The organism is Nonomuraea guangzhouensis (assembly GCF_019396345.1).
Classification (GTDB): Bacteria; Actinomycetota; Actinomycetes; order Streptosporangiales; family Streptosporangiaceae; genus Nonomuraea; species Nonomuraea guangzhouensis.
In genome coordinates this window covers 1-56742 of the sequence record NZ_JAHKRM010000049.1, presented here as the reverse complement: position 1 = coordinate 56742, position 56742 = coordinate 1, and the positions used below count along the sequence as shown (strand labels likewise).

Genomic DNA, 56742 nt, shown 5'->3' with positions numbered 1-56742 from the left:
GATCAGGTCGGAGCCGCCGGTGAACACGGTGCCCGGCTTGTCGGCCGTCTTGCCGGGGATGGGGAAGAAGCCCATCTTGTCCTTCATCTTCGGCTCGACCTCCAGGACCCGCGAGGCGATGCCGGGGACGGCGATGATCTGGGCAACCTTGCCCTGGGCGAACACCTCGTGCTGCGGCGGGTTGGCCTCGTCGGCGTCCTTGGGGCCCTTGCCGAGGGCTTGGAGGCGCTGGTAGAAGTCCATGCCGGCCAGGGCCTGCGGGGTGTCGAGGGCGCCCTTCCACTTGCCGCCCTCCTGGATCGCCAGGTCGCCGCCCTCGTCCCAGACGAACCCAGCCAGGGCGTACCAGGTCTGGCCGGTGAGGTAGATGCCCTGGTTCTGGCCTTTATTAAGCTTTGCCGTGATATTTAGCCATTCGTCCCTGGTTTTTGGGGCTTTGATCCCTTCCTTGGCGAATATGTCCTTGTTGTAGACGACGACGCGGTTGGCGGCGTACCAGGGGATGCCGTACTGCTTGCCGTCGATGTTGCCCGGCTGGGCCAGGCCCGGCAGCCAGTCCTCGCCCTTGAGGTCGGTCACCTTGCCGGTCAGGTCCTGGACGCCGCCGCTGGCCGCGTACTGGGCGACCTGGGTGTTGCCGACCTCTATGACATCGGGGGCGTCGGTGCTGGCCAGCGCGGCGGTCACGCGCTCGCCGATGCCGTCCCAGGCCTGGATCTGGATGTCGAGGTCCGTCCCCTGGTGCGCGGCCTCGTAGCCGGTCTCGAACGTCTTCAGCAGTTCCTTCGTGATGCTGCCGTCCATGATCCAGACGGTCAGCTTGGCCGGGCCGCCGCTCGCGGGCGCTCCGCCGGTCGGCTTGGCATCGGAGCCGCACGCGCCCAGCGCGAAGACGGCCGCCAGAGCCAGGATGCGGTACTTCATCGTCGTTCACCTTCTGATGGGGGGTGTGTCGGCGGTGCTCTCAGGAACTGGGGACCGTGTCCTGGAAGGCGGTTCCGGCGGTGCGGAAGGCGCTGACCCGGCCGAGCACGTCGGCGGGTGAGACGATCTCGTTCTTGCTGTGGTAGACCCAGTCGACCTGCTGCCGGTAGCTCCGCGGGGTGGTGCCGCCCTGCAGATCGATGAACCACTGGTTGAACATGATCCACATGGGCGTCTCGGGGTAGTAGATGTCGCCGTGGTCGGCGAACAGCCGCCCGTCGACGTAGTACTTGATGCGCCCGCCGCCGACCTGGATGACCAGGTCATGCCAGCCGTTGAAGCTCGTCCGCTCCTCGGTGTGGGTGTTCACGGCCTGCCAGGGGTCGGCCTGGTAGGTCTCCCAGCTCGTGGTGTAGAGGATGTTGCCCGGCTCGCCCCAGCCGCCGTTGGGCAGGTACTCGAAGTCCAGCTCGCCGTAGTCGGGGTCCAGGTTGAAGTTGAGCGGGGTGATCGTGAAGAACGTCTGCACCAGGTGCTCGCCGTCCGGGCCGCTGGTCGGGGCGTCGCTGAAACGCACCCTGGCCGCGTACGTACCCTCGTGGAACTTGCGGGCGGCGGTGGACAGCTCCGTCTGGACGGTGCCCGAGGCGGTGCCGTTGGTCGAGGAGTCGAGCGTGAGCAGGCCGCCGGGGAACGTGATCGCCGACGGCGACCAGGTGGCACCGGGCACGCCGGGGCCGCCGGAGCTGGAGCGGACCGTCCAGCCGCGCTGGGACAGACGCGGGTCGGCCGAGCCGGTGTAGCTGAAGTCGTCGAACAGCACGCCCTGCGAACCGCCGGGCGGAGTGACGGTCGGGGTCGGGGTGGGAGTCGGATCGCTGCCTGACGGCCGGCCCCAGGCGAGCTGGCCGTTGACGTAGACGGTCACCTTGTCCCAGTTGCCGTACGCGGTCTGGGAGCCGAAGGAGTAGTCGTCGCTCTGGGTGAAGTTCTGCCAGTCGGCACGGTAGAAGCGGAGCTGCATGTCGCCGGTGTTCGTGCCGGGTGCGAGCGTGCCGGAGGTGAAGGCGATTTCTAGGTACTGGTCGGCACCCGACTGACGGACGAACTGCCCCGTCACCGTCGAACAACTCACCACCGCCCATGAGCAGGCGAAGCGGTACGTCTCCGTGCCGGTCAGGTAGTAGCGGATCTTGACCTGGTTGAGCGGGATCGACGTGGTGCCGTCGTTGTAGAGCTGGAACCAGGGCTCGGCTTGGGCGGTGGTGGCGAGTGGGGAGCTGGTCTTGTACGTGAGGCGTACGGCCTGCTGGGCGTTGGCCGGGGCGGTCAGCGCCAGGGCTACCAGGATGAGGGGGAGGGTCAGGCTGAAGAGGATCCTCACGGCATTCCGCGTCATGGCGGGGTTCTCCTTGTTTCTACGGCCCCCGAATTTCGTGCATGCCGAACAGTGCTGTCGTGCTGTCGTGCTCAGGGAGGTGCTCAGGCGCCTCGGCGGATGCGGCCCGCGTACAGCGCTTCGAGCTTGAGGTTGTGGGCGTCGCCCTCGGGGACGTTGGCCGAGAGGTAGACCGGTGGGACCTGGCCCGCCTCGAGCAGGTTGCCCACCGTCGCGGTCACGACGAGCTGGGCGAGCAGGGCCGAGGTGATGGTGGAGACGGCCCCGGTGGCGCCTCCGCCGGGCAGGGGAAGCACCGCGTCGCCGTACGGTGCCCGGTTGTCGAGCACCACGTCGGCGAGGTCGCTCAGTTTGCGGCCCGAGGGGTGACGGGAGGTGACCCTGTCGCCGTGGGCGCGCGAGGTGATCGCGACCAGGTCGTGACCGCGCTGCTTGACGAGGGTGGCGAGCTCGACGACCACGCCGTTCACGCCGGAGTTGGAGATGATCACGAACAGGTCCTCGTCGTGGACGGGGGCGTGATCGAGGATGGTGTGGGCGACGGCCGGGTCGCGTTCCAGGTCGTAGCGGTCGAGCTGGTCGCGGGGCGCTCCGCCGTACAGGACGATGTCCCTGAGCGCGAGCCGGTTCGTGGGCACCAGACCGCCCGCCCGCCCGGCGATCTCCATCGCGACCGCCTCGGAGTGGCCCGAGCCGAACGCCTGGATCACGCCGCCCTTACTGATCGCCGCGGTGAACAGTGTGGCGGCCCTGGAGATCTCCGGATCTTTCGGAATGTCCTGGACGAGCGGGGCGAGGTGGGCGACGTAGTCCTCAAGATTTAACGTCATATATCCCCTTCTGGGAGTCGGTGTCCGGCTACCGCTCTGACCGTTACGTCGAAAGCCTCCTTGGTACGTTCGTAGGTCTTCTGCGCGACCGAGACGTAGACCACGTCCAGCACGAGCAACTGCGAATGGATCGCCGCGAACCCGTCCGACCGGAACGTCGTCTCACGGCTGGCCGTGGTCAGCACCAGCTCGGCCACCTCGGCGAGTGGCGACCTGGGATGCGAGGTCACGGCCACGGTGATCGCGCCATGGCTGCCCGCCTCGGCGAGCACCTCGATGACCTCGCGCGTCCGGCCGCTGTGGGAGATGCCGATGGCCACGTCACCGTGCCCGAGCAGCGCCGCGTCGGTCAGCGCGCTGTGCGCGTCGGACCTGCTCCAGGTGGGTACGCGCATCCGCTGCAGCCGGTACTCCATCTCGCTGGCGACGGCCGCGCTGCTCGACACCCCGAACAGCAGCACCCTCCCGGCCCGCGCGACGGCCTGCGCGACCTTGCCCACCACGGCCAGGTCGAGCTGGTCGCCGGTCTCCTGGATCAGCCGGATGTCGTTCCCGGAGACGACGCCCAGCACCCGTTCGAGACTGTCGTCGGGCAGGATCTCCTGCCCGATGTCGGTCTGCCAGGTCTGCTGCGCCACCCGCCCGGTCTCGGTCGCGATGGCGACCCGCAGCTCGGCGTAGCCGGTGAATCCCAGCGCCCGGCAGAACCTCGTGATCGTGGCGGTGGAGGTGCCGCTCCGCTCGGCCAGATCGACGATCGTCAACCGCGCGGCCTCGGCGGGGCTGCCGAGGATCGCGTCCGCCACTTTCCGTAGCGCCTCGGGCATGTCGTGCTGCTCGGTTCTGATCCGGGCTAGTAGGTCCACGCGGTGAAAATTATGCTCATATCCTGGCCTCGTCAAGGATATTGGGGAATAATTTTTGACATGGAGCTGGTTCTGGGCATTGACGCAGGCGGCACCTCGTCGCGTGCCGCACTCTTCACGCTGGCGGGCACGCGGGTCGGCTATGGGGTCGCGGGCGGCGCCAACGCGGTCGCACTCGGCTTCCCGACGGCTTGCGCCAACTTGGCGGCAGCGGTGCGCAGGGCGCTGACGTCGGCGGACGGCGTCCTGGCGAGCGGTGGAGTGACGGCCGGTGGAGTGACGGCCGGTGCGCCGGGGAACGCCGGCGCACCGACGGCAGCGGACGGATCTGCGGCGTCTCCACCAGGGGCGGCCCCTTCGGCTGAGGTGCCCTCTTCAGCAGGGGCGCTGGTCCGGGCGGTGGTCGTCGGTATGGCGGGTAACGCGGCGATGCGTCAGGCCGTAGTGGAGCGGGTGTTCGGCGGACCGGGCGGTGATGGCGTTCAGGGGCCGGCGATCCACGCGGAGATGACCCGCACACTTGGCGACGTCGTCACCGCATTCGCCGCAGGCACGGCGTCGCCATCGGGCACGGTGCTGATCTCCGGGACAGGGGCGATCGCGGCAAAAATTACCGACCACGTTCAGGTGGCCACAGCGGACGGCTATGGGTGGCAACTGGGCGACGAGGGTTCAGCGTTCTGGCTCGGCCGGGCCGCCGCTCGCGCCACCATCCGCGCCTTGAACGCTTCCCTGCAGCCCCGAAGAGGGCGGCTGACAGAGCTTGTCATCTGTCATCTGTTATCCGACGGGCCATTTGACGATCCGGTTGGGCGGCTGGCGGCTGTGGTGCAGGGACAGGCGCCGCTCGCGCTGGCCGAGTTGGCGCCCTTCGTGAGTGAGGCCGCGGCGGACGGTGATCCGGTGGCGCTGGAGATCGTGGACGAGGCCGCCATCCGGCTGGTCAGGACGGCGATGGAGGTGCATGTGTCCCGCCTCCCCATCGTGCTCGCGGGTAGCGTCCTCACCACGGAAGGCCCCGTACGGCAGGCCGTCTTGGCACTTCTGCGGGAGGAGACGGTGAGCATTGCCGGAGACGGTGCGGGAGCGGCTGCCTGGCTGGCCGCTCGTGCGTACCTCAGCCCGCAAGAGGCCGAGCGACGCCATCCGCGCTTCGTGTCGCGGGACACTCCTTCGTGACGCCGGTCCGGGCGGTTCAGCCCACCAGCAGTGCCGCGCTCCCATAGCTGCCGCCGAAGCCCGTCACCAGCGCCACCTCGCGGCCGTCCCGGACCTCCCGTACGGCCTGGGCCACGTTGTTCAGGCCGTGCACGTAGCCCTCTGACAGCAGGCCGCCGTGCGGGTTGAGCCAGGCGTGCCGTCGTTCCAGGAGGTACGGGCCAAGGTCCTCGCGACGGACCAGGCCGAAGTCCGCCAACTGCCGGGGGACCAGCCATGAATACGCGTCGTACGGCAGTGCCGCCGTCACGTCCGACGGGCGCATGCCGGACGCCTCCCACAGCATGGGGGCCACGTACTCGGAGAAGATCGCGGTCACGTCCGGGGCCCGGTCCATCGAGGAGCAGCCGGGGCCGCCGCCGCGCACCACGGCCTGGATGCGCGGGCCGCCGAGCACGCCGCTGACCAGCAGCGCGCACGCGCCGTCGGTCTCCTGGCAGCAGTCGGCGGTACGCAGTGGCGTGCAGACGTACGGCTTGGCCAGGTAGTCCTCGAACGACAGCGGCTCGCGGCGCAGCGCCCGAGGGTTGGTCTTGGCGTTGTCCCTGGACTGGGCGACGACGGCGTGGAGGTGCTCGGGGCCGAGGCCGGTGTCGTGCAGGTAGCGGGTCGCGGCCAGGGCGAAGAGCGGGATCGGGCCGGCCATGCCGTAGGTGAACCGCTCCTGCGGGCCGGTGGAGACGGTGTTCATGCGCTTGCCTGAGCGGCCGTTAAGCGCCCGATAGATCAGGATATTTCGTGCCAAACCGGCGTGGATCAGCAGGGCCGCGTCGCCCAGGATCGAGGCCGCCTGGGTGCCGCCGCCGGCTATGTCGTTGTGCCAGCCCAGGCGGTCGATGCGCAGCGCGCGGGCGACCTGGGTCACGGGGGCCGAGTCGTTCATGTGGTAGCTCAGCACCGCGTCCACGTCCGCGGGTGCGATGCCCGCGTCGGCGCACGCCGTACGGCAGGCCTCGACCGCCAGGTCCAGCTCGGTGCGGCCGGACTCCCGCGTCAGCGCGGTCATGCCGATCCCGGCCACGGCCGCCCTGCCGGCGAAGGGCTGCATGCCCACCTCCTGCCAGGCCCCCACGGACGGACGGGTTCGCTGTCACGGGGGGTGGGTCACTCGCCGGGGCAGGGCGCGATCCACCCCGGCGGGTGACGCATGTGGTGCTAGCCCGACACGCTAACGCGGCGGCGGAGTATACACAAGCGCTTGCTCGGCACTAATGCGCGGCGGTAACAACGGCGGCGTCTTCCGTCCGAGGGCCCACGCCGCACGGCCCCGCGCATCCCACGATCGCGCGAGCCCTCACCGGCTGGCCGCAGAAACCGTCACCCCACGGCAACTGAACCCCTTCACAGCAGATAGTCCGTTTTGTAATACGGAAGTGCGATCATCCGATAACCCATCCCCATCATCTCGAGGTGAGCGATGGATCTACGCCACGTACGCAACGCGATCACCATCGCCCGCGCGGGCAGCCTGCGCCGCGCCTCCGCCGTGCTCCACCTCGCCCAGCCCACCCTGTCCGAGCAGCTCAGGGCGCTGGAGAAGGAGATCGGCGTCGAGCTGTTCACCCGCTCGTCCAGCGGGATGCGGCTCACCGAGGCAGGCGAGGTGTTCCTGGCCCAGGCCACGGTGGCGGTCGACGCCTTCGAACGGGCCGTGACCGCCGCCCGGGGCAAGGGGCAGACGGCCCGCCTGGGGGTCGCGGACGGGCTGGGGGACGTGGTGGCCCGGCTCCTGTCGCAGCTGCAGGGCGCGCGGTTGCGGGTGGCGCCCATGTGCACGGCCGAGCAGATCATCTCCATCATGGACGGAACCCTTCAGGCCGGGCTGGGGTACGCTCCCGGCTCGCTGCCCCGGGGCGTGGCCCGCATGCTCGTCCAGCGGGCCCCGGTACTCGCGCTGCTCCCCCGCGATCACCGGCTGGCCTCCGCCGAGCGGCTGCGGCTCGCCGATCTGGCGACGGAGCCGCTCGTCATGCCGGAGTCCGACGCGGTGGCGGGCGCGCGCCGGTTTCTCGAGGGGTTCGTCCGGCTCGGCCTGCATCCTCGCCTCGGACCCGGGGCGGCCACCCATGAGGCGGCCGTCGCCCTCGTCGAGTCGGGCGCCGGCTACACGCTCTGCGTGCGCGGCGGCCTGCCCGTGCCGGAACGCCTCACGTTCATCCCCGTCGCCGAAGAGATCCCGCCCCTTGAAGTGGTGTTCCTCTGGAACCGTCAGGCCGACGTGGACGACCTGGTGCACGCGGCCCGGCATCTCGCGCGATCTGGATAGCGCTATTATCTAGCGATGCGCGTTTCGGAGCTGAGTGTCGAGTCCGGTGTGGCGATCGCGACGATCAAGTACTACCTCCGCGAGGGCCTGCTGCACCAGGGCCGGCAGATCGCGGCCACCCGAGCCGAGTACGACGACTCCCACCTGCGCAGACTCCGCCTCATCCGGGCACTGCTGGAGGTGGGCCGGCTGCCCGTCGCCGCCATCAAGAAGGTCATCGAGGCGGTGGACGACGAGTCGCTCTCGGTGCACCTCATGCTCGGCACCGCCCAGTACGCTCTCGGTCCCACCATCGAGCCGGAGCCCGGTGAAGAATGGGACACGGCTCGCGGCCAGGTCGACACCCTCATCGCGGAGCTCGGCTGGGACGTCAGCCCTGAGGCCCCCACGCGGGACGAGCTCACCCAGACCGTCGTCAGGATGGGCCAGCTCGGCATGTCCACCGATCTGATGGTCTATGCCCGGACGGCCGAGAAGCTGGTGGCCGAGGCGGAGATGGACACGGTGCCGTTCGACGGGCCGCGCGAGGCCGCCGTCGAGGCGCTGGTGCTGGGCACGGTCCTGTACGGGCGGGCGTTCGACGCCCTCCGCCGCCTGGCGCACGAGTCGGAGTCGGCGCGGCGGGTCGGCGGCTCGGCCCGCGAAGTACCGAGTGGAAGTGATCGGGCCGGGTAGGCGCGGGCGGATGTTCGACGATTTCGCCCTCGGCCACACCGTGGTGTGCCCCGACACCAGGGGGTACGGCCGCTCGTCCAAGCCGCCGTACACGCGATGTGCGAGGGCTACCGGCGGGGCTGGGCGTCGACCGCGCGGCCACACGCTGGATGGCGGCCACCACCTGGCCGAGGACGTCCCGGACGAACTGGCCGAAGCCATCCGCGGTTTCTCCGCCGACCGAGCCGGCTCAGTCGGTCACGGCCACCGGGCGTTTCAACAGCCACAGGGCGGACCGCTGCAGTAACGTGCGGTGGATCTCGTTCTCGTACGACCGGACGTCGTGCCCCAGCGCGTCGTACACGACCCGCCCCCGCCGCACCGGCCGCGCCCACACCAGTGGCTGCCCGGTGGCCGATGACGCGAGCGGTTGTACGTCCGGCAGCACGTCGAGGTCGCTGTAGACCTCGTCCACCAGGTCGAAGTCGCGCAGCCCGTCCACGATCGGGTGGCCGCCGTGCACGCGTACCCCGGTCCAGCCCAGCGGCGGATGGTGGGACTTGGGCCAGGTCCAGCAGCCGCCCAGCACGCGCGGCCACCCCTGCCAGTCGTCGAAGCAGATCGACGCCGAGTGCATGCAGAGCAGTCCGCCACCCCGGTCCAGGTGGTCGAGCAGGGTGGTGCGGGCCTGGGCGGGCAGTTCGAAGCGCCACTCGTCACGCAGGTCGGCGAAGCGGTCGAGGTCCATCTGCCAGCGCAGCGCGTTGACGGTGATGAGCTGGACCTCCGACGGCTCGCTCAGCGCGCCCGCGATGTCCTCGGTGATCTCGGATTCGACTCCCACCCCGGCGAGCACTTCGGCGAGTGCCGCCGAGGTGGCCTCGAAGTCATGGAACAAGCCTCCCGAAAGAATCAGATTTCTCGCCACGTCCCAACCTCATCATGCTTGTCGCGGCATTTCTACCCGCGGACTGTCACATCGCTGGAGGCTGTCCCGTCCTGATGACAAAAGGAATGGAGTCATCATGAGAGTTCTCGTCGCCGGCGCCACCGGTGTCATCGGCCGTCAGCTTGTCCCCCTGCTCGCCGCCGTGGGCCACGAGGCGATCGAGCTGTCGCGGTCGAAGAACGCCGACGCGCTCGACCGCGAGGCGACCCGGCGGTTCGTCCGGGAGGCCGCGCCCGACGCGATCGTGCACCTGCTGACCGCGATTCCCCGGACGATCGACCCGAAGCGGATCGACAGGCAGTTCGAGCTGACGAACCGGCTGCGCGTGGAGGGCACCCGCAACCTCATCGACGCCGCCCCGAACGCCAGGTTCATCGCGCAGGGCCTCGCCTACGCCTACGACCCGGCTCCGGGACTGGCCGACGAGGACGCGCCGCTGTGGCAGGACCCGCCCAAGCCGTTCGCGCCCGTCCTCGGGGCGCTGCGCGAGCTGGAGCGGCAGACCACCGACGCCGGTGGGCTGGTGCTCCGTTTCGGGCATCTGACCGGCCCCGGCTCGGCGTACGACGAAGGCGGCGCCACCACCGAGGCGGTCAGGGCGGGCAAGATGCCGATCGTCGGCGACGGCGGCTCGGTGTTGTCGTTCACCGGCGCGCACGACGCCGCCACCGCGATCGTCGCGGCGCTGGACAGGGACGTGACCGGTGCGCTCAACGTGGTGGACGACGCGCCGGTCACGATGGGCGACTGGCTGCCCGCGTACGCCGCCGCGCTGGGCGCTCCGGCGCCCAAGCGGGTGCCCGCGTTCCTGGCCCGGCTGGCCGTCGGCCCCTTCGGCGTCGCCTTCATGACCAGGCTGCGCGGCGCCGACAACAGCCGCGCCCGGCTCGCGCTCAACTGGCGGCCCCGGCATCCGTCCTTCTTCGACGTCGCGGCATGATGCCGTGGTGGACTTCGAGGAATACCGCTCCATGCTGCTCGGGCTGGCCTACCGGCTGCTGGGCAGCATGTGGGACGCGGAAGACGTGGTGCAGGAGGCGTGGCTGCGCTGGCAGGCCACGGATCACGCGGAGATCAGGGAGCCCCGCGCGTTCCTGGTGACCGTGGTGTCCAGGCTGGCGCTCGACCAGCTCCGCTCGGCCAGGGTCAAGCGTGAGAGCTACGTCGGCCCCTGGCTGCCCGAGCCGGTCGCGACGGCCGAGGCCGGGCCGCTCGACACGGCCGAGCTGCGCGACACCGTCTCCTACGCCACGCTGCACCTGATGGAGCGCCTGTCGCCGCCCGAGCGCGCGGTGTTCGTGCTGCGGGAGGCGTTCGAGCTGCCGTACGACCAGATCGCCGAGATCGTCGGCTCCTCGGTCGCCAACGCCCGCCAGCTGCACCACCGCGCCGCGCAGCGGCTGGAGCAGGGCCGTGACCGGTTCCAGCCGACCTCGGAGCAGCATGCCGAGCTGCTGCTCAAGTTCGTGGCGGCGGCCTCGGGCGGCGACCTGGGCGCGCTCACCGACCTGCTGCACGAGGACGTCGTGGCCTGGAACGACGGCGGCGGCAAGGTCCGCGCCGCGCTCCGCCCGATCATCGGCCGCGAGAAGGTGGCGGCGTTCGTCGGCGGGCTGGTGTCGCGCTACGCCTTCGGCGCGGCGGAACTGGTCGAGGTCAACGGCCACCCCGCGATCCTGACCAGCGTCGCGGGCAACGAGCAGCTCGTCGCCATCGAGATCCGCGACGGCCGCATCCACGGCCTGTACGGTCTGCTCAATCCGGACAAGCTCTCACGGGTACGAACCGCCTGACCACCTATAGTCACCTTCATGGATCTGGGCATCAAGGGCAGAGTCGCACTCGTCACCGGAGGCAGCGCGGGCATCGGGCTCGCCGCGGCCAAGAGCCTGGCGCGGGAGGGCTGCGCCGTCTGCGTCAGCGCGCGCAATCCGGAACGGCTGGCCGACGCGGTGGTCGCGCTGCAGGAGTTCGGCGGCGTGGTGCACGCCGTGCTCGCGGACGTGGAGGAGCACGACGCCGCCGTCCGGGTGGTCGCCGAGACGCGGGACGTGCTGGGCCCGGTGGACATCCTGGTGGCCAACGCGGGCGGACCGCCCGTGGGCCGGTTCGTCGACGTCCGCCTGGATGACTGGGACATCGCGGTGCAGCGCAACCTGCTCGGCACCGTACGCCTGCTGCACGCCGTGCTGCCGGAGATGCGCGCCCGCGGCTGGGGCCGGATCGTCACGATCACCAGCCGGTCGGTACGCGAGGCGATCGACGGCCTGGCTCTGTCCAACACGACCCGCTCGGCCGTCGCCGGGATCGTGCGGACGCTGGCCCGGGAGGTCGGCGGCGACGGGGTGCTGGTCAACAACGTGCTGCCGGGCCCGATCGACACCGAGCGGCTGCGCGAGACCGCGGGTGGCGACGAGGGCCTGGCCGTGCGGGGCGGCGGGGTGCCGGTGGGGCGAGTCGGGCGGCCCGAGGAAGTGGGGGACGTGGTGGCGTTCCTGGCCAGCGAGCGGGCCTCGTTCGTGAACGGGATCTCGATGCTGGTCGACGGCGGCGAGAGCCGCGTCATCGCCTGATCAGGGTCGCCACGATCGCGGCGGCCCATGCGTCGGCCGGCTGCGCGAGGTCGGTGAAGAAGGCCAGGTGGGCGCGGTGGAAGCAGGCGCCCATCAGCAGCGAGGCGGCGGCCCCGGCGTCGATCGCGCCGTCGAGCCGGCCGAGCCGCTGCTCGGCCCGCAGCACCTCGGCCAGTACCTCGATCGGCAGGTGCGGGCCGGTGGCCCCCTTGGCCAGCATGTCCCTGAACGTGCTCAGCAGCGACGGATCGGAGATCATCCCCGAGGCGATGCCGGCGGCGCGGCCGTAGAAGTCGACGGCCGCCAGCGCGAACTCGGTGAGGTTGCCCGCCAGGTCGCCCTCACCGAGGCGCTCCCGCAGCGCGGCCAGCGCCGGGGCGAGCGCGGGCAGCCGTTCGAGCAGGACCGCCAGCAGCAGCGCCTCCTTCCCGGGGAAGTGCTTGTAGAGCAGCGCCTCGGAGCAACCGGCCTGCGACGCGATGCGTTTCGTGGTCGCCCCCGCCAGGCCGTATTCGTGGATGGCCTGCTCGGCGGCGTCGATGATGCGATCGCGGGTGTTCATGGGCGCATCTTATTAGTGAGCGCTTACTGACTTGGCAGCACATGACATCCTTCCTTTTAGAGACAAACGTGGGGAAGGCAGGGCCATGGACAAGCCGGTCATCGTGACGGTGGACGACGACCCAGGCGTATCGCGGGCGGTTGCCCGTGACCTGAGGCGCCGCTACGGCCAGCAGTACAGGATCGTCCGGGCGGAGGCCGCGGACCAGGGCATGGAGGCCGTGAAGGAGATGCGGCTGCGCGGCGACGACGTGGCCGCGATCCTGGCCGACTACCGGATGCCGCAGATGAACGGGGTGCAGTTCCTTGAGGCCGCGATGGACATGTATCCGTACGCGCGCCGGGTGCTCCTGACCGCCTACGCGGACACTGACGCCGCCATCCAGGCGATCAACGTGGTGGACCTCGACCACTACCTGCTCAAGCCGTGGGACCCGCCGGAGGAGAAGTTCTATCCGGTGATCGACGGCCAGCTCGACGCCTGGCACCGGACCGAGCGCATCGAGGTCGCCGAACTGCGGGTGGTGGGCGATCGGTGGTCGGCGCCGTCGTACAAGGTGCGTGAGTTCCTGGCCCGCAGCCACGTGCCGTACCAGTGGATGCTGGCCGAGGACCCGGAGGGCGCCGAGCTCGTGGCGGCGGTCGGCGCGGACTGCCGGCTGCCGCTCGTGGTCACCGCCGCGGGCGTCTCGATGCAGTCGCCCGACCAGGCCTCGCTCGCGGCGGCCGTGGGACTGTCGACCACGCCGGCCACCGACTTCTACGACCTGATCGTCGTCGGCGGCGGCCCCGCCGGGCTGGGCGCGGCGGTGTACGGCGCCTCCGAGGGGCTCAACACCGTGCTGATCGAGGCGCACGCCTCCGGCGGGCAGGCGGGCCAGAGCTCGCGGATCGAGAACTACCTGGGCTTCCCCGACGGCGTGTCCGGCCAGCAACTGACCGACCGGGCGCGCAGGCAGGCGCTGAAGTTCGGGGCCGAGTTGCTGAGCGCGCAGAAGGTCAGCCATCTGGAGCCCCGGGGGCAGGCCAGGGTGGTCGGGTTCAAGGACGGTGGCGAGATCGCCGCGCACGCGGTGATCCTGGCGACCGGTGTCACCTACCGCCGCCTGGACGCGCCGGGCCTGGACGAAATGGTGGGCAGGGGCGTCTTCTACGGCGCGGCGCTGACCGAGGCGCCCTCCTGCAAGGACAGCGAGGTCTACATCGTCGGCGCGGCCAACTCGGCCGGTCAGGCGGCGGTCTACCTGTCGGGATTCGCGAGCACGGTTCATTTGTTGGTGAGAGGTGACGGTTTGGAGAAGTCCATGTCGCACTACCTCATCGAGCAGATCGCCGCGATCCCGAACATCGAGGTGCACTACCAGACGCAGGTCACCGCCGGCGACGGCGACGGGCACCTGGAGCGCCTCACGCTCTCCACGAAGGGCGAGGAGCAGGTGGTCGAGACGCAGTGGCTGTTCGTGTTCATCGGTGCCGAGCCCTTCACCTCCTGGCTCGGCGACACGATCGAGCGCGACGCCAAGGGGTTCGTGCTGACCGGGCCGGACCTGGTGCAGGGCGGCAAGCGCCCGCGCAACTGGACGCTCAGGCGCGAGCCGTACTTCCTGGAGACGAACGTGCCGGGAGTGCTGGCCGCGGGTGACGTACGGGCCGAGTCGATCAAGCGGGTGGCCTCCGCCGTCGGTGAAGGCGCGATGGCGGTCGCGCTCGTGCATCGTTACCTGGAGAAGCAATGACCATCGACATCGACGAACTCCGCAAACTCTTCCTGTTCGAGCGCCTGACGGACGAGCAGCTCACCAAGCTGGCCCTCAGCGGTGCCATGCGGTCCTACGAGCAGGACGAGATCATCCTCCAGCAGGGCGACCCGGCGGAGTGCTTCGCCGTGCTGGTCGAGGGTGAGATCCAGATGATTTCGGAGACGGTCACGGCCGGGACCGTCAATATGCCGCGGACCTCCCAGCCGGGCGTGTACGGCGGGGCCACCAGCGCCTATCTCGGCGATCGGGCACCGGACCGCTACCAGCACAGTCTGCGGGCCACCGCGCCCTCCCGGATGTTCCTGCTGCCGGCCAGGAAGTTCGCGCACATCGTGACCGAGTGGTTCCCGATGGCGATGCACCTGCTCGACGGCATGGTGTCGGGTGGCCGCATGCAGCGGGAGGTCATCGACCGGCGCCAGCGGCTGACCGCGCTCGGCACGATCACCGCCGGGCTCACCCACGAGCTCAACAACCCGTCGGCGGCGGCCGTGCGGGCGGTGAGCGAGCTGCGCAAGCTGATCAGGACCTCCCGCATGCAGCTGGCCCAGCTCGCCGAGGACGGCATACCGCCGGAGCGGCTGAAGGCCCTGATCGAGATGCAGGAGAACTGCACCGCGGCCGTCGGAAAGCTGCCCCCGCGCACGCCGATGGAGATCTCCGACGCGGAGGACGACCTGGGCGAGGCCCTGGACGAGCTCGGCGTGGAGGACGCGTGGGAGCTGGCACCGGCGCTGGTCAACGCCGGATTCGGCCGCGTGCACCTGGAGAAGGTGCACAAGAAGGTGGGCGAGGAGCACACGGGCGCCGCGCTGCACTGGCTGGCCGAGGCCATCGAGATCTCGCAGATGCTCGGCGAGGTGACCGAGGCGACCGAGCGGATCACCTCGCTGCTCGCCTCGGCCAAGCAGTACTCACAGATGGACCGCGCGCCGTTCCAGGTCTGCGACGTGCACGAGCTGCTCGACAGCACGATCGCCATCTTCCGCGGCAAGATCCCGCCCGGCATCACCGTGGTCACCGACTACGACCGGACGCTGCCGCCCATCCCGGCCTACGCCGGCGAGCTCAACCAGGTGTGGACGAACCTCATCCACAACGCGCTCGACGCGATGGGCGGGGAGGGCACGCTGACCATCCGCACCGCGCACGACGAGGACGAGGCGATCATCGAGATCGGCGACACCGGCCCCGGTGTGCCGGACGCGATCAAGGACCGGATCTTCGAGCCGTTCTTCACCACGAAGAGCGTCGGCCAGGGCACCGGTCTCGGGCTCGACATCTCCTACCGGATCGTGGCCGGACGGCACGGCGGCGAGCTCAAGGCGCGGTCGACGCCCGGCGACACCTGGTTCGAGGTACGGCTGCCGCTCCGCGAGTCCGTGGCGGTCGCGTCCCCCGCCGCGTGAACGCGTAAAGGAAGGCCAGGCGTGGCAACTGTCACCCTGGCCTCGCGTGTCAGGGTCTCCTCCCCTGGAAAAAGAATTCACGTGCCCATCACACGCTGGACCAGCCAAGCCCTGCCCGCGATGCTCGACGATCTCAGGACGCTCGTCGAGCTGGAGACCTACAGCTACGACAAGGCCATGCTCACCCAGGGGCTGGCCGCCGTCCGTGCCCTGGTGGAGGAGCGGCTCGGCCTGCCGGACGAGGCGGTCGTGCACGACGGCGGCCAGTACGGCGACGTCCTGGAGCTGACCTACCAGGGCACCGCGCCCGGCACCGTCCTGATGCTCAGCCATTACGACACCGTCTGGCCGACCGGGACGCTCGCGGAGTGGCCGTTCACCGTGCTGAACGGCAAGATCACCGGACCGGGCGTGTTCGACATGAAGACCGGGCTCGTACAGACGGTCTGGGCGCTGCGGGGGCTGCGCGAGCTCGGCCTGCCGCACCCGAGCGTGCGGTACCTGTTCAACGGCGACGAGGAGATCGGCAGCCTGTTCTCCCGGCGGCACATCGAGGCCGCCAGCGCGGACGCGCTGGCCAGCCTGGTCTTCGAGGCGTCGCTGGACGGCGTGCTCAAGACTTCACGCAAGGGCGTCGGGCTGTTCGAGGTGACGGTCACCGGCGTCGAGGCGCACGCCGGGCTCGACCCCGACTCGGGCGCGAGCGCCATTCACGCGCTGGCCGAGCTCGTCACCCAGCTGGCCGGCTCCGGCGCGCGGGAGCTCGGCACCACGGTGAACGTCGGGCTGATCAGCGGTGGCACCGGGCGCAACGTCGCGGCGGGCCGCGCCACCTGCGGCATCGACGTCCGGGTCGCGCAGGCGCCGGAGATGGCGCGCATCGACGAGGTGTTCGCCGGCCTGCGCGCCTCGGACCCGCGGGTGTCGGTCGCGGTCACCGGAGGCTGGAACCGGCCGCCCATGACGCCCAATCCGGACTCGCAGGCCCTGTTCGAACAGGCGTGGGCGGTCGCGGCCGGGTTCGGCTGGGAGCTGAAGCAGACGGCGGTCGGCGGGGCCAGCGACGGCAACTTCATCTCCGCGCTGGGGCGCCCGGTGCTCGACGGCATGGGCGCGGTCGGCGACGGCGCGCACGCTCGGCACGAGCACGTGCTGATCGAGCACATCCCCGAGCGCACCGCGCTGACGATGGGGCTGCTCACGGCCCTCGCCTAGGAAACACGGCCCGTGGTAATGTCCCAAGCGAGCGCTTGGTTTACCATTGAGGGGCCGCCGCATGAAGTTCTCGACCTTCCACCTCTTCCACCGGTTCGACGGCCAGAGCTTCAAGGACGTCTATGACTACCACCTGGAGCTCATCGAGCTGGCCGAGGAACTGGGGTTCGACGGGGTACGGCTGGCCGAGCACCACTTCCGTGACTACGGCGTCGTGCCGAACCTGTTCACGCTGCTCGCCCACGCGGCCGCCCGCACCTCGCGCATCCGCCTGGGCACGGGCATCGTGGTGCTGCCCCTGCACAACCCGGTGCACGTGGCCGAGGAGGCCGCGCTGGTGGACGTGCTCTCGGGCGGACGACTGGATCTCGGGATCGGGCGCGGCTACCAGAGCTTCGAGTTCGAGGGCTTCGGCATCGACCTGGCCGAGGCGCGCGACCGGTTCAACGAGGCGCTGGAGGTGATCCTGGGCCTGTGGACCGAGGAGGCGTTCCAGCACGAGGGCAAGTTCTACAAGACCGGAGCCGAGGTGTCGCTGACGCCGCGCCCCCTCCAGACGCCGCACCCGCCGATCCATGTCGCCGCCGTCTCCCCCGAGACCGTCACCATGTACGGCGAGCGCGGGCTGCCCATCCTGGCCGACCCGGCGGCGACGTTCCGCAAGGTCGTCAAGGCGGCCGAGACCTGGCAGGAGACCGCCGCCCAGGCGGGGCACGCGGGCGGCGCCGAGCTGGTGGTGGCGCGGAGCGTCTATGTGGCGTCGACCGTCGAGCAGGCCCGCGAGGACCAGGCCAGGTTCGAGGCGTCGTTCGACCGGTCGCGGATCTTCAACGAGCGCAGCGCGCCGATCGACCCGAAGACCGGCAAGGCCGCGCAGGGCTTCGAGTACTACCAGGACCGCTATCTCAAGGGCGGCTCCGTCTCGGCCGACTTCCGCTGGGAGCAGCTCGAGGTGATCGGTGACCCGGCGCGGGTCATCGACCAGATCTCGCTGTTGCGGGATGCGGGGTTCGCCAACCTGCTCTGCGACTTCGGCAGCACCCGGCCGATGCCGCTGGAGGAGATGAAGAAGGTCATGCGGTTCTTCGCCGCCGAGGTCATGCCCGCATTTCACTGACGTTCCCAGGAGCTGCGATGATCCACAGCCTGTCGCTGTCCGACGTACTCGCCGAGCACGCGCGCAGCCGCCCCCAGGTGACGGCGGTGGTGGACGGGGAGGTACGGCTGACCTACCCCGAGCTGGACGCCCGGGTCTCCCGCCTCGCGGACGCCCTCGCCACCGCGGGCGTGGCGCCCGGCGAACGCGTGCTCTGGCTGGGACAGAACTCCCACGCGGTGCTGGAACTGCTGCTGGCCTGCTCGCGGCTGGGGGCGATCTTCTGCCCGGCCAACTGGCGGCAGTCGGCGGACGAGCTGCGCTTCGTGGTCGAGGACCTGGCGCCGCGCGTGGTCGTCCGGGAGCCGTCCGACGCCACCGCCGCCTTGACCGCCGACACCACGCTCTGGGTGGAGGCCGGGGAAGGCTATGAGCGGCTCGTCGCGAGCGGCTCCCCCGGCGACTTCCCGCCCGCCGCGGACACCGAGCCGGTGCTGGCGCTCTACACCGCCGCCTTCGACGGCCGCCCCAACGCGGCCCTCCTCAGCAGCGCGGCCCTGTTGGCCCACAGCGTGTCCCTGCTGGTGGTACGCCAGATGGAGCCCGGCTTCACCTTCCTCAACAACGGGCCGCTCTTCCACGTGGGCACGATGATGTTCTGCCTGGCCACCCTCCAGATCGGCGGTACGAACGTCTTCACCCCCGCCTTCGACGCCGAGGAGGTCTGCCGCCTGATCGACGCCGAGCGGGTCACGCAGGCGTTCCTGTTCGGCCCGATGATCGACGCCGTGACGAAGGCGAACACCGGCGGCAAGTACGACCTGTCGTCGCTGCGGTTCGTCTCGCACTCGGCGGAGTGGGACGCGATGATCACCGTGGACGACTCCCCCTGGTGCCGGTCCAAGATGGGCGGCTACGGGCAGACGGAGGTCGGCGGCATGCTCACCTTCCTCGGCCTGGCTCCGGGCGCCGCCGGGTTCGCCGGACGGCCGTCCCCGCTGGCCCAGGTGCGCATCCTGGCCCCGGACGGCAGCGAGGTGCCGGCGGGCGAGGTGGGCGAGATCTGCGCCCGCGGCAAGACCCTCTTTTCCGGATATTTCGCCCGTCCCGACTTAAATGCGGTTAAGTCGGCGTACGGCTGGCATCACACCGGCGACCTCGGCCGGCGCGAGCCAGACGGCACGATCACCTTCATCGGCCCCCGGCTCCGCATGATCAAGTCCGGCGCCGAGAACGTCTACCCGGCCGAGGTCGAACGCGCGCTCAAGGCCCACCCGGCCGTCGCCGACGCCGCCGTCATCGGCATCCCCGACGCCACCTGGCACCAGGCGGTCAAGGCGGTGGTGGCGCTCAAGGAGGGCGTCGAGGCCACGGCCGACGACCTCATCGACCACGTCAAGAACGCGCTCGCCTCCTACAAGAAGCCGCGCGAGGTGGCGTTCGTCGACGTGATACCCAAGCGCGGCTTCACCCCCGACTACGACGCCCTGGACGCCGCCCACGGCGGCGGCAACTACCCGGGCACCTGACCGGGCTCCAGGCACAACCCCGCTTCCAGGTGGGCCAGGGCCTTGTCGACCTCGGCGGGCCCGTCCATCACGGGGTTCTTCACCCAGTCGAACCAGACCGCGATCATCACCCCGGCGATCGCCCCCGTGATGTTCCGGATCTCCGGGTCGGACGTGGCGCGCCCCGCCCGCCTGGCCAGGATCTCCTGCATCGTCCTGAGCGTCCCGGTGATGTTCTCCAGACTCGCCGCCCACAGCTCGGGCACCGTGAGCATGAGCCGCTCCCGTTCGACCCCCTCGGCGATCTCCTCGGCCGACTGGGCCGCCGTCACCTCCCGCATGGCGACGCGGACCGCACGGATCGGGTTCAGCTCGGCCGGAGCCGCGTTCAGGGCGTCGGCGAAGGGCGGGAACTGGTCGATGAACACCAGCTCCTCCTTTGTGGCGAAATAGCGGAACACCGTGCTGGGCGCCACCTCCGCCGCCTCGGCGATCTGCTCGACCGTGGTCTCGCTGTAGCCCTGCTCGCGGAACAGCCGTAGCGCCTCCTTCTGGATCAGCGCCCTCGTCTTGGCCTTCTTCCGCTCCCGCAGGCCCTGCACCGGTCGATCGCTCATGTCACCGATTGTCGAGGTTTCAACACAGACCCGTCTACTCACGTAAGAGATCACCCTTATCTGCTAGCCAACTATCAAATAGGAGTCTACTCTCAAAATATGCGACTTCCCATGGACAGAACCCCCGGATGCCCCTTCGACCCACCTCCCGAGCTGGCCAAGCTGCCGCCGTTGTCGCGCCTGGACTTCCCGGACGGGCACACGGGCTGGCTGGCGACGGGCTTCGAGACCGCGCGGACCGTGCTGAGTGATCCCCGGTTCAGCAACCGCCAGGAGCTCAAGCACAGCCCCGTACGCGCGACCTCGCAGTTCGGCCAGGACCAGCCCGCTCCCCCTGGCATGTTCGTGACGACCGACCCGCCCGAGCACACCCGCTACCGGCGCCTGCTCACCGGCCAGTTCACGGTCCGCAGGATGCGGCTGCTGGAGCCGCGGATCGAGCAGATCGCCGCCGAGCACCTCGACGCGATGGCCGCCGCGGGGCCGCCCGTGGACCTGGTGCGGGCGTACGCGCTGCCGATCCCGTCGCTGGTCATCTGTGAGCTGCTCGGCGTGCCGTACGAGGACCACGAGTTCTTCCAGGAGCAGACCGCGCGGATCGTCCATCTCGACGAGGAGGGCGTGCCGGAGCTGGCGGCGCTGGCCGGCTATCTGGGCGAGCTCGTCCGGCGCAAGCGGGCCGAGCCGGGCGACGACCTGATCAGCGGCCTGACCGGCGATCTCAGCGACGAGGAGCTGACGAACCTCGCGCTGATCCTGCTCGTCGCCGGGCACGAGACCACTGCGAACATGCTGGGCCTGGGCGTCTTCGCGCTGCTTGAGCACCCGGAGCAGCGGGTCCTGCTCGACGACGACACCGCGGTCGAGGAGCTGATGCGCTGGCTGTCGATCCTGCACGTGGGCGCGCCGAGCCGGGTCGCGCTGGAGGACGTGGAGGTGGCGGGCGAGCTGGTCAGGAGGGGCGAGACGGTGGCGCTGTCGCTGCCGGCGATCAACCGGGACCCGGGCCAGTTCACCGATCCGGGCGAGCTGCGGCTCGACCGGGCCGACGCGCGGCGGCACCTGGCCTTCGGGCACGGCGTCCACCAGTGCCTGGGGCAGCAGCTGGCCAGGATCGAGATGCGCATCGGCTACCGCAGGCTCTTCGAACGCTTCCCCGGTCTGCGGCTGGCCGTGCCCGCCTCCGAGGTGCCGCTGAAGGAGCGCGCGGCGGTCTACGGCGTGGAGAGCCTCCCGGTCACCTGGTAGCCGGGGCTCAGAGGATCGCCAGCGGGTTGAGCGGGCTCCCGGTCCCGCCCTCGATCCTGAGCGGGGCCGCGACGAACACGAACTCCGTACGGCCCGCCGCACTCAGCTCCTCCAGCCAGAGCATCTCGATCAGGTGGATGCCGTGCCGGTGGAGCAGGATGAGGTGCAGGTCGTCGTCGAGCGGCTCGTCGGCGAGCTGGCGCTCGTTCAGCCCGCCGATCGCCGCGTTGTCGGCGGCCACGGCCGAGACGTCCATCGACGCCAGCCAGCGCCCCGCGCCGGCCGACAGCCCCGGCTGGCCCGACCAGTACTCCTCGTGCGAACGCTCCCATACGGCGGGCCAGCCGGTACGGATCACCGCGACGTCGCCAGCGCGCGGCACCGCGATCTCCGCCAGCAGCTGCGCCGGGACGCGGAAGTCGGCGGGCAGGTGGTCGAGCCCGAGATGCCGGGGCACGTCGAACAGGACGCCCCTGGCGACCACCCCGCCCACCTGCTCGATGCCGCACCGGGTGGCGCCGTAGGAGCGTACGCGGGCGGCGGGGTGGCCGTTGTAGAGCTCGTCGCCCGACCACATGTGGCAGAGCGCGTCCATGTGCGTGGTCGTGCCGTGGTGGGTGACGATCAGCGCGTCGTCGGCCATCCGCAGCCCCGCGCCCACCGGCCGGACGCCGGCCGCGTAGTCGCCGCCGTCGACCGACATGAAGTGCTGCGGCAGGGGACGGCCCCGCAGGTGCGGCACCGTCGTGGGGGCGGGCGAGGACGTGGCGCCCCTGATCGGCATGGACAGGCTGAGCACCTGGCCGGTGCGCGCGGCGGCCAGGGCGCTCAGCACCACGTCGCCGGTGAGCAGGTTCAGTGTGCCTCGTTGATCCTCTGGGCCGAAACGTCCCCAATTGTTAGGCTCGGCTGGCACGTAAGTGTTCCCTTTCTGCTTCCTGTCGGAGGTCTGGATGCACTGTGATCCCCGGTTCTCCCGTGTGCGCGAGGTGTTCGAGCGTCATTTCGCCGATGGTGTCGAGCTGGGGGCCGCGTTCGCGGTCTACCTCGACGGCGAGCTGGTGGTGGATCTGTGGGACGGCGTGGCCGACCGCCGCACGGGGCGGCCGTGGGAGCGGGACACGCCCGTGTTCGCGTACTCGTGCACCAAGGCGGTCACGGCGACCGTGCTGCTGCGGCTCGCCGAGCGCGGACTGGTGGACGTGACCGCGCCGGTCGCCGAGGTGTGGCCGGAGTTCGGCGTACAGGGCAAGCAGCGCGTCACCGTCGAGCACCTGCTCAGCCACCAGGCCGGGCTGCCGGCGCTGGAGGAGCCGGTGCCGGTGGAGGAGTTCGAGGACCTGCCGGCGATCGCGGCGCGCCTGGCCGGGCAGCGGCCGATCTGGCGGGCGGGGTCGATGCACGGCTACCACGCGCTGACCTACGGCTTCCTGGTGGGCGAGGTCGTGCGCCGGGTGACGGGAAAGTCGGTGGGCGAGCTGGTCGCGGCGGAGATCTCCGGGCCGCTCGGGCTGGATCTGTGGGTCGGGGCGCCGGACGACGTGATCGCCAGGGCGGCCCGCCTGTCGGCCGGACCCCCGCCCGGCAGCGAAACGGGCAGGGGCGACGGCGCGCCCGGCGCTCCTGTCGGCGCCGCGACGCCCAGCGGGCCGCCGCAGTATCCGAACGGCGGGATCGCCGTCGCCGCCCAGAATCCCGACAGCCTGATGAACCGCACCCTGGGCAACCCGAGCATCCAGGACCTGAAAGGCGGCGCCAACAACCCGGTGATCCTGCGCGCCGGCTGGCCCGCGGCGGGCATGGTCACCACGGCCAGGTCGCTGGCGGCGTTCTACCGCGCGCTGCTCGCGGGCGAGCTGCTGCGCCCGGAGACGCTCCAGGACGCCATCCGTCCCCGGGTGACGGGTCCCGACCAGGTCCTGCTGCTGGACAGCTCGTTCGGGCTCGGCTTCATGCGGCCGGGCATGACGTTCTTCCTGCCGTCCGCGACCGCGTTCGGGCACACCGGCATGGGCGGCTCCATCGGCCTGGCCGACCCGGAGCACGGATTGGCCGCGGGCTATGTGATGAACAGGATGGCCGACGCCTTCTCCGGCAACCTGCGGGCGATCCGGCTCATGGAGGCCGTCTACCGTTCGATATGACCGCACGAGCGTCACTGCATGGTCACGCCGCCGCTGACCGACAGCGTCTGGCCGGTGATGTAGGCGGCGCGTTCCGTACACAGGTAGGCGACCAGGCCCGCCACGTCGGCGGGTGTGCCGAGGCGGCGCAGCGGGACGGCCCTGACGATCTTGTCGACCAGTCCGGGCTCGGCCGCGGAGACGCGCTGGAGCATCGGCGTGTCCGTGGGGCCCGGGCAGACCACGTTGGCGGTGACGTGCGCCCTGGCCGCCTCGCGGGCGAGCGTCTTGGCCAGGCCGAACAGCCCCGCCTTGGTCGCCGCGTAGGCGCCTTCGCCGCCGGAGCCGGCCCTGGCGCCGTCCGACGAGATGAACACCAGCCGCCCCCACCCCCGCTCCAGCATGCCCGGCAGCAGCAGCTTGGTCAGCAGCATCGGGCCGCGCAGGTTGACCTGCCACATGAGATCCCAGTTCGCCGGGTCGCTCGCGACGAACGGCTCGACGATCGACACCCCGGCGTTGTGCACGAGGATGTCGGCCTGCCCGGCCGCGCCGCAGAAGCGCTCGATGGACGGCGGCGAGGCGAGGTCGACGGCCAGCGCGGCGGCTCCCGGCAGCCCGGCGGCCACGTTCTCGGCCCCCGGCAGGTCCACGTCGGCGACCACCACCCGGGCGCCCAGCGCGGCGAGGTCCGTGGCGATGGCCGCGCCGATCGCGCCCGCTCCCCCGGTCACGACGGCCGCGCGCCCGTCGAGCCGCATCCCCTCCATCACCGCGCGTCCCCGGCCTTCCATTGCTCGACGAGTTCGGCGGCGGAGACGCGGGTGGCCAGCAGGCCGATCGTGTACTTCAGTACGGCCAGCGCGTAGCCATCCGGTACGCCCGCGACGGCGTCGGTCACCACGGTGACCCGGTAGCCGAGGTTCACCGCCTCCAGGGCCAGCCCGGTGATGCCCAGGTTGAGCGAGAGCCCGACGGCCACCACGTGCGAGACGGACAGCGAGCGCAGCGTCATGTCGAGCGAGGTGCCGGTGAACGGGGAGAATCCGTGGTGGCGCCGGCTCTCCAGATCGGCGTCGGCCAGCAGCTCGGGCAGCACCTCCACGGCGGGCGTGCCCTCCAGCATGTGGCCGGGATCCTTGAGCAGGGCGGTGATGAACGGGCTGTTGCGGGTGTGGGAGCCGGCCCGGTCGGGGCGGAAGGCGGCGGTGCAGTGGATCACCGGGAGGCCGGCCGCCCTGGCCGCCTGGAGCACGGAGGCGGCGTTGTCCACCACGTCACGCCGCTGGCACACAGCCACCAGATCCGGAAATTTCGTTAGATCGCCGACGACGCCCCGCTGCATCTCCATGACCAGCACGGCCGTACGGTCCATCCGGCGCCTCCATTTAGCCGAGCGCTTGCTTGGCTAGGACACTATCACCCGGCAACCGACCGTGATAATCGCCTGACACATCGCGAAATATCTGCACCCGTGACAACCGGGACCCCGGATGAGACCGTCGAACGGGAGACGGCCGCGTTAATGGGGGTTCGCTTTGGTCCCTGGTTACCGAGAAGTACGCCAGCTCGGCGCGGGGCACACGGGCCGCGTGTTCCTCGCCACCTACCAGGCCACCGGGGCTTATGTCGCGATCAAATACCTGAACGCGACCCTGCGCCGGGACACCGAGTTCATGGACCGCTTCCGGGTCGACGCCCCCTCGCTGGTGGAGCTCGACGACCCGAACGTGGTCCAGCTCTACGAGTACGTGGAGACCCCGACCAGGGCCGCGGTGGTGATGGAGCTGGTCGACGGGGTGTCGCTGCGTACCATCCTGACCGAGCACGGCAGGACCAGCCCGGAGGCGGCGCTGGCGGTGCTGAAGAGCACGCTGTCGGCGCTGGCCGCGGCCCACGAGAAGGGCGTGCCGCACCGGGACGTCAAACCGGAGAACGTGCTGGTCCAGGCGGACGGCACGAGCAAGCTGACCGATTTCGGCGTGGTGGTTCACGCCGAGGAGCCGGGGGTGCCCGCGGGCAGCCCGCCGTACATGTCGCCCGAGTTATGGACGCGAGGGGAGGCGGGGCCGGCCGCGGATCTCTACGCGGCGGCGTGCCTGCTGTTCGAGACCGTCAAGGGGCGGCCGCCGTACAAGGCGGAGGACGTTCCCTCGCTGCGGGACAAGCACCTGGTCGAGCCGGTGCCGCTGGAGGTCGCCCCCGACTCGCTGCGCGACCTGCTCAGGCGCGGGCTGGCCAAGGACCCGGCGGTCAGGTACGCCTCCGCCCTGCAGTTCGCGGCGGAGCTGGAGGAGGACGCGGTCGCCGCCTACGGCCCCGACTGGGAGAAGCGCGGGCGCCGCCACCTCGGCGAGCTGGCCACGCTCCTCGCGCTCCGCTTCCCGCTGGCCAGCACCGACGACGCGCCGACCGCCACCCTGGGGGCCGTGCGCGACCGGCGGATCAGCGTGCCCAGGCTGCCGCCGCACCTGTGGATCGCGGGCGCGGCGGTGGTCGCCGTGCTGATCGCGGTGGTGCTCAGCGGCGGGCTCGGCCCTGCGGGCACGGTGCTGATGCCGCAGCCGAAGACGTCCGAACCGCTGGATTCCAGCCCGGTCGACGACAAGACCCCGGTCCGCCGGACCTCGGAGACCAGCCGTCCCACGGCCAGGACGGCGACGACCGCCCCCGTACCGCCCGCCACCGTCTCCAGCGCGCCCGTCACCGTCTCCAGCGCGCCTGCGCCCACGACGTCCCGGCAGCCCGCGGGGACGCTGCCCAGCCCGGCCGTGCGGTCGGCGGACATCGTGCAGTGGACCGGCTCGGCGGGTGCGGTACGCGTGGCCGCCGACGGCCGGGGGCCGGTACGGCTGCGTATCACGTACACGCGGCGTGACGGCGACGGCCAGGCCCGTACGGTGCACAGGGAGACGCGCACGCTCACCGGCCAGACCGCCTACACCGACTCCGTGGCGCGCGACCTGGGCTCGGTCGGCTGCGGCCAGCAGGCGCACTTCGGCCTCCTGCTGCTGACCGAACCGGCGGCGGCCAACGGCCCGCAGGTCAGCGAGGTGACCGTGGACGGGCCGCCGTGCCCCACCCCCAGCGCCTCGCGTCCGACGGCCGGTCCGCCCACCCCGGAGCCCGCTACCCCGACGCCGTCACAGCCGCCCGTCGCGCTGCCCTCGGACTCGCCGCGGTCCGGCACCCCGGCCTTCGTCACGCCGAACCCTGACGTCTCGGTTTCCGATGATTCGCTGACCTCGGACGAGCTGACCTCGGACGAGCCGGCCTCGGGTGAGCCGGTTGAGGAACCCGCCGGGTAGGCTTGTCGAGCAACCAAGCGTGCGCTAGCTTGGCTTGCGATGACCTGTGACACCTCCGCCTACTGGGCCGCCTGCAGGCGCGGCGAGCTGGTCGTTCAGCGCTGTACGGCCTGCGATCGGCGGGTCCACCTCCCCGAGGCCGACTGCCCTCGGTGCGGTGGCGAACTCGTCTTCGAGCCGGTCTCCGGCGCGGGCGTGGTGCACACGTACACCGTGGTGCACCGCTCGTTCGCGCCCGGCTACCGGGGCCGTGAGCCGTACGTGCTGGCCTGGGTCGACCTGCCGGAAGGCGCGCGCGTGTTCGGCCAGGTCGTGGGGTGCGCGCCGGAGGAGGTCCGCATCGGGATGCCGGTGCGGGTGACGTTCGTGGACGACTTACCGCATTGGAGACCCGCGTGATCGTTGGCAACGTGCTCATACCCGTGGCCGATCTGGACGAGGCGATCGCCTTCTACGGGCTGCCGGTGAAGTTCCGCGACGGTGACAGGTTCGCCGCGCTGAACGGAGGTGGCGTCACCGTGGCGCTGGCCGGGCCCGCCGAGCACGTCACCGCCTCGGCCGCGCCGTCGTTCAAGGTGGACAGCGTACGGCGGTCCGTGCCCGATCTGGTGGCGCGCGGTGCCGAAGTGGTCCGCGAGCCGGAGGACGGGCCGCACGAGACGCGGGCCGTGCTGCGCGATCCCTCAGGAAACGTCTTCGTGCTCTACTCACCCCTCTGACGACGGAGGCACCCCCGATGGCGCGATCACCGTACGGCAACTATGGCCACGCGATCCTGACCGCCGCGGCGATGAGCACCCCCGACCGGGTGGCGCTCACCTACTGCGGCGAGCGGAGCTTCACCTACGACGAGCTGAACAGAACCGTCAACCGGCGGGCGCACGCACTGCTCGCGGCGGGCGTCACACCGGGCACGCGGGTGGCGGCGCTGCTGAACGAGACGCTGCACGTGGCGGAGGTGTACCTGGCGCAGGCCAAGATCGGCGCGGTGACGGCGGCGCTGAACCCGTACTGGCCGGTGGAGACGCTGCGCGCGGTGGTCGAGCGGTCGGGGTGCACGGCGTTCGTGTACGACTCGACCGTGGAGGGGGTGATCGCGCAGATCAGGCCGTCGCTGCCCGCCATCACCACCTGGATCAAGGTGGGCGCATCGGACACTTCGGAGGCCTCAGAGGAGGAGCCGCCGCTCGCGGGCTTCCACGACGACCCGCTCGCGCTCTACTACACCTCTGGGACGACCGGGCTGCCCAAGCCCGTGGTCCACACGCACGCCTCGTCGCTGGCGACCGCGCAGATCTGGCTCGACGTGCCGCGCGGGCCCGACGCGGTGTTCGGCACAGGCGCGATCATCTGGGGCATCGGCTTCCCGGCCATCGTCGGGCCCGCCCTGTACGCCGGGATGCGGCTGGTCCTGGAGCAGGACTGGGGCCCGGCGAACTTCCTGCGCGTCGTGCCCCGCGAACGGGTCACGCACGTGTCGCAGATCCCGTCGTTCTACGCGGCGCTGCTGGGCTCGTCCGAGCACGAGGCGGTGGACCTGTCGTCGATCCGGGTGATCATGCTGGGCGGCGAGCCGCTGACCGCGACCATGCTCGGCCGGATCAAGGAGCGACTGCCCGAAGCGGGCGTCTACTCCTACTACGGCCAGACCGAGGCCCCCTACACCTGCATGGGCCGGGTCGACGACGGCTCCACGCCGCTCGGCTCGTCGGGCCGGGCGCGTACCGGGAACGCCGTCCGGGTCACGGACCCCTCGGGCCGCCGCGTGGTGGACGAGGTCGGCGAGATCAACCTGGCCGGGCCGCACCGGATGACCGGCTACGACGGGCTGCCGGACAAGACCGCGGAGGTGCTGCGCGGCGAGTGGTACGTCGGCGGCGACCTCGGCTCGATCTCCCCCGACGGCGTGCTGCGCGTGCTGGGCCGGCGCGAGGACGCGATTCTCAAGGGCGGCGTCTGGACCCAGCCGGTCGCGGTCGAGGAGGCCGCCGCGGCGCTCGACGGCGTGGCGGAGGCCGGGGCGGTCGGCGTGCCCGCGCACGTCGACGGGCAGGACGCGGCCGAACAGCGGATCCTGCTGGCCGTCGTAGCACGTGCCGGGCACTCGCTCGACGCCGCCAAGCTCGCGCTCGCCCTGGACGACAAACTGGCCCCGCACCAGCGGCCGGACCGCATCGTGGTGGCCGACGCGCTGCCGCACTTCGAGGACGCCTCCGGCGGGCCCGGCAAGCTCTTACGCGGACAGATCAGAGAGCAGCACGGCCACCTGCTGGGGAGCTGAGCGGTGGTCGCGGAGCACGAGGCCAAGGCACTGCTGCGGGAGGCCGGGGTGCCGGTGCCGCGCGGGGTGGTGGTGCGCGGGATGGACTTCGGTCCCGTCATGGACCTGCGCGAGCCGCTGGTGCTGAAGGCGTACGGGCCCGGGATCGTGCACAAGTCCGAGGCCGGGGCCGTGGAGCTGGGGCTGCGCCGGGCCGACGTCCCGGCCGCGGCCGCGAGGATGCTGGCCGAGGTCGTCGGGGCCGAGGGCTTCCTGATCGAGGAGCAGGCCGCCGCCGGGGTGGAGCTGATCGTCGGGCTGGTCCACGATCCCGGGTTCGGGCCCGTGCTGCTGGCCGGGCTGGGCGGGGTGTGGGCCGAGACGCTGCGGGACACCGCGCTGGGCCTGTGCCCGATCTCCGAGGAGGACGCGCGGCGGATGCTGGGCTCGCTGCGCGGGTCTCCGGTGCTGTACGGGCTGCGCGGGCGTCCCGGGGTGGACGTGGACGCGGTGGTGAAGCTGCTCATGACGGTCGGCGGGGCCGGCGGGCTGTGGGAGCGGCTGGAACTGGGCGAGTTCGAGATCAATCCGGTCATCGCCACCGAGTCGGGTGTTGTGGCGGTGGACGCGCGGTACCTCCCGGCTTCTCCCACCGTGCTTGAGCTCGTGGAGACCGGGGAGCCTGCGGATTTCGGGCCGCTCTTCGAGCCCAAGGCGGTGGCCGTGGTCGGGGCCTCCACCAGCAGGCCGAACTTCGGGAACATGTTCCTCGAGTTCTACAAGGCCGCCGGTGTCCCGCTGGTGGCCGTGCATCCGGAGGCGCGGGAGGTGGGCGGCGTACCCGCCGTGCACTCCCTTGCCGCGGCCGACGTGGACTACGCGCTGGTGGCGGTGCCCGCCGAGCGGTGCGCCGAGGTCGTACGGCAGGCGGCCGGGGTGCCGTACGTACAGGTGATGAGCGGCGGGTTCGGCGAGGCGGGACGGCCGGAGCTGGAGCAGGAGCTCGTCGCCGCGGCACGGGCGGCGGGGACGCGGCTGCTCGGCCCCAACTGCATGGGCGTGTACTGCCCGCGCGGGCGGCAGACGTTCGTCGGCGGCGGGCTCGGCCCGGCGGGGACGGTCGCGCTGATCTCGCAGAGCGGCGGGCTGGCCGGAGAGGTGATCAAGGTCGGCGAGCGGCGGGGACTGGCGTTCAGCCGGGTGGTCACCGTGGGGAACGCGGCCGACGTCACCCCGGCCGAACTGCTCCGCTGGCTGTCGGCCGACCCCGAGACGCGGGCCATCGGCCTCTACCTGGAGGACCCGCGCGACGGGCGGGCGCTGTACGAGGCGCTGGCGGCCGCTCCCGTGCCGGTGGTGCTGCTGGTCGGCGGGCGCAGCGCCCAGGGCCAGCGGGCCGCCGCCTCGCACACCGGTGGCCTGGTGAGCGACGGGCGGATCTGGCAGGCACTCGCCGACCAGACCGGTGCCACGCTGGTGACCTCCCAGGACGACCTGATCGGCGTCCTCGCCTTCTTCCAGGCCCACGGCACCCGAACGACAGGTCCGCACGACGGAACCGCGACCACGGACGGCCGGGCCGGTCCGTACGACGGAACCGCGACCACGGACGGCCAGGCGGGCTCGCTCGGCGTGGTTCCAGGCGGTGAGGTTGGCGCGCCCAGCGCGATCCCAGGCGACCAGGCGGGCGCGCCAGGCGCGATCCCACTCGCCCAGACGGGCACCCCCGGCGCGGTCTCAGGCGGCGAGGTTGGCGCGCCCAGCGCAATCCCACGCGACCAGACGGGCGCGCTCGGCGCGGTCCCAGGCAACCAGGCGGGCGCGCTCGGCGTGGTCCCGGGTGGTGCGGCGGGTTCTCTGAGCGTGGGCGCGCGTGGCGGGGCGCTGGTGATCGGGCCGAGTGGCGGGGCGAGTGTGCTGGCCGCCGATGTGTTCGATCGGGCCGGGGTGCCGCTCGGGCCGCTGCCGGACGCGGTGCTCGGCGAGCTTCGTGGGCTCGGGCTGGGGGCCGGCTCCTCGCTGGCCAACCCGCTGGAGGTGCCCGTCGGCCCCCGGAGCGGGCCGGACCTGGTCCGGCGGGCCGTCGAGGCGATCGTGCGGCACCAGCCGTACCCGGATGTCGTGGCGCACGTGAACGTACAGAGCTTCTTCACCTACGGGACGCGGGCCGAACCGCTGTTCGAGTACGCGCGGGCGCTGGCGGCCACACAGGACGCGCTCCCGGGGACCAGGGTCACGCTGGTCACCAGGAACGGCGAGTGCGCACCCCCCGGTGTCGAGGACGAGGTCAGGGCGATCGTGGCGGCGGCCGGGATCCCCGTCTACCGATCTATGGAGGCGGCCTCGGTGGCCGTCGCGGCGGGAGGTCGCAATGGGACTGCTTGACGGCAAGGTGGCGCTGATCACCGGCGGAGCGCGCGGCATGGGCGAGGCGCATGTGCGGCTGTTCCTGGAGGAAGGGGCGCGCGTGGTGTTCGGTGACGTGCTGGACGAGGAGGGCAAGGCGCTGGCCGAGGAGACGGGCGCGCCCTTCGTCCATCACGACGTCACCGCGCCGGATGAGTGGGCGCGCGCGGTCACGACCGCCGTCGACATGTACGGCAAGTTAGACATCCTGGTCAACAACGCCGGGATCCTGAAATTTCGACGCATCGAGGAAATGACGGTCGAGGAGTTCGACCGCGTGATCGAGGTGAACCTCAAGGGCACCTGGCTCGGCGTCAAGTCGGCGATCGAGCCGATGCGGGCCGCCGGACGCGGTTCGATCGTGAACATCTCCTCGGTCGAGGGCTTCATCGGTGCCGAAGGGATGTCGGCGTACTCGGCCTCGAAGTTCGCCATCCGGGGGGTCACCAAGGCGGCCGCCCGGGAGCTGGCCCGCTTCAAGATCCGCGTCAACTCGGTGCATCCCGGGGCGATCAACACCTCGATGGCCATGGACCCCGAGATCATGCGCGAGGTGGACGCGGACGCGTTCCTCCGCAGCATGGTCACCAAGCGCTTCGCCAAACCGGTGGAGGTGTCGCACGTGGTGGCATTCCTGGCCTCGGACCGATCCAGCTACTGCACCGGCAGCGAGTTCACCGTGGACGGCGGCCTACTGACGGGCGCGGGCTACTGACGGGCGCGGACTACCGACCGGCGCAGGCTACTCACGGGCGCGGACTACCGACCGGCGCAGGCTACTGACGGGCGCGGACTACTGACCGACGCGGGCCGCCGACGGCGGTCCGTCCAGCCAGGCCGTCGGGGTGATGAACAGGCCGGTCGCCTCGGCGAGCACCGTGCCGTCCGGCAGCGACACCCGGCCGTCCGCCCACGCCTTGCGCCCCTCCGTACGCGTGTGCTCCGCCGTCACGACCACCGGCCGGCCGTACGGCACGGGCGCCCGGTAGCGCAGAGTCAGAGTGCCCGTCATAGCCGCCAGCCCGGCGACGGCGACCGCCTGCCCCAGCAGGTGGTCGAGGGCCATCGCGATGATCCCGCCGTGTACGAAGCCGGGCGGCCCCTCGTGCAGCGGCCGGAACGACACCTCCGCCCGTACCCCGCCGCTCGCGGCCCGCTCCACGACCAGCGGCACCGCGAACGGGTTGGCGGCGCCGATGGCGGCGTTGCCCAGGTGGCGTACGGTGCCGTCCGGCGCGATGTCGAAAGGCCGCGCGGACACGCGGCGGGTCGCTTCGAGACGTTCGGTCAAAGCGGCCAGCTCGGCGGTCACGGCCACCAGCTCGTCCTCGTCGACGTCAGTGATCAGCACCGCGTCCATCAGGTCTCTGGTCTGCTGGGCCAGGGCGCACAGGGCGGCGATGCGGGAGTCGCCGGCGGCGACGTCGATCGTCATTGCAGCATCTTAGAACACGTTCTACCAAAACACGTTCTAGACACCCAAAGGTAGATCTTTTACTATCAAACCGTCCTTGTCGGGACATTTCTGGCAAGCTTTTGACCTGCTGTTTTGGTGCGCATTACCTTTGGAGCTACCTTGACCCAGGCGTGACCTGCTCTTTCGCCACGGTAGCCTCCTTCATCACGGAAGACGACAGGCCTCCGGTTTTGCTACACACGTCCCACGTACCCAGGGCTGTGTGGATAAACCCGGTCTTGCCCGGAAGGTTCCTTCGCACGTCCATGACGCCAGAGATGAAGAAGTTCATCGACCTGCTCGAGAGTCAGCTCGGCTACTCCGAGAAAGGCGATGCGTACACCAAGTTCGGCCACTGGTACGGCAAGAACGTCGAGTTCGACGCCGACTACAGCTCCGCCCCTTGGTGTGACATGTACCTGTCGTGGGCCGCGCACAAGCTCGGCTACGAGGACTGGATCGGCCAGTTCGCCTGGACGGTGCAGCACGCCGAGTGGTTCAAGGAGCATGGCGCCTGGGGCCACAAGCCCCAGCCCGGCGCCTTCGTCTTCTACGACTGGGGCGGCTCGAACGACATTGACGCCATCGACCACGTCGGCTTGGTGACCAAGGTCGAGGGTGACACGATCTTCACGATCGAGGGCAACATCGACGGCGGCGTCGCCAAGCGCAAGGAACGCGACACCAGCAAGGTCGTCGGCTACGGCTACCCGGAGAAGGTCAAGACCCGCCTGGAGAACGAGGCCGCCAAGAAGCAGGTCGAGGGCGAGCAGGACGCGCAGCAGCGGGCGAACGAGCAGGCGTCCACCTCCACGACCGACGTGGGCAAGCTCCAACTCCCCGACGACACCTCGCTCGTCGACATGATCACCCGCATCGGGCAGGGAGGAGTCGGGCAGGGCGAGCACCTCCAGGCCCCCCTCGCCACCCGCCCCAAGCAGGCCGTCTCCCCCGCCCCCACGGCCACCCGCAAGTCGTCGCCCGCGGCCACCACGAAGGCCGCCGAACAGGCGCCCAAGAAGGGCAAGCACGCCAAGCCGGCCACCGCCGACACCAACGCGGTCACCAGCGACCCCGCTCCCCTTCCGACCATCGTCGACGCGTCGTCCGCCACGCCGGTGCCCACGCTCTCGTCTCCCGCGCTGATCGGCTCCGCACTGGTGGCCGCCATCGCGGTGCTCGCCGTCGCCAAGACCAGGAACATGCGCGTACGGCCGGCCCGCGCGGCCGCCCTCGCCGCCCCTGCCCCGGCAGCCGTCGGCCACCGGCGCCGCCGCCGCAAGCCCCGCACCGAGACGGCACCCGCCCTGGCCCGCACGACCACCCCGGCTCTCACCACCCCGGCTCTCACCACGGCGGCTCTCACCACGGCGAGCGACCTCGCCGTCACCACCCCGGCCGAACTCATCACCACGAGCGACCTCGCCTTCACCGCTCCGGCTGAGCTCATCACCGCGAGCGACCTCGCCTTCAGTGCCCCAGCCGAACTCGCCGCCCCGGCCAAGCTCACCGCCTCGAACGAGCTCATCGCGTCGACCGACTTCGACTTCGCCGTCCCCGCCGAGGTCGTCGCGTCCGCGCTCGGGAGCGAGCCGCGCCTCGACGTGACCGACCCGCGCCTGGTGACCGGTGCGAGCCGGTCGATCCTGGAGCGGTTGAAGCCGTTGGAGCCGATCGCCGACCTGCTGGCGCGGGCCTCGGCGCCGATCCCCGAGGCGACGACGGAGTTCGACGCGTTCTCGCCGGTCCCCGTGGCGGCGACGACGCGGTTCGACGCCTTCACGCCGTCCGCGGGCCGTGACAGCACGCCTTCGACGCGCCGTGACAGTGCGCCGCATCGTCCCAAGCCCCGCGCCGCGTCCCAGCACCCTGGTTCGCAGACCACGCCGCAGTATTTTGGCTCGCGTACCGCGTCCCAGCACCCCGGCTCGCGCACCACACACCCGCAGCCCGGCTCACGCGCCGCGTCCCAGCACCCCGGTTCGTACACCACGCCTCAACACCCCGGTTCGTACACCGCGTCCCAGCACCCCGACTCGCACACCACGCCTCAGCACCCCGACTCGCACACGCCGTACACGCGCGCGACCGAGCCCTGGCCCACCGCCGAGCAGGCGGAGAGTCCTCAGACGGGCGGCTACTACGGGCGGCGCCGCCGCAGCGGACACCCTGTCGAGGAGGCGGCCCCCTTCGGCTCGGACAACCCCCTGCGCGGGCGCCGTCATCGTCCCCTGGGCGCTGCCCACGGCGCGGAGGCGTTCGCCCAGGATGCTCCGTCACGAGGCCGCCGCCACCGCCTCCCGTCGGCCGTCCCGCCCCGCACGGACGCCTTCGACACCCGTGCTCGCCGCCAGCACAGCCAGGAGGCGCCGGCCGCCTCGCCCACCGTCATGGACGAACTGCGAGCCTGGTCCGACGAACTGCGGGCCGCGAACGGCGAGCAACGAGTGGCGGATGGCGACCTGCTCGTGACCCCACGAACGCAAGCCGTCGCCCCGGCACACCCCCAGCCGCGCACAACTCATAGGGGATCACGCGGAGGCCGCCACCGCGCCTGATCCCAACACCCGGCTTTCGCGGAGCCCCCGCGGGCGTCAGCCTCCAGACCGGACGTCCGGCAATCTCGCCATGCTCGACCAAGATGATCGAAGTCACATAGCGTTACTGATCATCGTTGAGATCACAGCCACGACATTCTCGGCCCCGCTGGCGCGCCCATCATCGTCCGTGTCGGCGGCCGGGCGCTCATTACCACTGCCGCCACCACCGCCTGAGCCCTCAGCCCTCAGCCCTCGGGTCGACGGCCGAAGTCCGTGGCGAGCCAAGTCGCGAGGTCCGCGGCCGGCCGACCACGGTCGCCGGACCCCGGTTCCCCCGCCTCCGGCTCCCGCACGCGGTCGAGGCGGAACACCCGCCAGTCGCCGGCGTCGAGGTCGTGGGCGAGAACGTACCAGCGTCCGCGGGCGTAGAAGCACCGCACCGCCTCCACCCGCCGTCGGCTGGCGGCTCCGTGCCGGTCGCGGTAGCCGAACCGCAGCACGAGGTCCTGATCGGCCGCGCGGAGCAGCACCGCCAGGGTCGAAGGCTCCACACCCCCGCGCTCGCCACCGACGCTCTCGCTGCCCGCGGCGGCGGTGTCCAGGACGGCGCGCAGCCGCCGCGGGAGCACCTGCGACAGCTTGGCCAGCGCGCGGGGCGCGGCGTCTCCGGCGAGGATCCCCTCGACCATGCGCAGGGCCGCGACCAGAGCGACGACCTCGTCATCCTGGAAGACCAGCGGCAGCATCCGGCGCCCCGGGCGCAGCGCGTAGTGGCCACCCGGCCCGGGCCGGCTCTCGACGGCGTAGCCGAGGCTCTGCAGGCGGGCCACGTCGCGACGCACGGTGCGGGTGCTGACCTCGAGACGCCCGGCGAGATCGGAAGCCGACCAATCCGGCCGGGCGGCCAGCAACTCCAGCAGCCGGATGGTCCGCCCGGCGGGATCGCCGTCGGCCGGGGAGAAGTCGGTCATAGCTCCAGTGTCTCCACAATCGCGGACATGATCCGGCCACATCTACCCGTACGGTGAACGTCATGGAGATCGCAATCACAGCACCGTCCGGAAACGTCGGCCGCTTCCTGATCGGTCACCTGGTCCGAGCCGGTGTCCGTCCGCGGCTGCTGAGCCGCCACCCCGAGCAGCCCCGCGCGACCTGGGGCGACCTCGTCGACGCCCGCGAGGTCGACCTGCGGGACGCCGCGGCGGTCACCGAGGCGACCCGTGGCGTCGACGCGCTGTTCCTGGTCGTGCCGCCCGGCGAGGCCGACGACCCCGTCGCGGCGTATGCCGAGATCGGTGAGATCGTCGCCGCCGCGGTCGCCGAGAACCACATCCCCCGCACCGTCCTGCAGAGCAGCGTCGGAGCGGAGCTCCGCGAGGGCGCCGGTGAGATCGACGGGCTGGCCCGCGTCGAGGAGACGCTGGACCGGGTCGTCGCCAAGCACGCCGGCCTCGCCGTCACCCACCTGCGGTGCGGCTACTTCTTCAGCAACCTGCTGTTCGAGCTCGACGGCATCCGCTCGGGCACCGTGGCCGTGGTCCTGCCCACCGGCAACCCGTTCTCCTGGGTCGCTCCGGCCGACATCGCCGCGGTGGCCGCGTCCCTGCTGCTGCGCGCCGACTGGTCGGGACGCCGGGTGCAGGGAGTGCACGGACCGAAGGACCTGTCCTGGGACGACGCCCTGGCCGTGGTCGGCGACGTCCTGGGCCGCACGGTCACCGCCCACCGCGTTGCCGACGACGACATGCGCGCCACGCTGGCCGGCGCCGGCATGTCCCCGGCGCAGGTCGAGGGCATCATGGGCATGTCGACCGGACTGCGCGAAGGATTCGTCCCCGAGCAGCCGCGGACCCCCGTGACCACGACCGACACGACGCTCGGAGCATGGGCCTGGGCTGAGCTCCGTCCCACTCTCGACGCGACCGGGTGACACGTGCCCGACCGTGCGCGCATCATTCCGGGATTGGTGACAGGGTGGTAGATCTCCCGGCGCGCTGACACCCATGAGCCGACTGGAAACCGAACGCCTCGTCATGCGCCCTCTCACGGGAGAAGACGCCGACCGCGCTAACCACCGAGCAACTCGATCACCGGGGCAAAGCGGGCGAGCTGCGGTACGTCCTACAGCCCGGACCGGATGGTGAGACGGCGCGGCGTGATGCCGTAGTCCATGGCGAAGCCGTCGCGCCGTCAATCGGCCTGAGCCTGCGTCAGTCGCTCCTTGAAGCGTTCCGAGCGTCTCGAAGGCGCGCACGGCCACCCCCTGGTTATCGCAGGTAGTGGCTCACTATCTGCGATGAGCCGACTCCCGGCGAGTCTCGATCGCTCGCCACGCGACCCACGCCAGGAAGCCGGTGATGAACCCGTACGCCGTCACCAGCCCGTGCCCGTTGCTCTGCGCGAACCACATCGCTAACCCCAGCAGCGGCACACTGACCGCGAGCAGTCGCTCCTTCAAGAGCCGGGTCCGCATCACCAGGGCCGTCGCCAAGGTTGCCCCCAGGAAGTAGGTGGCTCCCGAGCTGCCGGCGAAATTACGCGGATCGGTGCTGGGGCCGCCCATCCCGAGGAGCGCGTCGACCCACTCCGGCAGGAAGATCCCGCCCGCGAACAGCGCCACCGTCAGCGGCCCGCCCCAGAACCACTGCGCCAGGGCCGCCACGATGGCGAGCGTCGCGATATTCCACACGGCTCCGGCGACGCCGCCGTTCTGCATGAAGACCGAGGTCAGGACCCGCCACCACCCGGTCTTGGCGGGGTCATTGTCGAGCGCGTCCATCGCCCCGGACCACGCCAGCTGGATCACCACCCCACATATGGCCAGCGCCGTCAGCCCCACCGCGACCCATGGGATGGGCCGGCCACGCGCCGGCCCCAGTGCCAGCCCGCTGTTGATCATCATCACCATCAGCGCGGCCGTGGTGGCGGAGAACAGCAACTCACTCATGGCAGGCCCCTTTCAAACAGCGTTCGAAACCGCTGCGGCGAGGTTAGCACAGGATTCAAACGGTGTTCAAAATGCGCTACGGTAGAGCCATGAAGCTCACCCAGGAGCGGATCGTCGACGCGGGGATGGCCACGTTCGCCGAGGTCGGCTACCACGGCCTGTCCATGCGCCAGGTGGCCGTGCGTCTCGACGCCACGGCCGGCAGCCTCTATTACCACGTCAAGAGCAAGAACGACCTGCTGGCGATGATGGCCGACCGCGTATGCCTGCAGGCCTACGACGCCGCCACGGCCGCCATGGAGGCCCTTCCGCCCGAGTCCACCTGGCGGGAGGAGGTCGAGGTCCAGGCCGCCACCCTCCGCCGGAGCCTCCACGAGCACCCGGGCGGCGCCATCCTCCTGGCCGACAGCCCCAAGATGCTCAGCACCGGGGGTCTGTCCCTCATGGAGCGCCTCCTGCGGACCCTCCTGGACGCCGGCGTCCCCCGCCCGCACCTCGTCACAGCCGCCGACACCCTCCTGAGCCACATCACCGGGTTCGCCCTTCAGGAACAGAGCGAGTCCCAGGCCCCCGCCATCACCCCGGAGCGCTACGCCGACCTGCGCACCCGCTTTCCCCTGACCTTCGAGGAAGCCCCCAGGCACGGCCAGGACGAGAAATTCCATCGAAGCATCCACCTGCTCTGCACGGCCATCGAAACCCTCATCACCCACGAGCCCGAGCCACCGCCGTGATCAGCGACGGCCGGTGCGAGCGACAGCGGCATTCCGGCAGCGGATTCGGGCGAAACCCCGCAACGCGCGGACAACACCCTGGTCCTGGCTCCGGTGGCCAAGCCGACGCGGCACCGCACTCTCGACGCCATGGGGTCCGTACCGAAGCCGGCGCGCCATGGTCCGTACCGAAGCTAGCGCGAGGTGACCCCGTAGTCCGCGGCGAAGGTGGCCAGGCAGGAGACGGCGTCGCGGCTGCGCTTCCACGGACGGACGATCAGCCGGTCCACTCCCAGCCCAGCCCAGTCCGCCACCTCATCCGGCGACGCCAGCGAGTACGCGTGGGCCGTCACCGAGCAGCGCCGCTCCCCCCGCAGCGCCGCCAGCCGGCCCAGTTGCGGTCTGATCGACTCCAGTGTGTGCGGCATGCTGATCCAGCCGTCACACAACGACGCGGCCCGACGCAGGGCAGCGGGGGATTCGCCGCCGCAAAGGATCGGCAGCCGGTGCTGTACCGGCTTGGGCTCGAACGCCACCTCGGGAAACGAGTAGAACCGCCCCGAATGCTCGACCACCGGCGAGCTCCACAACCGCCTGGCCACCTCGATGGCCTCGTCCAGCCGTGCGCCGCGTGAGGCGAAGGGGATGCCGGCCGCGTCCCATTCCCCCCGGTACCAGCCCGCTCCTACCCCGCAGATGGCCCGGCCCGACGACACCACGTCGAGCGTGGCGAAGGCGCGGGCCGACACGAACGGGTGGCGCAGTGCGAAGAGGTGCACGGCCGTACCCAGCCTGATCCTGGAGGTCAACGCGGCCAGCCAGCACAGGTACGCGGGCGCGTCGAACAGCGGCGTGGACGGCGTGATGCCCGGCTCGGAGGTGCCCGGGTAGCGGGCCGTCGACAGGTCGGTGCTGAACACGAGGTGCTCGGGCAGCCACACGGACTCGAAGCCCAGCTCGTCGGCGGCCACCGCCACGTCCTTCCAGGCGGCCGGATGAATGAGGCCGAGCGGGACGCCGAACCTCATGGGTACCGCCTCAGATCGCCGCCGATCACCGATGTCCGTACCCGGGCCCGGTGTACGGCGGAGCCACCGTACGCGGCCGACAGCGACCAGGCCCGCGCCAGCCAGAACCGCAGGTCCAGCTCGTCGGTGTAACCGATCGCACCGTGCACCTGCAACGCCACCCGCGCCGCCAGCGCGGCCGCCTCACCGGCGGCGGCCTTGGCGGCACTGACGTCCCGGTCCATGGTCGGCACCGGCCGACCAGCCCCGCGCACCGACCGCGCCACCACGGGAACCTCCCCATCCGCCCCCGGCGCCGCCCGGTCCCCCCACGACGCCGCCCCATCCACCTGCCGCACCGGCCGATCCACCGGCGGATCCACCGACAGGGCCGCCCGGTAGACGAGTGGGGCGGCGAAGTCCAGCGCGATGGCCACGTCGGCCAGCTGGTGCTTGACCGCCTGGAACGACCCGATGGCCGTGCCGAACTGGGTCCTGACCCCGGCATGCGCCACGGTGACCGACAGCAGATGCCTGGCCACCCCGATGAGCTGCGCCGCCGTCGCCACGGTGGCCCGTCGCAGGGCGGGGAGGTACGAGCGGTCCAGGCGAACGGAGTCGTCGAAGGAGACCTCGAACAGCCTCCGGCACGGATCGGCACCGGGCCGGGGCGCCAGCCGTACGGACTCCCTGGAGACCAGGTGCAGGCCGTCGGCGCGCGCGACCACGAGCAGGTCGACCAGGTCGGCGTCGGGAGCGTACGCCTGGCCGGGAAGCAGCACGCTCACGCAGACCGACCCGGAGGCGAGCTTCGCGACGTCGTCCAGCAGGTACGGCGCCGCCACGGCGGTCTCCACGACCGGACCGGGCAGGCAGGCCCGTCCGGTCTCCTCCAGCGCGGCCACCGCGTCCACCAGCCGGAGCCCGAGCCCGTCGGCGTCCGGCGGCAGGAGCAGCCCGAAGAAGCCGATCCCGGCCAGCTGTTCCCAGGCGGGGCGGCGTTCGGAGCGCAGCGCGGCGGGTGGGCAGTGCGCGCGCAGCACATCCCGTACGGTCTCGGCGAGGGCCAGTTGCTCGTCGGTGAAGGCGAAGGTCATCGGGGCAGCCCCAGGACTCGCTCGGCGATGATGTTGCGCTGGATCTCGTTCGTGCCCGCGTAGATGGGCCCCGCCAGCGCGAACAGGAACCCGTCCAGCCACGGCGTCTCCCCCGCCCGTTCGCCGAGCAGCTCCATGGCCAGGGTGTGCATCCGCAGGTCCAGCTCGGACCAGAAGACCTTGCCCATGCTGGCCGCGGAGCCGATCTCGGCGCCCGACATGAGCCGGTGGGCGGTGGCGAAGGTGTGCAGGCGGTACGCCTCGGCGTCGGTCCAGCAGCGGGCCGCCCGGTCGGCGAGTTCGGGGCTCGCGTCGCGGGCCAGGTGGACGAGCCGGTCGGCGGTGGCCAGGAAGCGGCCGGGGCTGCGCAGGGCGAGTCCGCGTTCGGAGGAGGTGGTGGCCATCGCGATCCGCCAGCCCTCGCCGGGGGCGCCGAGCACCATCGAGTCGGGTACGAAGACGCCGTCGAAGAACAGCTCGGCGAACCCGGGCAGCCCGTCGAGCTGCGCGATCGGCCGGACCGTCACCTCGTCGAGCGGGAACATGAAGTACGTCAGCCCCCGGTGCCTGCCCTCATCCGAGGTACGGAAGAGACCGAACCCGTGTGAGGCGTAGGCGGCGCGGGAGCTCCACGTCTTCTGCCCGGACAGCCGCCAGCCGCCGTCCACCCGGGTCGCCCGTGACTTCAGCGCGGCCAGGTCGCTGCCCGCCTCCGGCTCCGACCACGCCTGCGCCCATACCTCGTCGGCCTTGGCCATTCCGGGCAGCCAGCGCCGCCGCTGCTCCTCCGTGCCGTACGCCAGCAGGGTCGGGGCCAGCAGGAAGACGCCGTTCTGGGTGACCCGGCCGGGAGCGCCCGCGGCCCAGTACTCCTCCTCGAAGATCAACCACTCGATCAGCGAGGCGTTCCGCCCGCCGTACTCCTCGGGCCAGGAGACGGCGGACAGCCGGGCGGAGGCGAGCAGCGCCTCCCACGCGCGGTGCGCCTCGAAGCCCTCGGGGGTGTCCATCGACGGCAGCCCATCGGGTACGTGACGGGCGAGCCAGTCCCGAACCTCGGCACGGAAGTCCTGCTCGGCCGCGGAGAAGTCGAGATCCACAAGACCAACCTAGCGTATGCTTGGTCGCATCGCCAGGTGGCCGTTTCCGGACATACGCTGAAGTGGTGCGAGGACTGCTGCTCCGACTGTCGACGCTGGACACCGACGCGGAGAGCGCGGTGCGCGTCATCGCCTACTTCGACTCGCTGGTACGCGACCACGTGAGCGTCCCGGTGCTGCTCTCGGCGACCGCGCGGCTGACCCAGTGCCCGGTGGGCCTGCTCGACGCGGCCACCGGGCGGCGCACCCGCACGTTCCCCAACGGCCACGTCGACCACCCGGGCACCGACCGTACGGATGCCGACCGTACGGACACCGGCGACCGTCCGGGCGGCGCGCTCAAGGTGGTCAGGGAGCTGGCGTCCGGGCTCGGCGCGGTCTGGATGGAGCGCGACGGCGTCCCGCACGGGCTGGACGAGATCGTCCTCGAACGGTTCGCGGCCGCGGCGGAGGTCACGCTGGAACGCGCCGTGGCACTGGCCCGCGAGGGCCGGGACCCGGCGCTGGTGGAGCTGGCGCTGTCGGCGGAGACCGGCGAGGCGGAGCGGGCGCGGGCGCTGCGGCTGCTGGGGTTCGACCCCGCGACGCCGCTACAGGCGCTGGCTATCGCGATCCCCGCGGACGAGGGCTTCGCCTTGGTGCCCGGGGTACGGACGATGGGGCACCACGTCCGCGCGGCCCGGATCGGTGACACGGAGGCGGTGCTGGTGGCCACCGCGCTGCCCCGGCTGCCCGACTCCGCGCGCGTCGGCACCGAGCTGCCCGACTCCGCGCGCGTCGGCACCGGCACCGAGCTGCCCGTTTCCGCGCGCGTCGGTATCGGCCCCGAGCTGCCCGGTTCGCGGGTGGCCGAGTCGTGGGCGGGCGCGCGTACCGCGCTGCGCTTCACCGGGCCGCAGGACCGCGTGGTGCGCTGGACCGAGCTGGGCGCCCTGGCCCTCTACGCCGACGTGCCCGACGCGGCGATCGCCGAACTGGCCGACGTACGGTCGATGGAGCGGCTCGGCGGCGAGGGCCGGGCGGCCGTGCGGGCGCTGTGCGCCGAGGGTTCGGTACGCCGGGCCGCCACCGTCCTGCACCTGCACCACAGCTCGATGGCCGCGCGGATCGCACGGGCGGAGTCGGTCCTGGGCTTCTCGCTCGCCGACTCCGCCGGACGCCTCCGCGCCCACCTGGCCCTGGCTCTGGTACGCCTGCGCGCCAACGGCACGACACCCGCCTGACCGCCCGTGCGTCAGACGCGGAACGCCCGCTTGAGCCCCGCCAGCCGGTTCGCCCTGGCCCTGCGGCTCAGCTCGGTGTCGGGAACCAGCCCGTCGAACCCGTGGAAGGCCCCGGGATAAAGGTGGAACTCGGTCGACACCCCGGCCTGCACGAGCCGCCGCGCGTACTCGATGCACTCATCCCTGAACACCTCCAGCTCCCCCACGTCGATGAACGACGGAGGCAGCCCTGCCAGGTCGGTGGCCCGGGCCGGCGCGGCGTAGGGCGAGACGTCGTCGCCACCGACCCGGTCGCCGAGCAGGGCGGTCCAGCCGAACAGGTTCGCGGCCCGGTCCCACATGACGGCCTCGGCGAACTCGTGGCTGGACGGGGTGATGTTGCGGTCGTCGAGCATCGGGCAGACGAGCAACTGGAAGGAGACGTCGGGCCCGCCTCTGTCGCGGGCGAGCAGCACGGTCGCCGCGGCCAGCCCGCCGCCCGCGCTCGCGCCGCCCACGGCCAGCCTGGTGGGGTCGAGGCCGAGCTCACCGGCGTTCTTGGCGGTCCACAGCAGTCCGGCGTAGCAATCCTCGACCGGTGCGGGATGTGGGTGTTCGGGGGCGAGCCGGTAGTCCACGGAGACGATCACGACGCCGAGCTGCTCGGCGTACTCGATCACCATGGCGTCGTCCATCTCCGGGACACCGACGATCATGCCGCCGCCGTGGATCCAGTACAGCCCCGGCCGGTCCGTCTCGGTCCCGGCCGGGCGGTAGATCCGTACCCGGACGTCGGGTGCGCCCTCGGGCCCCGGTACGTGGCGATCCTCGATCGTGACGTCGGTCTCCGGCGGCGGCGCGGCCGCCAACATGGCGTTGATCTGAGCCCGATGCCCGGGGAGGCTCTCCCCGGACAGACCACCGGTGTCCGGCAGCATTATCTGGCCGAGCCCGGCACGGAGTTCGGGGTCCAGATTGGGGTGTGTTGCCATGTCGCTTCCCCTTCCACGGGATGCTTGACCCTACCCCTCGATGGTCAGATCCCGGCCGCCGCCGGACAACCGCCATCCGGCGGCGTTTGACCCCCGTTCACCCGCCAACCCGTCAGGTCAGCAGCTCGACGACGCGTTGGGCGAGCGGGGCGGCGCTGGCCGGGTTCTGGCCGGTGGCGAGGCGGTCGTCCACGACGACGTGCGGCTCGAAGTCACCCGCGCCCTCGTGCCGCGCGCCACGCTCCCGCAGCTTGTCGGCCAGCAGGAACGGCACCACGTCCGCGACGCCCGCCGCGTACTCCTCGCTGTTGGTGAACCCCGCCACCCGCTTGCCCGACACGAGGTACGAGCCGTCGGAGAGCGTGAGGTTCACCAGTGCCGCCGGGCCGTGGCAGACGGCCGCGACGACGCCGCCGCGCTCGTACACCTCCCGCCCGAGCCGGGCCACGTCCGGATCGTCGGGAAAGTCCCACATGGTGCCGTGCCCTCCGGCGTAGAACACCGCGTCGTACGAGGCGGCGTCGAGGTCGGCCAGCCGCGGGACGGTCCGCCTTTCGAGGTCGGCCAGGAAGGCGGTCTGGACGGGGTCGGCCGGGTCGTACCCGTCCTCGGGCGTCCGGCCGCCGCCCACACTCGCCGCCTCGACCTCGAACCCGGCCTGCCGGAATATCTCCCAGGGATGAGCCGCCTCGGGCACGTAGTAGCCGGTCTTCCTGACTCCGCCGAGGTCGTCATGGCTGGTCAGTGCGATCAGAATGCGCTTGGTCATGACCTGAGCATCGCCCCGCCGACCCATCAGCCACAAATAGTAAATCTGGCGGTCAGCCATCAGAATACTGATATGTCGCTCTCGCTGGACCTGCTCAGGACGTTCCTCGAGGTTTACCGGACGGGCTCCATCACGGCCGCCGCGCAGACGCTCGGCCTGTCGCAGCCCGCGGTGACCGCGCAGGTCAAGACCCTGGAGGCGGCGCTGGACCGGCCGCTGTTCGACCGGCTGCCGCGCGGCGTCGCCCCCACGGCGGCCGCGGACGAGCTGGCCCGCCGGGTGGCCGGCTCGCTCGACGCACTGGACGCGGTGGTGGACGCGGAACTGCCGTCGGAGCAGGCGGTCCACCTGGGCGGCCCGGCCGAGTTCGTCTGCGAGCAGGTGATCCCGCTGCTCGCGCCGCTGGTGCGCGACGGGCTGCGGCTGCGCACGACGTTCGGGCTGTCCGACGGCCTGCTCGCCGACCTGGCGGCCGGGCGGCTCGACCTGGTGGTGTCCACGATCCGGCCGCGGGTGCGCGGCGTCCAGGCGGAGCCCGCGTACGACGAGGAGTTCCTGCTGGTGGCCAGTCCCGAGGTGGCCGCACGGGCGGATCTCGCGGCCATGCCGCTGATCTCCTATGCCGAGGATCTGCCCATCGTGCGCCGCTACTGGCGGACGGTCTTCGGGCGGCGGCCGGCCATGGCCGCGCAGGTGGTGATCCCCGACCTGCGTGGCGTGCTGAACGCGGTGCGGGCCGGGATGGGCGTCTCCGTCCTGCCCGCGTACCTGTGCGGGACCGATCTGGCGGCGGGCCGGCTGGTCACGCTCGCGGAGCCGGAGCTGGCGCCGATCAACACCGGTTACCTCGCGGTCCGCTCGGGCGGGCTGGCCAGGGCTCCGGTCGCCAGGGTGCACGCGCACCTACTGGCGGCGCTCAGGGCCGCGCCGCCGTACTAGCTCGTCGTTCATGCTTCTCGGCACGTCCCGTGAATATGCTCTGATCATGTGCCACTCCACCGACAGCAGGCCGCCCGCCCCGCCGATCAAGGGCCGGGCCGCCGCCCAGGAGCCGCTCAAGCTGACCGCCGCCGACGGCAACACCTTCCTCGCCTACCGTGCCGAGCCCGCGGTGCCGAACGGGCGCGGCGTGGTCATCCTGCCGGACGTGCGCGGACTGCACCCGTTCTACCGCGAGCTGGCGGTCCGGTTCGCCGAGGCGGGGTTCCGGGCCGTCGCCATCGACTACTTCGGCCGTACGGCGGGCACGGACGACAGGGGCGACGACTTCGACTACATGCCGCACGTGTCGCAGCTGACCGCCGACCAGGTGCGCACCGACGTCGGCGAGGCCGTCACGGACCTGGCCAAGACGGGCCCGGTGTTCACGGTGGGCTTCTGCCTCGGCGGCGCCCACTCCTGGCGGCTGGCGGCCGAGGGCAACGGCCTGGCGGGTGGCATCGGCTTCTACGGCGCGCTCCGCGCGGTCGGCGACCCGCCGCCCGTTCCCGGCGCCCCGCTCCTGCTGCTGCGCGCCGGTGCCGACACGGCCTCGACGCCGGAGCAGTTCGCCGCGTACACGGCCGCGCTCGACAGGGCGGGCACCGAGCACGAGACGCACATCTATGAGGGCGCCCCGCACTCCTTCTTCGACCGGTCGTTCAGCGAGTGGGCGGCGGCGTGCGAGGACGCGTGGCGACGCATCATGTCCTTCACCGAACGGCACTCATCGTCATAGAGCCATGAAGGCAGAGAAGATGACCACACAGATCAACCATGTCGACCATGAACTGATCCAGGCCGCGGCGCACGTCGCGGCCACACGCTGCCGGGGCGACAACCACACCATGGCGGCCGCGGCCCGCAACCGGGACGGCCGGATCGTCACGGCGGTGAACGCCTACCACTTCACCGGCGGCCCCTGCGCGGAGCTGGTCCTCATCGGCACAGCTGCCGCGCAGGGCGCCTACGACCTGGACACCATCGTCGCCGTGGGCGACCGCGACCGAGGCGTCGTGCCCCCATGCGGCCGCTGCCGCCAGGTCCTTCTCGACTACTTCCCAGCCCTCAAGGTCATCGTCGGCACAAGTGACGGACTCCGTACCGTCTCCATCACCGACCTGCTCCCCGAGAGCTACGTCTGGGCGGACCACCAGCTCGACGCCGAGGAGAGCACGAGCTGACACCCCAGACGACTACGCGGCATCAGGGGTAGTACGCGGCCAGCTTGGCCTTGATCTTGGCGACGGTGTTGTCGAAGCTCATGGGCTGCGGCTCGCCGTTCCGGTAGTCGAGGAGCTGGACGGCGTACACTGCGCGACCCTGGCGGACCACGGCGACCCAGAAGAAGTGGGTGATGGTGGAGTACGGGTTGACGGCCTCGGTGATGCGCAGGATGTCCACGCCGTCCGTCTCGCCGACCTTGGTGATGTCGTGGACCGTCATGCCGGTCTCGGCCGGGCGGTTGCGGTCAACGCAGGTGGTCAGATCGGCCCGCCACTGCCGCTCGAAGGCCGCCGCGTCGTCCGAGTTGGAGAAGACCCAGACGTCGTTGTAGGAGTGGAACCATGTCGGCGTGGAGAACCTGGCGCTGATGCCCGCGGTCGCACGGGTATTGCGCCCGTAGTCCCAGCAGCTTGGGCCAGTGACGCCGGGCTCGAAGTACGGGTTGACCCATGGGTCCCCGTACGCCTCGCCGGCCTGGGGCTGGTCCGCCTTGGCCAGCAGCACTCCGCGGTCGATTCCGGCCTGGGTCGCGGCGGCCTGGGTGGCGGGGGCCGGTGCGGCGGAGGCAGTCGCGGGAAGGGCGGTGAGGAGCATCGCGCAGACGACAGTGGCACCACTCAGAGCGGCCCGGGCTGCGGCTAAGTGCATGAGGTGTCCTCTCTCCGAAACTTGACTCCGTTGATCATCTGGCGTCATGCAAGAGAGTTATACAAATTCTAACAATCGTGATCGAAGCGCAACAGAGATCGCGGGGACGCCACGGCGGCGTGGGTTCAGTGGCTTTCACCACCGAACCCACGCCGCCGGTTCGTCGTACCGCTCTAGCTCGCCGATGCGAGTTTGACGGTCAGGGCGCCGGTCTTTTCGGCCTTGGGGTCGAAGAGGATGGTGTAGGTGCCCGTGGCGGGCAGAGTCGTCGCGGAGATGGTGCAGTTGCGGCCGCAATAGATGGTGGAGCCCAATGCGGTGCCGTCAGGCTTCTTCACCGATACCTGGGCGTCGATAGAGCTGCCGAAACTGGAGTTGGTGAAGGTGAAGGTCACCTTCTGGTTGGCGGTGCCGTTGAAGGTCCAGGTTCCGTTCTGGCCTGGGGTCTTGGTGGTCAGGGTCGAGGTGGCACCACCGACGGTGATGCTCACCGGAGAGAGGTCGGCGACCGAGTAGGTCCTCAGCGTCAGCTTGCCGACCTGTTCGTCTCGCGGGTTGAATTCGACGGTGTAGGTGCCTGTGGCCGGCAGTGCCACCGGGTCGATGAAGCAGTTGGTGCCACAGTAGGTGGCCGCCACCAGCACGGTTCCGTCGGGCTTCTTCACCGTCACCCGAGCGCCGGTCGAATTGGCGAAATTCGCATCCGTGAAGTTGAACGAGACCAGCTGACCCGAGGTACCCGAGAGGGACCAGGTTCCGTTCTGGCCCGGCGTCGTCGTCGTGAGGCTGGAGGCGGCGCCGCCGACCGTGACGTTGCCGCTCAAGTGAGTCACCGTGTAGAGCTGAGCGGTCAGCTTTCCGACATTCCCCTCCTGCGGGTCGAATTCCACCGTGTACGTACCCGCCACCGGGAGAGCAACCGGTTCCAGGAAGCAGTTACGACCGCAGTAAGTGGCCGCCACCAGCACGGTTCCGTCGGGCTTCTTCACCGTCACCCGAGCGCCGGTCGCACTGGCGAAACTCGCATCCGTGAAGTTGAACGAGACCAGCTGACCCGAGGTACCGGAGAAGGACCAGGTTCCGTTCTGGCCCGGCGTCGTCGTCGTGAGACTGGACGCGGCGCCGCCGACGATGACGCTGCCGGTCAGGTGAGTCACCGTGTAGAGCTGCAGGGCCAGCGAACCCGTCTTGGCGTTCTGCGGGTTGAGCTCGACCGTGTACGTACCGGTCACCGGCAGCTCGGTCGGCTCGAGCAGGCAGTTGACGCCGCAGCGGGTGTCGGCGACCAGGTCGGTTCCGTCCGGCTTCTTGACCTTGACCTTGATGTCCGAGCTGGCGGTGAACGTCGAACCGGTGAAGTTGAACGACACCTGCTGGCCCTCGGTCCCGGCGAACGTCCACACACCGTGCTGTCCGGCGATCGTGGTCGTCAGCGTGGACGCCGGCCCCCCGACGGTGACCTGCGCCGCCACGTCCTGCGACACGAGGGTCACCTGGGCGGAGGCCGAGCCGGTGTAGATGCCGGACGGGTCGACCACCACCTGGTAGGTGCCGTCCGCCGGCAGTACGGTCGCGTCGAAGAAACAGGAGGTGGAGCAGGACTTCTTCGGCAGGAAGACCGAGCCGTCCGGTCCGAGCACCGACGCCTGCGCGCCGGTGAACGTTCCGCCCGAGATCGTGATCGAGATCCGCTGCCCGGCCTTTCCGGCCAACGACCAGGTCGGGTTCTGCCCCGGCTCGGTGGTGGTCAGCTTGACCGCGGCGCCGCCCGGCGTGAGCGTCCCGGTGACGTCGCCCGCGACGACCTGCGCCGAGATCGAGCCCACGGCCGTTCCGTACGGGTCGGCGACCACCGTGTACGTTCCGGTCTCCGGCAGCGTGGAGGTGTCGAACGCGCACGACGGCTGGCAGTAGACCGGCTTGAACAGGTCCGATCCGTCGGGGTTACGCACCGACGCACGTGCGTACCCGTTGTTGTCCCACGTCCCGCCCGTCAGGACGAACGCGATGCGCTGACCGGCCGTCCCGGCGAACGACCAGGTGGCCTTCTGCCCCGGCCCGGTGGTGGTCAGCTTGACCGGTGCCCCGCCGGCCGTCAGGGAGCCGGTGACGTCGCCCGCGACGACCTGCGCGGAGATCGAGCCCACGGCCGCCCCGTACGGGTCGGCGACCACCGTGTACGTTCCGGTCACCGGCAGCGTGACCGTGTCGAACGTGCACGACGCCTTGCAGTAGGCCGGCTTGAACAGGTCCGTTCCATCTGGGTTGCGCACCGACGCGCGCGCGTACCCGTTGTTGTCCCACGTCCCGCCCGTAAAGGCGAACGCGATGCGCTGACCGGCCGTCCCGGCGAACGACCAGGTGGCGTTCTGCCCCGGCCCGGTGGTGGTCAGCTTGACCGGTGCCCCGCCGACGGTCAGGGAGCCGGTGACATCGCCCGCGATCACCCCTGCCGTCATCGGCCCCGGCCGCGCGACGGTCGGATCGACGATGATCGTGTAGGTGCCGTCCGCGGGAAGCGTGATGGTGTTGAAGGCGCAGGCCGTCGAGCAGTAGGTGGAGCCGTACAGCGGCGTTCCGTCCGGTTTGCGGACCGAGGCGTAGGCGGAGCTGGTCAGCCCGCTGACCCCGAACGCGATCCGCTGCCCGGCCTTACCGGCGAACGACCAGTACGCGTCCTGTCCGGGAACCGTGCTCGTCAGTGTGGAGGGCGCTCCGAGCGCGACCGTCCCGGTGAGGTCGGTCACCTCGAACAGTTGCAACGCGAGCGAGCCGGTCTTGGCGTCCTTCGGATCCCACACCACCGAGTAGGTGCCGGTGACGGGCAGGGTCTCGGTGTCGATGAAGCAGGTCTTGCCGCAACTCTGCGACGCCAGGACGGTCCCGTCGGGTCGCTTCACCCGCAGGGTGGCGTCGGCGCTCGAACTCAGGGTGCCGTCGGTGAACTCGAAGGAGACCTTCTGGCCGGCTGTTCCGGCGAACGTCCAGGTGCCGTACTGGCCCGGCTGGGTGGTCGCCAGCGATACCTTCGGCCCGCCGATCGCCGCGGTCTTGACGACGTCGGGCGCGATCGTGCCCACGCTGAGCTTGTAGGCGCCGAACTCGTCCTCGTGCGGTGAAACGCGTAGCCGGTACGCGCCCGCCGCGAGGCCGTCGAGGCGCTTGCCACCGCACAGAGAGTTGGTGGCGACGCTCGCGCCCGCGGCGTTGAACAGCTCCCAGTTGAACCAGAGCCCCGGGCACTCCTGCGCGTCAACGAAGATCGAACCCGGCTGGCCCAGCGTGAACTGGTACTCGTCGCGCGCGACCTCGCTCTCCAGGTTGCCCGCTCCCGCGGCCGGGACGCCGTCCGAGGCCGTGAACGGCAGCGACACCGTGAACGTCTGTGGCGGCGTGACATCCAGGTCGAGGTTGACGTTGTCGATGCCGAACGCCTGGTTCGAGATGCCCGCCACCCCGGTGGCCGTGGTCTTGAACTCGATCTGGCTCTTGTTGTGGGTGACCGGCATCGTGATCCGGTACTTGGCCCACGGCAGGCCGGTCGCCAGTTTCCCGGTCGCGACGGGCGTCAGCGTGCTCGGCGTGATCGTGTACGGGGTGCCGCGGTCGGTCTCGACCTGGACCGTCTCGGTGTCGGGGTCGGACGCCCAGTCGCCGACGGCCAGCAGGTCGAAGCCCAGCGTCCCGCTCTTGTGAGACGGTAGCGACTGCGCGTAGAACCGGTACGAATCCGCCCCGCTGAACGGCCCGGCGAACGTGCTCACCGCCGGATCAGTCGACACCCGCGACGGCCGCACGTTCGAGCTGAGCGCCCCCTGGAAGTCGATCGCCAGGTCGCCGTTCTCGTTGACGGCCTGCGCCGTCGGGTCGAGGATGGCTTTCGTCTGCTCGGCGGCGGCCTTCGCGAACGAGGTGTCCGCCGTGAGCGCGATGTCCAGGATGCAGTCGTTGAACTGGAGGCCCGCCGGGACGCCGTTCGCCTCACACTGAGTGGTCGCCAGCTGGACCTGCTCGGGCGTCAGGTCGGCGACCGAGACGATCTTGGCGGGGAACTGCTTGTTCGTGAAGGTCGCGGTGCTCTGGCCCGGACCGTAGGTGAACAGCGACTCGTTGTCGTCGATCCGCCAGGAGTCGGCGAAGCTGCTGTGCAGCACGGTCGGCGAGGCGTTGGCGGGCAGCTGGGTGCCGTCCCGCAGACGCAGGTCGTTCTTCGGGTCGCCGTCGGCGTTGCCGAGCAGGCCCACGAGGTCACTGTCGGGGGTCGGCGGCACGTAGAGGCTCGCGGCTCCCCTCCTCCAGGACAGGGCAGGGCCGGCCACGCCGTCGAACATGACGGCCCACTTGTCGTCCTTGCGCAGGATGAACGCGTTCTTGCCCAGGTGGAGAAGCTTGCCGGTCTCGAGCGTGCGCTTCTGGTTGTCGATGTACAGGTCGTCCTCGTGGAACTCGACCAGGTGGTCACCGGCCTCCATCGCGGCGTCGAACATCACCGAAACGTCCCTGCCGCCACTGGCGGGGCTGAGCCGGCCCTGGATCTCCAGGTTCCACCTGTCGGACTGGGCGAGGATGAACTCGCCGACGGACTGCAGGTCGTAGCCCAGTCTGTCCGGGGTGGTGAAGTGCGGTTCGCCCTTCACCAGACTGCCGTGGTGGCTGAAATACCACCACAGGATGAGGCCGACCAGCCCCACAATGCCGAACGCCAGCGCCGCCTCGGCCGTGATGAATCCGGCGTCGATCAGGAACGCCCTGCCCGCCTGGCTGGCGAGGAACAGCTCGATCTCAGCGGTCAGCTCGGCCGCGGCGAGTTCGACGCTGCCATAGGCGCCGATGTCCTGGGCGAGCGTGGTCGGACCGACGGTCCGGATGCCCCTGATCAGCGGCAGAAGGTAGTCCGGGGGGTCCCACTTGAAGTCGTCGTCGTCCTCGTCCACGTTGGGGATCTTGGCGGGCGGGCTGTTGGGATCCGCCGGGTCCTTCTGCCTCTCGCACTTGCGCTCCTTCTTCACCTCCCGGATGTCCAGGAGGCCGGAGGCCGGCGAGGTGGCCCTGTAGGTGGACAGCTGGTATCCCTTGTCGCCGCCACTGAGCGGGCACGTCTTTCCCTTGCCGTAGACCTGGAACCAGTCCTCGTACCCGCCCCAGCGGTCGAGGACCGACCCGGCGCGGACGCCGTTGACGCCGTTGGCGGCGATCGCCGCGACGTACCGGCCGACCTGGCGTCCCCAGCCCTCATAGTCCGGGTTGCCCTTGACCTTGGCCTCGACCACCTCGGCGAAGCTGGTGCCGATCCGGTCGTAGTAGACGATGTCGGGCCGATCGCGGCCGTTGTTGAGGTACGTCTCCCACTGGACGTCCGGGTTGATGATCGCGCCGGGCTGTGCGGGCGGCCGGACGCCGAGGTGGTCGTTCAGGTACTTGATGGCACGGCCCTGCCCGATGGCCTCGATGCCGCCGCCGGCGCTGCACTCGTTGGGCTGCTGGTAGATGTAGGTGCCGAGCGCGGGACGGGCGGTCAAGCAGCTGCTGTTGATGCGGCGGCGGGTGGCGTACATGGCGTTGAACACGCAGCGTTTGTCACCTCTGCCGGCGTTCGACCAGTCGTCGCTGTTCGGGGGGCAGGGGGGGGCGGCTGCGTTCACCGCCGCCGCCGCTGCCGCCATTCTGGCGGTCAATGTCTCGTGGACGGGTCCTAATAAGGACGCCACGAGCACACCCACCATGATTACGCAGAGACGCCGCATGCACTCACCTCGGATAAATAGGGCATAAAGATCGCAGCGGGGAACGTACACCATGAAGATCGGCTTGCGGCAGATCTCGAATCACCACGTTCCGTGATCATTGACTAGGCTGCGGTTCGGATCAGCTCTTGGGAGGTACCGTGGTCGTCCACCGGTCGTGGGAGATCGCATTCGACGTGCCGGCTGCACGGCCGGTGCGGGCGGCTCGGATGGTCGTCGCGGCTCATGGCCTCGATCGGGACGCCGTGTTCGTGCTGGACGCCGACAGCGACGAGTTCGTGACCGTCCCGGGGCTCCCGGCCCACCTCTCCCGCAACACGGTGTCGCTGTCGTCCGACGGGACCCGGCTGGTGTTCCTGTCGCGGCAGGACGACGGCGCCGGACCCATGCGGGTGGTGCTGCACACGCTCGCCACCGGAGCGCGGCAGGAGTTCGTCTCGGACGATTCCGTGCGGGCGGCGCTCTCACCGGACGGCAGCCGGATCGCCGTCCTGGCCGACCTGTCGAACGGACCCGGAATCCCCGGCGTGGGCGACGACATCGCCGGCATCGTGCTGATCGAGACCGCCACCGGCGCCCGGCAGCCGCTCTGGTCGGCCGAGGGCTACTGGCAGGAAGACGCCATCAGCTGGTCCCCGGACGGGCGACTCCTCGCCGCCACCTATCTGACGCTGGACGACATCATCACCACCGTCGTCCTCGACCTTTCCGGCAAGGTGATCGGCGTCCACGAGGATCGGGTCGCCCTACCCGGCGCGCACTCCGTCTGGACGTCCGACCGCGAACTCATCGTCTACCCGGAGCCCGACGACGAGAGCCCCCTCATCGCGATCGACGTCCCGACCGGAAGCGAGCGCCGCTTCACCAGGCGCAACTTCAGCGGCTACCTCGCCATCACCGGCGGCCGGGTCGTGCGTCCGGGATCTTCGCCTGAGCAGGTCGTCACGACCGACTTGAACGACACCGACGAGCGTCCGTTCCTGACCTTCCGCCCCGCCGTGTCGATCGAGGCCATCGACATCATCCCGTCCGCCGTCAGGTGACCCGATTCACCGCCACTCCGGCTCCAGAACGCCCGGCCGGCCGCTGATCGGGATCGCCCGACCCCTCCCGCCGCCCCGCCACGGCCGGCGTCTTGACCCCGGGTAGCAACGCGCGGGTGCGTCCCGTAGGGCGGTCTGCAGACTGTCATCGGCGTTGCACAGCACCAAGAGCTGACGGCCTCTCAGGTCCTGCACGACCGCTGCCTGTCCCGTGACGTCTAGGGCGCTCTTGCTGGCGTCGCGCAGCTCAGGAGTCGTGCGGCGCTACCAGGCCGGATTCGTAGGCGAGGACGACGAGCTGGGCGCGATCTCGAGTGTGGAGCTTGGCCATGGCCCGGTTGATGTGGGTTTTCGCGGTCATCGGGCTGATCACCATATGGTCGGCGATCTCGTCGTTGGACAGGCCCCGCGCGACCAGGACGACGGCTTCGCGTTCACGGGTGGTGAGTTCTTTCAGTCCCGGCCCGGTGCCGGTGCGGAGCGGCTGGGTGACGTAGGTGTTGATGAGCTTGCGGGTGATGGACGGGGCGAGCAGCGCGTCGCCACGTGCCGCGACGCGTACGGCATGGAGGAAGTCTTCGGGCACGATGTCCTTGACGAGGAAGCCGGCCGCGCCGGCGCGCAGCGCGTTGAAGACGTATTCGTCGAAGCCGTAGTTGGTCAGGATGACGACGTGTACCCCGGCCAGGGCCGGGTCTGCGGCGATGCGCCGGGTCGTCTCGATGCCGTCGAGGACCGGCATCTGGATGTCGATGAGAGCGACGTCGGGCCGATGTTTCCTGACCAGCGTCAGTCCCTCCATCCCGTCGCCGGCCTCGGCGACCACCTCGATGTCCTCCTCGAGATCGAGGAGCGCGCGAAATCCGCTGCGCAGGAGCGGCTGATCATCGACCAGCAGGACCCGGATCATGACGTCCGGTCCACGGGGAGTTCGGCCTGGACGGTGAAGCCTCCCTCGCGGCGCGGCTGCGCGCGTAGGTGCCCGCCGAGGGCGGTGACTCGTTCGCGCATCCCGAGCAGCCCGACACCGGGCACCGGGGCGGCGTCCGGTGTGGCCTTGCCGTCGTCATCGATGCGTATCGCGAGGGTGTCCGGGCGGCAGTCGATCCGGACCGACGCGGTCGCGGCGGCGGCATGCCGGGTGATGTTGGTGAGTGACTCCTGGACGATCCGGTAGACGGTCCGGCTCACCGCGGCCGGCACGTCATGCTGTTGCCCTTCGATGGTCAGCGTCGCGTTCAGGCCGTTCGTCCGAGCGCGTTCCACCAGCTCCGCGACATGGTCGAGCCCGCGCGGCGGGCTCGTGTCGTCATCGCGCAGCGCCTCCAAGGTCGCCCGCAGTTCCCGGGTCGCCTCCCGTCCGGCCTCCTGGATCGCCAGCAGTGCCTCCGGCACCTGTTCGCCGCGCCTGCGGGCCACGTGGACGGCGACTTCGGCCTGCACTTTGATGATCGAGATCTGGTGGGTGAGCGAATCGTGCAGTTCCCGCGCGATGCGCAGCCGCTCCTCATCCGCGCGCCGCCGCGCGGTCTCCTCCCGGCTGCGCTCGGCTTCGTCCGCCCGCCGCTCGGCCTGCCGCAGCGCCTCACCCGCGGCGCCGGCCGCGATCAGCCAGGCCAGCTCAAGGGCACCTCGGGCCTGCGCGAACGCCTCCCCGGTGTCGTGCAGGCCCGAGGCCAGGGCCGCGAGCGGGAGAGCGGCCAGCATGACCACGCTCGCCGCCACCGTGATGGCGCGGTGTCCCGCCCGTACGGCGGCGTACACCGCGAACAGGTACGCGACCGCGGGCACGTCGAAACCGGCCGCCTGGTAGCCCACCGCGCACACCCCGGTGACGACCAGAACCACGACCGGAGCCCGGCGGCGCGCGGCCAGCGCCAGGCCGCCGACCACCAGCAACGCGTAACCGAGCAGCGCGAGGCCCGTGCCGGAATGCTGCCCGGACAACCCGGTGACCAGCAGCGCCGCGGCCACACAACCGGCGACCGCCCCGTCGATGACACCAGCCCGAACACCGGATCGCACCCCGGACCGTCCTGAACCCATGCGCGCACCCTAGCCGGACGCCCGCGCGAGCGACTCCTGCGCG

At 70.8% G+C, this 56742-nt stretch carries 50 protein-coding genes (1 of these 50 only partly in view); 27 read left to right on the top strand and 23 right to left on the bottom strand.

The annotated features are described in order from the left end of the window. The 4 genes from KME78_RS57735 to KME78_RS57720 all read right to left on the bottom strand — a co-directional run. On the bottom strand, window positions 1-924 hold the 5' portion of the coding sequence (locus KME78_RS57735; RefSeq protein WP_219538628.1) for an extracellular solute-binding protein. 330 nt of this gene lie to the left of the window's left edge; 924 of the gene's 1254 nt are visible here — the first part of the coding sequence; the start codon lies at window positions 922-924; its stop codon lies beyond the left edge, outside the window. Window positions 925-964: 40 nt separating this feature from the next. Further along, on the bottom strand, window positions 965-2323 hold the full coding sequence (locus KME78_RS57730) for a cellulose binding domain-containing protein (protein ID WP_219538627.1): 1359 nt from the start codon (window positions 2321-2323) through the stop codon (window positions 965-967). An 83-nt stretch (window positions 2324-2406) separates the two neighbouring features. Further along, window positions 2407-3153 (bottom strand): sugar isomerase domain-containing protein, encoded by a 747-nt coding sequence (locus KME78_RS57725; protein WP_219538626.1) that lies wholly within the window; start codon window positions 3151-3153, stop codon window positions 2407-2409. Continuing rightward, window positions 3150-4019: a MurR/RpiR family transcriptional regulator gene (locus tag KME78_RS57720; protein ID WP_308127548.1), complete on the bottom strand. Its 870-nt coding sequence runs from the start codon at window positions 4017-4019 to the stop codon at window positions 3150-3152. The genes KME78_RS57725 and KME78_RS57720 overlap by 4 nt, the downstream gene beginning before the upstream one ends. Before the next feature lie 60 nt (window positions 4020-4079). On the opposite strand from KME78_RS57720, the gene KME78_RS57715 reads away from it, so the two are divergent. Then, on the top strand, window positions 4080-5198 hold the full coding sequence (locus tag KME78_RS57715; protein ID WP_219538624.1) for an N-acetylglucosamine kinase: 1119 nt from the start codon (window positions 4080-4082) through the stop codon (window positions 5196-5198). A gap of 16 nt (window positions 5199-5214) precedes the next feature. Here the strand turns inward: KME78_RS57715 and KME78_RS57710 are convergent, their stop codons facing one another. Then, on the bottom strand, window positions 5215-6291 hold the full coding sequence (locus tag KME78_RS57710) for a beta-ketoacyl-[acyl-carrier-protein] synthase family protein (RefSeq protein WP_372455129.1): 1077 nt from the start codon (window positions 6289-6291) through the stop codon (window positions 5215-5217). A 363-nt stretch (window positions 6292-6654) separates the two neighbouring features. On the opposite strand from KME78_RS57710, the gene KME78_RS57705 reads away from it, so the two are divergent. After that, complete coding sequence (locus KME78_RS57705; RefSeq protein WP_219538620.1) at window positions 6655-7503, top strand: LysR family transcriptional regulator; 849 nt, start codon at window positions 6655-6657, stop codon at window positions 7501-7503. A gap of 15 nt (window positions 7504-7518) precedes the next feature. Beyond that, window positions 7519-8178, top strand: a complete 660-nt coding sequence (locus KME78_RS57700) for a MerR family transcriptional regulator (RefSeq protein ID WP_219538619.1) — start codon at window positions 7519-7521, stop codon at window positions 8176-8178. A gap of 229 nt (window positions 8179-8407) precedes the next feature. On the opposite strand, the gene KME78_RS57695 is transcribed toward KME78_RS57700, so the two are convergent. After that, window positions 8408-9055, bottom strand: coding sequence for a ThuA domain-containing protein (locus tag KME78_RS57695; protein WP_219538618.1), 648 nt, complete (start codon window positions 9053-9055; stop codon window positions 8408-8410). A gap of 127 nt (window positions 9056-9182) precedes the next feature. Here KME78_RS57695 and KME78_RS57690 point away from each other — a divergent pair, with 127 nt between their 5' ends. Genes KME78_RS57690 through KME78_RS57680 form a run of 3 tightly spaced genes read left to right on the top strand, consistent with a single transcriptional unit; the run spans window position 9183 to window position 11679 of the window. Continuing rightward, complete coding sequence (locus KME78_RS57690; RefSeq protein ID WP_219538616.1) at window positions 9183-10046, top strand: NAD-dependent epimerase/dehydratase family protein; 864 nt, start codon at window positions 9183-9185, stop codon at window positions 10044-10046. 7 nt (window positions 10047-10053) lie between these two features. Next, on the top strand, window positions 10054-10899 hold the full coding sequence (locus KME78_RS57685; RefSeq protein WP_308127546.1) for an RNA polymerase sigma-70 factor: 846 nt from the start codon (window positions 10054-10056) through the stop codon (window positions 10897-10899). An 18-nt stretch (window positions 10900-10917) separates the two neighbouring features. Beyond that, on the top strand, window positions 10918-11679 hold the full coding sequence (locus KME78_RS57680) for an SDR family oxidoreductase (protein ID WP_219538615.1): 762 nt from the start codon (window positions 10918-10920) through the stop codon (window positions 11677-11679). Here the strand turns inward: KME78_RS57680 and KME78_RS57675 are convergent. Beyond that, a complete protein-coding gene (locus tag KME78_RS57675; protein WP_219538613.1) occupies window positions 11669-12241 on the bottom strand; it encodes a TetR/AcrR family transcriptional regulator in 573 nt (190 codons plus the stop codon). The genes KME78_RS57680 and KME78_RS57675 overlap by 11 nt on opposite strands. Window positions 12242-12326: 85 nt before the next feature. Between KME78_RS57675 and KME78_RS57670 the strand changes: the two genes are divergently transcribed. From KME78_RS57670 to KME78_RS57650, 5 genes are all read left to right on the top strand, one after another. Next, entirely contained in the window at window positions 12327-13976 is a 1650-nt protein-coding gene (locus KME78_RS57670; RefSeq protein WP_219538611.1) for an NAD(P)/FAD-dependent oxidoreductase, read from the top strand. Then, window positions 13973-15409, top strand: a complete 1437-nt coding sequence (locus KME78_RS57665; protein WP_219538609.1) for an ATP-binding protein — start codon at window positions 13973-13975, stop codon at window positions 15407-15409. Before KME78_RS57670 ends, KME78_RS57665 begins: the two co-directional genes overlap by 4 nt. 81 nt (window positions 15410-15490) lie before the next feature. Then, window positions 15491-16624: a M20 family metallopeptidase gene (locus KME78_RS57660; protein ID WP_308127545.1), complete on the top strand. Its 1134-nt coding sequence runs from the start codon at window positions 15491-15493 to the stop codon at window positions 16622-16624. Window positions 16625-16685: 61 nt separating this feature from the next. Next, window positions 16686-17741, top strand: a complete 1056-nt coding sequence (locus tag KME78_RS57655; RefSeq protein WP_219538608.1) for an LLM class flavin-dependent oxidoreductase — start codon at window positions 16686-16688, stop codon at window positions 17739-17741. Between the two features lie 17 nt (window positions 17742-17758). Then, entirely contained in the window at window positions 17759-19249 is a 1491-nt protein-coding gene (locus tag KME78_RS57650) for an AMP-binding protein (protein WP_219538607.1), read from the top strand. Here KME78_RS57650 and KME78_RS57645 read toward each other — a convergent pair. Next, complete coding sequence (locus tag KME78_RS57645) at window positions 19234-19845, bottom strand: TetR/AcrR family transcriptional regulator (protein WP_219538606.1); 612 nt, start codon at window positions 19843-19845, stop codon at window positions 19234-19236. The two genes, KME78_RS57650 and KME78_RS57645, sit on opposite strands and share 16 nt — an antisense overlap. A 99-nt stretch (window positions 19846-19944) precedes the next feature. Here KME78_RS57645 and KME78_RS57640 point away from each other — a divergent pair, with 99 nt between their 5' ends. Continuing rightward, window positions 19945-21093 (top strand): cytochrome P450, encoded by a 1149-nt coding sequence (locus KME78_RS57640; RefSeq protein WP_219538605.1) that lies wholly within the window; start codon window positions 19945-19947, stop codon window positions 21091-21093. 7 nt (window positions 21094-21100) lie between these two features. Here KME78_RS57640 and KME78_RS57635 read toward each other — a convergent pair whose 3' ends face one another. Continuing rightward, on the bottom strand, window positions 21101-22009 hold the full coding sequence (locus tag KME78_RS57635) for a cyclase family protein (protein WP_219538604.1): 909 nt from the start codon (window positions 22007-22009) through the stop codon (window positions 21101-21103). A 37-nt stretch (window positions 22010-22046) separates the two neighbouring features. On the opposite strand from KME78_RS57635, the gene KME78_RS57630 reads away from it, so the two are divergent. Then, a complete protein-coding gene (locus KME78_RS57630) occupies window positions 22047-23237 on the top strand; it encodes a serine hydrolase domain-containing protein (protein ID WP_219538602.1) in 1191 nt (396 codons plus the stop codon). 11 nt (window positions 23238-23248) lie between these two features. On the opposite strand, the gene KME78_RS57625 is transcribed toward KME78_RS57630, so the two are convergent. Together KME78_RS57625 and KME78_RS57620 are read right to left on the bottom strand one after the other, a co-directional pair. Then, window positions 23249-23986: an SDR family NAD(P)-dependent oxidoreductase gene (locus tag KME78_RS57625; RefSeq protein ID WP_219538665.1), complete on the bottom strand. Its 738-nt coding sequence runs from the start codon at window positions 23984-23986 to the stop codon at window positions 23249-23251. Continuing rightward, window positions 23986-24591 (bottom strand): cysteine hydrolase family protein, encoded by a 606-nt coding sequence (locus KME78_RS57620; protein WP_219538601.1) that lies wholly within the window; start codon window positions 24589-24591, stop codon window positions 23986-23988. The genes KME78_RS57625 and KME78_RS57620 overlap by 1 nt, the downstream gene beginning before the upstream one ends. Window positions 24592-24754: 163 nt before the next feature. Between KME78_RS57620 and KME78_RS57615 the strand changes: the two genes are divergently transcribed. From KME78_RS57615 to KME78_RS57590, 6 genes are read left to right on the top strand one after another with little or no spacing between them, the layout of a single operon-like run. After that, complete coding sequence (locus KME78_RS57615) at window positions 24755-26524, top strand: serine/threonine-protein kinase (RefSeq protein WP_219538600.1); 1770 nt, start codon at window positions 24755-24757, stop codon at window positions 26522-26524. A 39-nt stretch (window positions 26525-26563) separates the two neighbouring features. Further along, a complete protein-coding gene (locus KME78_RS57610; RefSeq protein ID WP_214643058.1) occupies window positions 26564-26923 on the top strand; it encodes a Zn-ribbon domain-containing OB-fold protein in 360 nt (119 codons plus the stop codon). Further along, window positions 26920-27243 (top strand): VOC family protein, encoded by a 324-nt coding sequence (locus KME78_RS57605; RefSeq protein ID WP_308127544.1) that lies wholly within the window; start codon window positions 26920-26922, stop codon window positions 27241-27243. The genes KME78_RS57610 and KME78_RS57605 overlap by 4 nt, the downstream gene beginning before the upstream one ends. 17 nt (window positions 27244-27260) lie before the next feature. After that, complete coding sequence (locus tag KME78_RS57600; protein WP_219538598.1) at window positions 27261-28805, top strand: class I adenylate-forming enzyme family protein; 1545 nt, start codon at window positions 27261-27263, stop codon at window positions 28803-28805. A gap of 3 nt (window positions 28806-28808) precedes the next feature. Beyond that, entirely contained in the window at window positions 28809-31169 is a 2361-nt protein-coding gene (locus tag KME78_RS65645) for an acetate--CoA ligase family protein (RefSeq protein ID WP_308127543.1), read from the top strand. Next, the gene (locus tag KME78_RS57590) at window positions 31156-31905 is read left to right on the top strand and encodes a glucose 1-dehydrogenase (RefSeq protein ID WP_219538597.1); all 750 of its coding nucleotides are present in this window, start codon (window positions 31156-31158) and stop codon (window positions 31903-31905) included. Before KME78_RS65645 ends, KME78_RS57590 begins: the two co-directional genes overlap by 14 nt. Before the next feature lie 78 nt (window positions 31906-31983). On the opposite strand, the gene KME78_RS57585 is transcribed toward KME78_RS57590, so the two are convergent. Continuing rightward, window positions 31984-32625, bottom strand: a complete 642-nt coding sequence (locus KME78_RS57585) for a PaaI family thioesterase (protein ID WP_219538596.1) — start codon at window positions 32623-32625, stop codon at window positions 31984-31986. 299 nt (window positions 32626-32924) lie between these two features. Between KME78_RS57585 and KME78_RS57580 the strand changes: the two genes are divergently transcribed. Next, entirely contained in the window at window positions 32925-35204 is a 2280-nt protein-coding gene (locus tag KME78_RS57580; RefSeq protein WP_246654793.1) for a CHAP domain-containing protein, read from the top strand. 227 nt (window positions 35205-35431) lie between these two features. Here KME78_RS57580 and KME78_RS57575 read toward each other — a convergent pair whose 3' ends face one another. After that, window positions 35432-36157 (bottom strand): helix-turn-helix transcriptional regulator, encoded by a 726-nt coding sequence (locus KME78_RS57575; protein WP_219538592.1) that lies wholly within the window; start codon window positions 36155-36157, stop codon window positions 35432-35434. 62 nt (window positions 36158-36219) lie between these two features. On the opposite strand from KME78_RS57575, the gene KME78_RS57570 reads away from it, so the two are divergent. Continuing rightward, on the top strand, window positions 36220-37116 hold the full coding sequence (locus KME78_RS57570) for an NAD(P)H-binding protein (RefSeq protein ID WP_219538591.1): 897 nt from the start codon (window positions 36220-36222) through the stop codon (window positions 37114-37116). Between the two features lie 357 nt (window positions 37117-37473). On the opposite strand, the gene KME78_RS57565 is transcribed toward KME78_RS57570, so the two are convergent. After that, window positions 37474-38133, bottom strand: coding sequence for a hypothetical protein (locus tag KME78_RS57565; RefSeq protein ID WP_219538589.1), 660 nt, complete (start codon window positions 38131-38133; stop codon window positions 37474-37476). Window positions 38134-38222: 89 nt separating this feature from the next. On the opposite strand from KME78_RS57565, the gene KME78_RS57560 reads away from it, so the two are divergent. Then, on the top strand, window positions 38223-38867 hold the full coding sequence (locus KME78_RS57560) for a TetR/AcrR family transcriptional regulator (RefSeq protein WP_219538588.1): 645 nt from the start codon (window positions 38223-38225) through the stop codon (window positions 38865-38867). 173 nt (window positions 38868-39040) lie between these two features. On the opposite strand, the gene KME78_RS57555 is transcribed toward KME78_RS57560, so the two are convergent. From KME78_RS57555 to KME78_RS57545, 3 genes are read right to left on the bottom strand one after another with little or no spacing between them, the layout of a single operon-like run. Beyond that, window positions 39041-39874, bottom strand: coding sequence for a TIGR03619 family F420-dependent LLM class oxidoreductase (locus tag KME78_RS57555; protein WP_219538587.1), 834 nt, complete (start codon window positions 39872-39874; stop codon window positions 39041-39043). After that, on the bottom strand, window positions 39871-40950 hold the full coding sequence (locus tag KME78_RS57550) for an acyl-CoA dehydrogenase family protein (protein WP_219538586.1): 1080 nt from the start codon (window positions 40948-40950) through the stop codon (window positions 39871-39873). The genes KME78_RS57555 and KME78_RS57550 overlap by 4 nt, the downstream gene beginning before the upstream one ends. Next, on the bottom strand, window positions 40947-42050 hold the full coding sequence (locus KME78_RS57545; RefSeq protein WP_219538584.1) for an acyl-CoA dehydrogenase family protein: 1104 nt from the start codon (window positions 42048-42050) through the stop codon (window positions 40947-40949). The genes KME78_RS57550 and KME78_RS57545 overlap by 4 nt, the downstream gene beginning before the upstream one ends. Before the next feature lie 65 nt (window positions 42051-42115). Between KME78_RS57545 and KME78_RS57540 the strand changes: the two genes are divergently transcribed. Then, a complete protein-coding gene (locus KME78_RS57540) occupies window positions 42116-43273 on the top strand; it encodes a PucR family transcriptional regulator (RefSeq protein WP_219538582.1) in 1158 nt (385 codons plus the stop codon). An 11-nt stretch (window positions 43274-43284) separates the two neighbouring features. On the opposite strand, the gene KME78_RS57535 is transcribed toward KME78_RS57540, so the two are convergent. Then, window positions 43285-44244: an alpha/beta hydrolase gene (locus KME78_RS57535; RefSeq protein WP_219538580.1), complete on the bottom strand. Its 960-nt coding sequence runs from the start codon at window positions 44242-44244 to the stop codon at window positions 43285-43287. 112 nt (window positions 44245-44356) lie between these two features. Next, window positions 44357-45013, bottom strand: coding sequence for a type 1 glutamine amidotransferase domain-containing protein (locus KME78_RS57530; protein ID WP_219538579.1), 657 nt, complete (start codon window positions 45011-45013; stop codon window positions 44357-44359). 72 nt (window positions 45014-45085) lie between these two features. Between KME78_RS57530 and KME78_RS57525 the strand changes: the two genes are divergently transcribed. The 3 genes from KME78_RS57525 to KME78_RS57515 are packed head-to-tail and all read left to right on the top strand — an operon-like array spanning window position 45086 to window position 47175. Next, on the top strand, window positions 45086-45952 hold the full coding sequence (locus tag KME78_RS57525; protein WP_219538578.1) for a LysR family transcriptional regulator: 867 nt from the start codon (window positions 45086-45088) through the stop codon (window positions 45950-45952). Window positions 45953-45998: 46 nt separating this feature from the next. Further along, window positions 45999-46730 (top strand): dienelactone hydrolase family protein, encoded by a 732-nt coding sequence (locus KME78_RS57520; protein WP_219538576.1) that lies wholly within the window; start codon window positions 45999-46001, stop codon window positions 46728-46730. Window positions 46731-46749: 19 nt separating this feature from the next. Further along, on the top strand, window positions 46750-47175 hold the full coding sequence (locus KME78_RS57515) for a cytidine/deoxycytidylate deaminase family protein (RefSeq protein ID WP_219538574.1): 426 nt from the start codon (window positions 46750-46752) through the stop codon (window positions 47173-47175). A gap of 22 nt (window positions 47176-47197) precedes the next feature. Here the strand turns inward: KME78_RS57515 and KME78_RS57510 are convergent, their stop codons facing one another. Further along, window positions 47198-47866: a hypothetical protein gene (locus tag KME78_RS57510; RefSeq protein WP_219538573.1), complete on the bottom strand. Its 669-nt coding sequence runs from the start codon at window positions 47864-47866 to the stop codon at window positions 47198-47200. Between the two features lie 173 nt (window positions 47867-48039). Continuing rightward, on the bottom strand, window positions 48040-53433 hold the full coding sequence (locus KME78_RS57505) for a VWD domain-containing protein (RefSeq protein ID WP_219538571.1): 5394 nt from the start codon (window positions 53431-53433) through the stop codon (window positions 48040-48042). Between the two features lie 317 nt (window positions 53434-53750). Between KME78_RS57505 and KME78_RS57500 the strand changes: the two genes are divergently transcribed. Next, window positions 53751-54653: a TolB family protein gene (locus KME78_RS57500; RefSeq protein ID WP_219538569.1), complete on the top strand. Its 903-nt coding sequence runs from the start codon at window positions 53751-53753 to the stop codon at window positions 54651-54653. Window positions 54654-54900: 247 nt separating this feature from the next. On the opposite strand, the gene KME78_RS57495 is transcribed toward KME78_RS57500, so the two are convergent. Both KME78_RS57495 and KME78_RS57490 read right to left on the bottom strand, forming a co-directional pair. Further along, window positions 54901-55563: a response regulator gene (locus KME78_RS57495; protein WP_219538567.1), complete on the bottom strand. Its 663-nt coding sequence runs from the start codon at window positions 55561-55563 to the stop codon at window positions 54901-54903. Next, window positions 55560-56699: a sensor histidine kinase gene (locus KME78_RS57490; RefSeq protein WP_219538565.1), complete on the bottom strand. Its 1140-nt coding sequence runs from the start codon at window positions 56697-56699 to the stop codon at window positions 55560-55562. Before KME78_RS57490 ends, KME78_RS57495 begins: the two co-directional genes overlap by 4 nt. Window positions 56700-56742 lie beyond the last annotated feature (43 nt).

Excerpts from the sequence above, each read along its gene's own strand:
- KME78_RS57515 (WP_219538574.1), top strand. The coding sequence starts at position 46,750 with ATGACCACACAGATCAACCATGTCGACCATGAACTGATCCAGGCCGCG.
- KME78_RS57535 (WP_219538580.1), bottom strand. The coding sequence starts at position 44,244 with ATGGCAACACACCCCAATCTGGACCCCGAACTCCGTGCCGGGCTCGGC.
- KME78_RS57650 (WP_219538607.1), top strand. The coding sequence starts at position 17,759 with ATGATCCACAGCCTGTCGCTGTCCGACGTACTCGCCGAGCACGCGCGC.
- KME78_RS57630 (WP_219538602.1), top strand. The coding sequence starts at position 22,047 with ATGCACTGTGATCCCCGGTTCTCCCGTGTGCGCGAGGTGTTCGAGCGT.
- KME78_RS57610 (WP_214643058.1), top strand. The coding sequence starts at position 26,564 with ATGACCTGTGACACCTCCGCCTACTGGGCCGCCTGCAGGCGCGGCGAG.
- KME78_RS57645 (WP_219538606.1), bottom strand. The coding sequence starts at position 19,845 with ATGAGCGATCGACCGGTGCAGGGCCTGCGGGAGCGGAAGAAGGCCAAG.
- KME78_RS57690 (WP_219538616.1), top strand. The coding sequence starts at position 9,183 with ATGAGAGTTCTCGTCGCCGGCGCCACCGGTGTCATCGGCCGTCAGCTT.
- KME78_RS57700 (WP_219538619.1), top strand. The coding sequence starts at position 7,519 with ATGCGCGTTTCGGAGCTGAGTGTCGAGTCCGGTGTGGCGATCGCGACG.
- KME78_RS57525 (WP_219538578.1), top strand. The coding sequence starts at position 45,086 with ATGTCGCTCTCGCTGGACCTGCTCAGGACGTTCCTCGAGGTTTACCGG.
- KME78_RS57520 (WP_219538576.1), top strand. The coding sequence starts at position 45,999 with ATGTGCCACTCCACCGACAGCAGGCCGCCCGCCCCGCCGATCAAGGGC.
- KME78_RS57555 (WP_219538587.1), bottom strand. The coding sequence starts at position 39,874 with ATGAGGTTCGGCGTCCCGCTCGGCCTCATTCATCCGGCCGCCTGGAAG.
- KME78_RS57495 (WP_219538567.1), bottom strand. The coding sequence starts at position 55,563 with ATGATCCGGGTCCTGCTGGTCGATGATCAGCCGCTCCTGCGCAGCGGA.
- KME78_RS57715 (WP_219538624.1), top strand. The coding sequence starts at position 4,080 with ATGGAGCTGGTTCTGGGCATTGACGCAGGCGGCACCTCGTCGCGTGCC.
- KME78_RS57565 (WP_219538589.1), bottom strand. The coding sequence starts at position 38,133 with ATGAGTGAGTTGCTGTTCTCCGCCACCACGGCCGCGCTGATGGTGATG.
- KME78_RS57675 (WP_219538613.1), bottom strand. The coding sequence starts at position 12,241 with ATGAACACCCGCGATCGCATCATCGACGCCGCCGAGCAGGCCATCCAC.
- KME78_RS57600 (WP_219538598.1), top strand. The coding sequence starts at position 27,261 with ATGGCGCGATCACCGTACGGCAACTATGGCCACGCGATCCTGACCGCC.
- KME78_RS57730 (WP_219538627.1), bottom strand. The coding sequence starts at position 2,323 with ATGACGCGGAATGCCGTGAGGATCCTCTTCAGCCTGACCCTCCCCCTC.
- KME78_RS57670 (WP_219538611.1), top strand. The coding sequence starts at position 12,327 with ATGGACAAGCCGGTCATCGTGACGGTGGACGACGACCCAGGCGTATCG.
- KME78_RS57655 (WP_219538608.1), top strand. The coding sequence starts at position 16,686 with ATGAAGTTCTCGACCTTCCACCTCTTCCACCGGTTCGACGGCCAGAGC.
- KME78_RS57725 (WP_219538626.1), bottom strand. The coding sequence starts at position 3,153 with ATGACGTTAAATCTTGAGGACTACGTCGCCCACCTCGCCCCGCTCGTC.
- KME78_RS57490 (WP_219538565.1), bottom strand. The coding sequence starts at position 56,699 with ATGGGTTCAGGACGGTCCGGGGTGCGATCCGGTGTTCGGGCTGGTGTC.
- KME78_RS57580 (WP_246654793.1), top strand. The coding sequence starts at position 32,925 with ATGAAGAAGTTCATCGACCTGCTCGAGAGTCAGCTCGGCTACTCCGAG.
- KME78_RS57585 (WP_219538596.1), bottom strand. The coding sequence starts at position 32,625 with ATGACGATCGACGTCGCCGCCGGCGACTCCCGCATCGCCGCCCTGTGC.
- KME78_RS57665 (WP_219538609.1), top strand. The coding sequence starts at position 13,973 with ATGACCATCGACATCGACGAACTCCGCAAACTCTTCCTGTTCGAGCGC.
- KME78_RS57620 (WP_219538601.1), bottom strand. The coding sequence starts at position 24,591 with ATGGACCGTACGGCCGTGCTGGTCATGGAGATGCAGCGGGGCGTCGTC.
- KME78_RS57530 (WP_219538579.1), bottom strand. The coding sequence starts at position 45,013 with ATGACCAAGCGCATTCTGATCGCACTGACCAGCCATGACGACCTCGGC.
- KME78_RS57680 (WP_219538615.1), top strand. The coding sequence starts at position 10,918 with ATGGATCTGGGCATCAAGGGCAGAGTCGCACTCGTCACCGGAGGCAGC.
- KME78_RS57640 (WP_219538605.1), top strand. The coding sequence starts at position 19,945 with ATGCGACTTCCCATGGACAGAACCCCCGGATGCCCCTTCGACCCACCT.
- KME78_RS57560 (WP_219538588.1), top strand. The coding sequence starts at position 38,223 with ATGAAGCTCACCCAGGAGCGGATCGTCGACGCGGGGATGGCCACGTTC.
- KME78_RS57570 (WP_219538591.1), top strand. The coding sequence starts at position 36,220 with ATGGAGATCGCAATCACAGCACCGTCCGGAAACGTCGGCCGCTTCCTG.
- KME78_RS57705 (WP_219538620.1), top strand. The coding sequence starts at position 6,655 with ATGGATCTACGCCACGTACGCAACGCGATCACCATCGCCCGCGCGGGC.
- KME78_RS57575 (WP_219538592.1), bottom strand. The coding sequence starts at position 36,157 with ATGACCGACTTCTCCCCGGCCGACGGCGATCCCGCCGGGCGGACCATC.
- KME78_RS57625 (WP_219538665.1), bottom strand. The coding sequence starts at position 23,986 with ATGGAGGGGATGCGGCTCGACGGGCGCGCGGCCGTCGTGACCGGGGGA.
- KME78_RS57510 (WP_219538573.1), bottom strand. The coding sequence starts at position 47,866 with ATGCACTTAGCCGCAGCCCGGGCCGCTCTGAGTGGTGCCACTGTCGTC.
- KME78_RS57590 (WP_219538597.1), top strand. The coding sequence starts at position 31,156 with ATGGGACTGCTTGACGGCAAGGTGGCGCTGATCACCGGCGGAGCGCGC.
- KME78_RS57550 (WP_219538586.1), bottom strand. The coding sequence starts at position 40,950 with ATGACCTTCGCCTTCACCGACGAGCAACTGGCCCTCGCCGAGACCGTA.